Here is a 57,671-nt window from a genome sequence, read left to right on the forward strand (position 1 = left end):
TCGCCTTCCCGCTCGGCCAGGAAACGTTCGAACTCGAGGCCGATCTCGTCCGCCGACGGCAGCTCGACCGGCTCCGCGACGAGATTGCCACGCGTTTCGGAGCCCGCCACCGCGTCGTACTGGTGCTCCAGCCCCTCGACGAGCGAGACGAGCTCCTCGTCGCCCTGGCCGATCTGCCGGTCGATCTCCGTCTGGGTGCGGTGTGCCTCCGTACGCAGACTGTGCGCGATGCTCGGCAGGACGAGGCCGGTCGCGGCGGTGATCGCCTCGAGCGCGGTGAGCGCCGCGTCCGGGTACGAGGACCGGGCGACGTAGTGCGGCACATGGGCGGCGACGCCGAGGACGTCGTGGCCCGATTCCATCAGCCGGTACTCGACGAGGGCCTCGGCGGAGCCGGGGACCTGCGCCTCGTCGAACGGGCTGCGGTGACCGGGCATGAGGTCGGTGCGGTTGCCGTGCGGGGTGATTCCGACCGGGCGGGTGTGCGGGACGCCCATCGGGATGCCGTGGAAGTTGACCGCGAGGCGGACGCCGAGCCGCTCGACGATCTGCTCGACCGCGGCGGCGAACCGCTCCCACTCCACATCCGGCTCGGGGCCGGACAGCAGCAGGAACGGTGCGCCCGTCGCGTCCTGGACCACGCGCACGTCCAGCGTCGGAACCTCGAAGGCCGTCCAGCGGTCCCGCTTGAAGGTGAGCAGCGGGCGCCGTGCGCGGTAGTCCACGAGCCTGTCGTGGTCGAAGCGGGCCACGATCTGGTGCGGCAGGGTCTCGAGCAGGCCGTCGACGATCTGCTCGCCGGTCTCGCCCGCGTCGATGTATCCGTCGAAGTGGTAGAGCATGACCAGGCCGGCCGACTCCTGGGCGAGCGCCATGTCGACGACTGCCAGGCCCTTCGGCTCCCATTCGTACAAACTCTGCGGATCAGGCACGGTTACCGCTCCTCCTCGTGTTCCTCGACAAGAACACCCCGCACGGCACCGGCATTCCCGCGCGCGCCCCTTTCGCGGGTTGTTACGTCAGAACACGGCTGTGGAGCGCGGTGACCGCCTTGCGCGCGGATGTGAAGGCCCCGTGCTGCCAGGCGTCCGTGTGGCTGAGGTAGTCACCGGCGAAGTAGACGTGCCCGGCGGCCTCGTTGAGCGGTGCGAACGCCGGTGCGTCGGGGCCTCCGGACAGCGAGTGCCAGGCGGCCTCGAGGTAGGGGGTCTGGCGCCAGTGGTGGGAGAACGAGGAGGAGAGTTCCGTGCGGTACTTCTCGCCGTGGATCTTGACGCCCTGGGCGACGGCGCGCGCCTCACGCTCCCGCGGGGCGAGCGCGGCGTACGAGTCGGCCTGGGAACCGTAGTTGTAGTACCCGATGACGAGCCCCCGGTCCCCGTTGTGCCCGTAGGACGGGTACCAGATGTGGGACAGGTCCAGGTCCGTCTCCGTGATGCCGCCGTAGATCCGATGGTCGCTCTCCCACCAGCGGCTGCGGTACTCCAGCCCGATCTTTCCGGCCGAGGACGGCTTGCACGCCTCCAGTGCGGTCTGGACGGCGGGACCGAGGTTGTGAGCGGTCTTGGCGAGGATGTTGGGCGGCAGTGCGGCGATGCAGTAGTCGGCGTCGATGGTCCGGGTGCGTCCCGACTGGGTGTAGGTCACGGTGACGCCGTGCGCCGTGTCGGTGATGTCGGTGACCGCCGCGCCCGTCCTGATCCTGCGCTCCCCCACGGCCCGGGTGAGTGCGGCCGGTATCCGGTCCATGCCGCCGACCGGCTGGAACATCAGCATGGCCTGGTCGTACTCGAACTCGAAGGAGAAGTACCGGCCGACACCGCTCGCGAACACCTCGGACGCGGTGGGTACGGAGCCGAGCTCCTCGCCCGGGGTGCCGGCCGCCGCCGGGTCGACGCGGTAGCCGCGGCGCGGGCTGCCGGTGTAGTCGAGACTGTCGCCGATGTCCCCGAAGTCCTTGAGGAACTCCAGGAGCCGCTCCTGGTCCTCGACGGTGATCTGCCGGTCGAGGGCGCCCTTGTCCGTGGCCTTCGCGAGGAGTTCCGCGACATAGCCGTACATGTCGGCCTTCGCGGTGCGGTAGCGCACCGGGGCCTTCATGCCCGCCGTTTCGTTGTATATATAGGCATTGGCGTTCACGTTGGTGAACACCTCAATGGGTACACCCAGTTCACGACAGTAGTCGAGGGTGACCATCCACTGCGGGATCCGGCCGGGACCGGCGTTCATGTACTGCCCGTCGTGGAACTTCGCGGTCTGCTTGTTGCCGTAGGTGTCGATGGTCGAATCCCCGCCGCGAACGGTGAAGTTACGACCGCCCGTGCGGCCCCGGGCCTCCAGGACCGTACAGTCGTAGCCCGCCTTTCCCAGTTCGTACGCGGCGGCCAGGCCGGCGATGCCTCCGCCGACCACGACGACCTTCGCCGCCGCCCTCCCCTTGAGGTTGAAGTCCCCTTTGCTCGGCGCCCGGAAGGCGGGTTCACGGCCTGCGGCCTGGGCGGTGGGCGCGAGACCGAGCGCCCCCATGGTGGCGAACATGGCGCCCGCGCCGCCGGTGACGCCGACGTTGCGCAGGAAACTGCGACGGCTGGCACCGGCCGCCACGGGGGAAGTCCGCGCGTCGCGCGAGGTGTTCGACGTGTATGTCATGTCCTGGCTCACCTTCGTTCCTGAGGTTGCCGGGATCTTGGCAAGCGCTTGTTACAGGCCGTCAGTTACTCGTGTATCCCGCAGGTTTCTCTCCGTTCACCATCCGGGTGGACAATGGTCCAGACCTTGACATGGCCACATCCCATCCCTAGCGTCACTGGGCAGCAGATTCAGACACTCGCCCCATGTTCATGTACAAGAACGCCATTTGCGGGAACCTCTGAACCCTTCGACGGGAAGGCACCCCCATGCGCACCCGCACACTGCTCCCCGCCCTGCTGGCCGCCACGCTCGCCGCCGGAGGCCTGTCCCTCGCCTCCGCCGGCAGTGCGTCGGCGGAAGCGGTCATCGACGTGACCACAGCGGCCCAGCTCAAGGCGGCACTCACCGCCGCGGCCCCCGGCGATACGATCCGGCTCGCCGACGGCACGTACACCGGCAACTTCAAGGCGACCGTCGCCGCCACCTCCTCCGCCCGGATCACCCTCACCGGCTCCGACAAGGCGGTCCTCACCGCCGGCGGCGGCTACGGACTGCATCTCAACGGCGCGTCCTACTGGACCGTGCGGGGCATCACCGTCACCGGCGGCCAGAAGGGGATCATGGCCGACGCCGCCACCGGTGTCGTCATCGACGGCGTGACCGTGCACGACCTCGACATGGAAGGCGTCCACTTCCGTAAGTCCAGCAGGGACGGCGTCATCAAGAACTCCCGGATCTACGACACGGGGCACGACGGGCGCGGCATGGGCGAGGGCGTGTACGTCGGATCGGCGGGCGATCTCTCCGACCGCAGCGACGCGGTGCAGATCCTCGACAACGTCATCGGGCCCGGAGTCGGCGGCGAGAACATCGACATCAAGGAGGGCACGACCGGGGCGCGGATCATCGGCAACACCTTCGACGGCAACGGGCTGACCGGTGCCAACTACGACGACTCCTGGGTCGACGTGAAGGGGAACGACGTCCTGGTCCAGGGCAACAGGGGCTCCCGTACGACGAACAACGGGTACGAGACGCACACCCAGCAGAGCGGCTGGGGCTGCGGCACGGTGTTCCGTGACAACGCCTCGGACCTGACCGGTGCCACCGGTGACAAGCAGCTCGCCGTCAACGTCACCAACCAGAGCTCCACCTGCCGCACGACCGTCCACAGCGACAACACGGTCACCGGCGGCAAGGGACTGACGAACATCGCCGTCACCCCGTAGGGCCCATTTCGGGCCGGCCCCGGGCCCGTCGTGTTCGCGGATACGAGTAAGGCCCGCCCCCCGGAGGGAGCGGGCCTTACCGACAAGCTCTACAGCTCTACGGCCGATGAGCGACTGGGGTCAGAGCGTCAGCTCTGGCCACCGGCCAGCTTCTCGCGCAGGGCAGCCAGCGCCTCGTCCGACGCCAGGGCGCCGGAGTTGTCGTCGGACTCCGAGGAGTACGAGCCGCCGCCACCGCTGCCGCCGGAGGCAGCCGGGGCGCCGGCGGCCGGGGCAGCAGCGCCCTCGGCAGCAGCGGCCTCGTCGGCCTCGCGGGACTTGATGACCTGGGCCTGGTGCTGCTCGAAGCGCGTCTGCGCCTCGGCGTACTGGGTCTCCCAGACCTCGCGCTGAGCCTCGAAGCCCTCGAGCCAGTCGTTGGTCTCGGGGTCGAAGCCCTCGGGGTAGATGTAGTTGCCCTGGTCGTCGTACGACGCGGCCATGCCGTACAGCGTCGGGTCGAACTCGACCGAAGCCGGGTCGCCACCGAAGGCCTCGTTGGCCTGCTTCAGCGAGAGGCTGATGCGACGGCGCTCGAGGTCGATGTCGATGACCTTGACGAAGATCTCGTCGTTGACCTGGACGACCTGCTCCGGGATCTCCACGTGGCGCTCGGCCAGCTCGGAGATGTGGACCAGACCCTCGATGCCCTCGTCGACGCGCACGAACGCACCGAACGGAACGAGCTTGGTGACCTTACCGGGGACAACCTGCCCGATCTGGTGCGTACGGGCGAACTGCTGCCACGGGTCTTCCTGCGTCGCCTTGAGCGACAGGGAGACACGCTCGCGGTCCATGTCCACGTCGAGAACCTCGACGGTGACTTCCTGGCCGACCTCGACAACCTCGGAGGGGTGGTCGATGTGCTTCCAGGAGAGCTCGGAGACGTGCACGAGACCGTCGACGCCACCCAGGTCCACGAAGGCACCGAAGTTGACGATCGAGGAGACGACGCCGGAGCGGACCTGACCCTTCTGCAGGGTCGTGAGGAACGTCTGGCGCACCTCGGACTGGGTCTGCTCGAGCCAGGCGCGACGGGACAGGACCACGTTGTTGCGGTTCTTGTCCAGCTCGATGATCTTGGCCTCGAGCTCCTTGCCCACGTAGGGCTGGAGGTCGCGGACACGACGCATCTCGACGAGGGACGCCGGCAGGAAGCCACGGAGGCCGATGTCGAGGATGAGACCACCCTTGACGACCTCGATGACGGTACCGGTGACGATGCCGTCTTCTTCCTTGATCTTCTCGATGGTGCCCCAGGCACGCTCGTACTGAGCGCGCTTCTTCGAGAGGATCAGGCGGCCTTCCTTGTCCTCCTTCTGGAGAACCAGGGCCTCGATCTCGTCGCCGACCTTGACGACCTCGTTCGGGTCGACGTCGTGCTTGATCGAGAGCTCGCGGCTCGGGATGACGCCTTCGGTCTTGTAACCGATGTCGAGGAGAACCTCGTCCCGGTCAACCTTGACGATGACGCCGTCAACGATGTCGCCATCGTTGAAGTACTTGATCGTCTCGTCGATCGCCGCGAGGAACGCGTCCGCGTCGCCGATGTCGTTGACCGCAACCTGCGGAGTGGTGGCGGTGGTCTCGGTGCTGCTCGTCATGTGGGAAAGGGCTCCGGTACGGACAGAGAGTCGTAGGTACTGCTACGCCGTAAGCCCGTATCGCCTCTGAAGACTCCGGACAGCTTTGAAAGCACCCGACCGGATTCCGGAAGGCGCCTCGACAACCGAGGGGACATACAACAGACGCGAGCGCGGCCTGCTAGGTCTGAAGCGCGCAGGCTCGCGGCGCAACTTGTAGCATACGGGGGCAGCCGGAAGCGGTCAATGCGCGAAGGCGCACACGCGGGGCACAACACCCCATTCCCGGCACAACTCATGTTGTCCGAGGCCACATCGGCCACGGCACCGTTCCGCACGCACGCGGCCGTACTCACCCGTACAGCCCGATCGGGCACCGTGTGCGGCGGGTGAAGGCAAACTACAACGACGGGCACGATGAGCCAAGAGATCCGCGGGTCCGAACCTGAAGCGACCCGCCGGGAAGCCGGGGAATCGGAGAGCAGCCGGGCAAGTCGCGGCTGGTGGGACCGGAACGCCGACGAGTACCAGAGCGACCACGGGGCCTTCCTCGGGGACGACCGCTTCATCTGGGGTCCGGAGGGCCTCGACGAGGCCGAGGCGGGTCTGCTGGGCCCCGCCGCCGGGCTGAAGGGCCTGGACATCCTGGAGATCGGCGCCGGCGCGGCCCAGTGCTCGCGCTGGCTGGCCGCACAGGGCGCCCGCCCGGTGGCCCTGGACCTCTCGCACCGCCAGCTCCAGCACGCGCTGCGGATCGGCGACGACGTCCCCCTCGTGGAGGCCGACGCCGGCAGGCTCCCGTTCCGGGACGGCTCCTTCGACCTGGCCTGTTCCGCCTACGGGGCGGTGCCCTTCGTCGCGGACCCCGTCCAGGTGTTCCGTGAGGTGCACCGGGTGCTGAGGCCCGGGGGCCGCTGGGTCTTCTCGGTGACGCACCCGGTCCGCTGGGCGTTTCCCGACGAGCCGGGCCCCGAGGGGCTCTCGGTCGCCGCCTCCTACTTCGACCGGGTCCCGTACGTGGAGCAGGACGAGCGGGGCGACGCCGTGTACGTGGAGCACCACAGGACACTCGGCGACCGGGTGCGCGACGTGGTGGCGGGCGGCTTCCGGCTGACGGACCTGGTGGAGCCCGAGTGGCCGGCCTGGAACGACCAGGAGTGGGGCGGCTGGTCCCCCCTGCGCGGCAACCTCATCCCCGGGACCGCGATCTTCGTGTGCGAGCGGGACCGCCGGACCTGGTGAAGGGCCGGCGTACGAGACTGGGGGCGTGATCCGTACCGACGCCCTCGGCCAGTTGCCCGTACGCACCGCTGTGCCCGCTCTGGAGCGGGCACTCGACGACCGGGGGGTCGCGGTGCTCTGCGCACCGCCCGGGACCGGCAAGACGACCCTCGTACCCCTGGTGCTCGCCGGCCTCACCGGCGGCGGCCCGGCGCGCCGCGTGGTGGTCGCCGAGCCCCGGCGGATCGCGGCCAGGGCGGCGGCACGTCGGATGGCCTGGCTGATCGGCGAGCAGCCGGGCGGCCGGGTCGGCTTCACCGTGCGCGGGGAGCGGGTGGTGGGGCGCGACACGGTGGTCGAGGTCGTGACCACCGGGGTGCTGCTCCAGCGGCTGCAGCGCGACCAGGAGCTGGCCGGCGTCGATGTCGTGATCATCGACGAGTGCCACGAGCGCCATCTGGACGCCGACACGGTCGCCGCGTTCCTCCTCGACGTGCGGGCGGCCATCAGGCCGGACCTGCGGCTGGTCGCGGCGTCGGCGACGACGGACGCGGAGGGCTGGGCCCGTCTGCTGGACGACGCTCCCGTGATCGAGGCGCAGGGGGTGTCCCATCCGGTCGAGGTGGTGTGGGCGCCGCCGACAGGGTCCGTGCGTCCGCCGCACGGCATGAGGGTCGATCCGGCACTGCTGACACACGTGGCCGCCGTGGTGCGCCGTGCGCTCGCCGAGCGTGACGGCGACGTGCTGTGCTTCCTGCCCGGGGTCGGGGAGATCGGCCGGGTGGCCGGGCAGCTCGCGGGCGTGGGTGCCGAGGTCCTCCAGGTGCACGGCCGGGCACCCGCGGCCGTGCAGGACGCGGTGCTTGCCGGTTCGTCGCAGGGGCGCCGGGTGGTGCTCGCGACATCGGTGGCGGAGTCCTCGCTGACGGTGCCGGGGGTGCGGGTCGTCGTGGACTCCGGGCTGGCCAGGGAGCCGCGTACCGACCATGCGCGGGGTCTGAGCGCGCTCACGACCGTACGGGCGTCCCAGGCGGCCGGGCGCCAGCGCGCGGGCCGGGCGGGGCGTGAGGCGCCGGGTGCCGTGTACCGCTGCTGGGAGCAGGCCGAGGACGGGCGGCTCGCCCGGTTCCCGTCCCCGGAGATCAAGGTCGCCGATCTGGCCGCGTTCGCGCTGCAGGCGGCGTGCTGGGGCGATCCGGACGCCTCGGGGCTCGCCCTGCTGGATCCGCCGCCGGCCGGGGCGATGGGCGCGGCACGGGAGGTCCTGACCGCTGTGGGCGCGGTGGACGCGTCGGGGCGGGTGACGGACCGGGGGGTGCGGATGTCCCGCCTGGGGCTGCATCCGCGCCTCGCGCGGGCCCTGCTGGACGGTGCGGACGAGGTGGGCGGACGCCGTGCCGCGGAGGTCGTGGCGCTGTTGAGCGAGGAGCCGCCGCGGGAGTACGGGGACGATCTGGCTGCCGCGCTGCGTACCGCACGGCGGGGCGGGGACGGTTACGCGGCGCGCTGGCGGCAGGAGGTGCGGCGGCTGTCGTCCTCGCTCGGCACGGCCGCGGGCCGGGGTTCGGGATCGGACGACGCGGCCGCGGGACTGGTGGCGGCGCTGGCGTTCCCGGAGCGGGTGGCACGGGCCCGCGGCGAGGGCGCGTTCCTGATGGCGTCGGGGACCGGGGCGGAGCTCCGGGACGGCTCGCGGCTGCGCAGCGCACCGTGGCTGGCCGTCGCGGTCGCCGACCGGCCCGCGCACTCGGCGTCCGCCCGGGTGCGTCTGGCGGCGGTCGTCGACGAGGACACGGCGCGGCTGGCGGCCGGGCATCTGCGGTTCTCCGGAGAGGAGGTCCGCTGGGTGGACGGCGATGTGGTGGCCCGTTCCGTGGAGCGGCTGGGGGCCGTCGAGCTGTCGGTGCGCGCACTGAGGCAGCCGGCGCCCGGGCTGGTGCGCGGCGCGCTGCTGGACGGCCTGCGGCGCGAGGGCACGGGGCTGCTGCGGTGGACCCGGGACAGCGAGCAGTTGCGGCTGCGGCTCGCGTTCCTGTACCGGGAGCTGGGGGCTCCGTGGCCCGATGTCTCGGACGGCGCGCTGCTGTCGCGTACCGAGGAGTGGCTGGAGCCCGAGCTGTCGCGGGCCCGGCGCCGCTCGGACCTCGCTCGGATCGACGCCGGGCAGGCGCTGCGGCGGCTGCTGCCGTGGGCGACAGGCGATGCCGCCCGGCTCGACGAGCTGGCCCCGGAGCGGATCGCGGTGCCGAGCGGGTCGCGGATCAGGGTGGAGTACGGCGGCGAGCAGCCGGTCCTCGCGGTGAAGCTCCAGGAGCTGTTCGGGCTGCGGGAGACGCCCCGGGTGGCCGGGGTGCCCGTCCTGGTCCATCTGCTCTCCCCCGCCGGGCGGCCCGCGGCGGTGACGGCGGATCTGGCGTCGTTCTGGCGGGAGGGCTACAAGGCGGTGCGGGCCGAGCTGCGCGGCCGGTACCCGAAGCACCCCTGGCCCGAGGACCCGACGACGGTGGAGGCGACGCGCTTCACCTCGGCGCGGCTGCGGCGCGAGTAGGCCCTGGGTCCGGTACGCGCCAGCCCCCCTGCCGCGGGTGCGGCAGGGGGGCTGGTGTGCCGGGGGTACGCGTCAGGCAGCGGGCGCCTCGGCAGCGGGTGTCTCGACAGCGGGTGCCTCGACCTTGAGTTCGACGACGAGCGTGGCGCCGCTCGCGGTCGTGAGACGCAGCAGGAACGTGCCCGCCGTGTCGTCGGCGTAGATCTTCGGGAGCTTCAGAACTCCGTCCGCGCCGGTCTTCAGGTCCGTCAGGGTCCTGACCGCGTTGCCGTCCGCGTCCTTGAAGTGGGGGCCCTTGTCGTTCTCGGCGGGCGTCTCCCCACCGGTGATCATCGTGGCGGTGACGGCGGTGCCCGCCACCGCGATGCCCTTGTACGTCGCCTTGACCTCGACGGTGTCGGCGAACTCGGCGCCGGGGGCGGCCGTCAGGGCCTTCTCGTCGGTCCGGGCGATCGTGTCGGCCTGCCGGGCGGCGACGGCCGCGGTGTAGGTGAGGACGCGCGGTTTGTTGGTGCCCGCCACGGCCGTGACCTTGAACGCACCGGTCTTCTCACCCGCGTTGAGGACGGGCGCGGTGACGGTGCCGTCCGCCGCGGTGGGCAGCGTGACCGTGCTCCGCCCGCCGGAGAAGCGGGTGTCGGTGTCGCCGGTGATCGTGAAGGTGACCGAGGCCTTGGCGAGCGGCGAGCCGAGCGTGTTCCTGGCCCGCACCTTGATGCGCTCGCTGAACGCCTCGCCCGCCGTGGCGGCGAGGGGGCCGGTGCCCGCGTTCTCGAGGCTGCCCAGCGTCCGGGACGGCGTGGGGGTGGGCGACGGCTCGGGGGGCGGCGTCGGCGTGGGGCTGGGCGAACCGCTGCCGCCCGGCTTGGGCGGGGTCGGCGAGGGGCTCGGCGTCGCGCCGCTGCCGCCCGTCCCGGACGGGGAGGGACTGGGGTCCGACGACGAGCCGGAGCCGGAGCCGCTGGTGTTGCCCGAGGGGAGGACGCCCGTGCCGTCGGGGACCTCGTGGGTGCCGCGCTTGTAGAACTCGAACCAGGAGCGCACCGTCCGCAGGTACTCCCGCGAGTGGTTGTAGCTCAGCACCGCCCGGTCGAGGTCCGCCGCGACGGCCAGGTCCCGGGTGCCCGCGCAGAGGTAGCGCCCGGCGGCCAGTGCCGCGTCGTAGATGTTGTTGGGGTCCTTGCGTCCGTCGCCGTTCCCGTCCTGGCCCCAGGTGGCCCAGGTCTGCGGGATGAACTGCATCGGGCCGACCGCACGGTCGTGGGTGGAGTCCCCGTCGTACGCGCCGCCGTCGGTGTCCTTGATCAGTGCGAAGCCCTGGCCGTTGAGGGCCGGGCCGAGGATCGGGGAGAACGTGGTGCCGTTGGCGTCGACCTTGCCGCCGCGTGCCTGGCCGGACTCGACCTTGCCGATCGCCGCGAGGAGTTGCCAGGGCAGCCGGCAGGCCGCGTCGGTGCCTGCGAGATCCTGCTCGGCCTTCTTGTACGCCGCCAGGATCGAGGCCGGTATGCCCGCTTCCGCACTGCCCGTGACCGGTAGATTCACGGACGAACCGGGCTTGTTGGGCGTGTTGAGGGGCGGCAGGTCCGTGTAGTAGGGCGAGTTGCCGGTGGCCGCGCTGTCGCCGGGCGATGCGGAACCGGACGCCGCCGGGTCACCGCCGCCTTCGGCGAGCGGGGCCCCGGGAGCCTGCGAGGCAGAGAGGGCCGCCACAGCGGCTGCCGCCACCGCGGTGGTGGTGGCCCCCCTGCGAAGCCGTCGGCCGAATTGCGCTGCCATACGTTCTGGTCCCTCCCCGTCGACGGCTGTTCGCGCTCTCCCCAGCGCGAGGACTCAGGCGACCCTACGGCAACTTGTGCCGCCCGAACACTGGCACATGACCGGTTCTTACCGACTTCTCACGAAGCTGCCGGCACCTTGTGAGGGAGGTTCGGGCAGGTGACGGGGGCTCACGCATACTTGCCGTCATGCCGTTCACGCTCAGCCATGCCGCAGCCGTACTGCCGGGCATCCGCCGGTCCGGGGCGGGCCGTGGCCCGCTGGTCGCCTCCGCGCTCGTCGCGGGTTCGTTCGCACCCGATATGACCTACTTCGCGGACACGGCTGTTCCCGGGGCGATGGAATTCGGCGAGGTCACCCACGCGGTGTGGGGTGTGTTCACGGTGGACGTGGCCATCGCCTCGTCACTGGTGGCGCTCTGGCTGCTGCTGCGCGAACCGCTCGTCGCGCTCCTGCCCACCGCGTGGCAGGGGCGCGTGCACACCTTCGTTCGGGGCCGGCGACGGAAACCCGGCACGCCGCCGACCGTGCCCGAAGCTCTGTGGTTCGTCCTGTCCGCGGTCATCGGCGCGGGCACCCATGTCGTGTGGGACGCCTTCACCCACCACGACCGGTGGGGCACCGAACTCGTTCCCGTGCTCAACCGCACCGTCGGCGGCTTCCCGGTGTTCCAGTTCGTCCAGTACGGGAGTTCGGCCGTGGCCCTGACGGTCCTGGCCTGGTTCACGTACACGGGCCTGCGCCGGACCGGACCGGCTGCCGTCCCGGAGTCCGTACCGGTCCTCGGCCGGACGGAGCGCCGGTGGGCGGGCGTCCTGCTCGCCGTGTGCGTCCTGCTCGGAGTCGTCCACCGATGTGCCCGCTGGTACGCCTACTTCGGGCAGATCAGCACACCCCTCGACATCATCCCGACCGCGTGCTTCGGGGCCGGGGCGGGTCTGGCGGTAGGGCTCGTGCTGTACGGGGCGTGGATGCGGCTCGGGACACCGCGCCGCCCCCGGCCGCCGGACAGGCCCGGTCCACGGACCCGCCCGGCGAACGAGGACGCGCACTGAGGGGCCGCCTTCGAGGAGGGGTGGCCCTTCCTCGAAGGCGGCCCCTTCCAGGCGGCGGGGGCGTCAGTGCGCGGCCGTCTCCCAGTCCGTGCCGACACCCACGGAGACGTCCAGCGGCGCACGGAGCTCGACCGCCGTGGACATCTCCCGGCGCAGGATCTCCTCGACCTGCTCCCGCTCGCCCTTCGCGATCTCCAGAACGATTTCGTCGTGGACCTGGAGCAGCATCCGCGACGTCAGCTTCGCCTCCGTCAGCGCACGGTCCACGTGCAGCATCGCGACCTTCACGATGTCGGCGGCCGTCCCCTGGATCGGGGCGTTGAGCGCCATCCGCTCGGCCGTCTCGCGCCGCTGACGGTTGTCGCTGTTCAGGTCCGGGAGGTAGCGGCGCCGGCCGAAGACCGTCTCCGTGTACCCGGTGGACCTGGCTTCCTCCACGACCCGGTGCAGGTAGTCACGCACCCCGCCGAACCGCAGGAAGTAGGTGTCCATCAGACCGCGCGCCTCCCCGGCCTCGATGTTCAGCTGCTGGGAGAGTCCGAACGCGGAGAGCCCGTAGGCCAGCCCGTACGACATCGCCTTGATCTTGCGGCGCATCTCCGCGTCGACGGCCGACTTCTCGACACCGAACACCTGCGAGGCGACCGTCGTGTGCAGGTCCTCGCCGGAGGTGAACGCCTCGATCAGACCGGCGTCCTCGGACAGATGGGCCATCACCCGCAGTTCGATCTGGCTGTAGTCCGCCGTCATCAGCGTCTCGAAACCCTCGCCGACCACGAAGCCCCGGCGGATCGCCCGCCCCTCGTCCGTCCGGACGGGGATGTTCTGCAGGTTGGGGTCGGTGGAGGAGAGCCGGCCCGTCGCCGCGACCGTCTGGTTGAAGGTGGTGTGGATACGGCCGTCCGCACCGATCGTCTTGATCAGGCCTTCGACCGTGACCCGCAGCTTCGCCTGCTCCCGGTGGCGCAGCATGATGACCGGCAGCTCGTGCTCGGTCTGCGCGGCCAGCCACGCCAGCGCGTCCGCGTCGGTCGTGTAGCCCGTCTTCGTCTTCTTCGTCTTCGGCAGGGCCAGCTCACCGAAGAGCACTTCCTGGAGCTGCTTGGGCGAGCCGAGGTTGAACTCACGGCCCACGGCGGCATGCGCCTCCTTCACCGCCTGCTGCACCGCACCGGCGAACTGCTGTTCCATGCCCTCCAGATGGGCCCGGTCGGCGGCGATGCCGTGCCGCTCCAGGCGCGCCAGCATGATCGACGTGGGCAGCTCCATGTCGTACAGGAGCTCGGTGGCACCGGCCTCCTGCAGGCGCGTCGTGAACGCGTCCCCGAGGTCCAGCACCGCGCGGGCCTGCGCCATCAGGGCATCGGCCTCCGCGCGGTCGTCCGCGCCGAAGGCCAGTTGCCCGTCGGAGGCGGGGGCCGGGGCCAGCTCACGGCCGAGGTACTCCACGGCCAGCGCGTCCAGCGCGAAGGAGCGGCGGCCGGGCTTGACGAGATAGGCGGCGAGCGCGGTGTCCATGGCGATGCCGTCCAGCTGCCAGCCCTGCTCCGGGAAGACCCGCAGGGCGTTCTTGGCGTTGTGCAGGACCTTCGGCCGCTCCGGGTCCGCGAGCCATGCTGCCAGCGCCCGCTCGTCGGCCTCGTCGAGCTCGGCCGGGTCCAGCCAGGCGGCGGCCCCGTCAGCGGCTGCGAGCGCGACCTCCGTGACCGTGCCGGTGCCCAGCGACCAGGTGTCGACGGTCATCATGCCGAGCGGCTGCCCGCCATGGGCCTCCAGCCACGGGGCGACCTCGCCCGAGCCCAGGACCGCTCCGTCCAGCTCGATGCCGGCCGCGGGCTCCGGCGGACCGGCCTCCTCCGCACCCGGATCGACGGCGAGCAGCCGCTCGCGCAGGCTCGGGTTACGGATCTCCAGAACGTCCAGCACACCCGTGACGGCGGTGCGGTCGTACGGAGCACGCTCGAGCTCGGCCGGGACCTTCGGCAGCTCCACGTCACGGACCATCTCGGTCAGCACGCGGTTCATCTTCACCGAGTCCAGGTGGTCCCGGAAGTTCTGGCCGGCCTTGCCCTTGACCTCGTCGGCCCGCTCGACCAGGTCCGCGAACGACCCGAACTCGTTGATCCACTTGGCAGCCGTCTTCTCACCCACACCGGGGATCCCCGGAAGGTTGTCCGAGGGGTCACCGCGCAGCGCCGCGAAGTCCGGATACTGCCCCGGCGTGAGCCCGTACTTCTCCTGGACCTTCTCCGGGGTGAAGCGCGTCAGCTCGGAGACCCCCTTGGTGGGGTACAGCACCGTGACGTTGTCCGTGATCAGCTGGAAGGAGTCCCGGTCACCGGTGACGATCAGCACCTCGAAGCCCGCCGCCTCGGCCTGTGTGGCCAGCGTCGCGATGACGTCGTCCGCCTCGAAGCCGTCCACCGCGAACCGGTCCGCGTGCATCGCGTCCAGGAGCTCGCCGATCAGCTCGACCTGCCCCTTGAACTCGTCGGGGGTCTTGGAACGGTTCGCCTTGTACTCGGGGAACTTCTGCGCACGCCACGTCTTGCGGGACACGTCGAACGCGACCGCGAAATGCGTGGGCGCCTCGTCGCGCAGCGTGTTCGCCAGCATCGACATGAAGCCGTACACGGCGTTCGTCGGCTGCCCCGTCGCCGTCGTGAAATTCTCCGCGGGCAGGGCGAAGAACGCCCGGTACGCCAGGGAGTGCCCGTCCATCAGGAGCAGGCGCGGTCGGTTGTCTGCCGTCTTCTTCGATGCCGTCTCAGCCACGCCCCCGATCCTGCCACGGACCGCTGACAATCCGGACCGGCCGCCGCTCGTCTCCCGGTCGAGCACGGCTCGCGCGCCCCTGCACCGCGCGCCCCGACCGATACCGCAGCACCCCGGCCGCCCTCCGGGAGCCGCGGCGGCCGTGCGTGACAGGATCGAATGACAGTCGCATCGCCACCAGGGAAGACGTGACAGGACGCCACGACGCGTACGCGCGTATCGCGGGTTCGCAAGCGCTCGAAGGGGAGCACCATGGCCACCAAACCCCCGACCGGTGACCCGGTCCAGGACGCGCCGCAGGTCGAAGCGGTCCAGCACGCGGCCGCGGGACTGCCCGCCGTCGCCCACAGCCTGCGCGTCGCCCAGCAGCAGATGGGGGTGCGCCGCACCGCGCAGACCCTCCTCAAGGTCAACCAGAAGGACGGCTTCGACTGCCCCGGCTGCGCCTGGCCCGAGGGCGACAAGCGGCACACCGCCGAGTTCTGCGAGAACGGCGCCAAGGCCGTCGCCGAGGAGGCGACCCTGCGCCGCGTCACTCCCGACTTCTTCGCCGCTCACCCCGTAGCCGACCTGGCCACCCGCAGCGGCTACTGGCTCGGCCAGCAGGGCCGCATCACGCAGCCCCTGTACCTGCCCGCGGGCGCCGACCGGTACGAGGCCGTGACCTGGGAGCGCGCCTTCCAGATCCTCGCCGAGGAACTCACCGCGCTCGGCTCCCCCGACGAGGCGCTCTTCTACACCTCGGGCCGCACCAGCAACGAGGCGGCGTTCCTGCTCCAGCTCTTCGCCCGCGAGTTCGGCACCAACAACCTGCCGGACTGTTCCAACATGTGTCACGAGTCGTCCGGATCCGCGCTCACCGAGACCATCGGCATCGGCAAGGGCAGCGTCAGCCTGGAGGACCTCCACCACGCCGACCTGATCATCGTCGCCGGGCAGAACCCGGGAACCAACCACCCCCGGATGCTCTCCGCCCTCGAAGAGGCCAAAGCCGCCGGTGCGAAGATCATCTCGGTGAACCCGCTGCCCGAGGCCGGCATGGAGCGGTTCAAGAACCCGCAGACCGCCCGCGGCATGATCAGGGGCGCCGCCCTCAACGACCTCTTCCTGCAGATCCGCATCGGTGGCGACCAGGCCCTCTTCCGCCTGCTCAACAAGCTGATCCTCGACACCGAAGGGGCCGTCGACACCGACTTCGTCGCCCGGCACACCCACGGGTACGAGGAGTTCGCCGAAGCGGCCCGCGCCGCCGACTGGGCGCAGACACTCACCGCCACCGGCCTGGACCGCGCCGACATCGAGCAGGCGCTCGCCATGGTCCTCGCCTCCGAGCGCACCATCGTCTGCTGGGCCATGGGCCTCACCCAGCACAAGCACTCCGTGCCGACCATCCGCGAAGTCGTCAACTTCCTCCTGCTGCGCGGCAACATCGGCAGGCCCGGCGCCGGAGTCTGCCCCGTGCGCGGCCACTCCAACGTCCAGGGCGACCGCACCATGGGCATCTTCGAACGGCCCTCCGAAGCCTTCCTGGACGCCCTGGACAGGGAATTCGCGATCACCTCGCCGCGCCACCACGGCTACGACGTCGTACGGTCCATCCAGGCGCTGCGCGACGGCGAAGCCAAGGTCTTCTTCGCCATGGGCGGCAACTTCGTCGCCGCGTCACCCGACACCACCGTCACCGAAGCGGCGATGCGCCGCGCACGGCTCACCGTGCACGTGTCGACCAAGCTCAACCGCTCCCACGCCGTGACCGGCACCCGCGCCCTGATCCTGCCCACCCTGGGCCGCACCGACAAGGACGTCCAGGCCGGGCAGAAGCAGTTCGTCACCGTCGAGGACTCCATGGGCCTGGTCCACTCCTCCCGCGGCAACCTCGCACCCGCGAGCCCCCACCTGCTCTCCGAGCCGGCGATCGTCGCCCGCCTGGCCCGCGCCGTCCTCGGCCCCGCCTCCACGACGCCCTGGGAGGAGTTCGAGAAGGACTACGGGACGATCCGGGACCGCATCTCACGCGTCGTCCCCGGCTTCGAGGACTTCAACGCCCGCATCGCACGCCCGGGCGGCTTCGCACTGCCCCACGCCCCCCGCGACGAGCGCCGCTTCCCCACCGCCACGGGCAAGGCCAACTTCACCGCCGCACCCGTCGAGTACCCCGAGCTCCCCGAAGGCAGGCTGCTGCTGCAGACCCTGCGCTCCCACGACCAGTACAACACCACGATCTACGGCCTCGACGACCGCTACCGCGGCATCAAGGGCGGCAGGCGCATCGTGATGGTCAACCCCGAGGACGCCCGCGCCCTGGGGCTCGCCGACGGCTCGTACACCGACCTGGTCGGCGAGTGGAAGGACGGCACCGAGCGCCGGGCGCCGGGCTTCCGCGTCGTCCACTACCCGACCGCACGCGGGTGCGCCGCCGCGTACTACCCCGAGACCAACGTGCTCGTCCCGCTCGACGCCACCGCCGACACCAGCAACACCCCGGCCAGCAAGTCCGTCGTCATCCGTTTCGAGAAGGCCTGAGAAACCGGGACCGACCAGCGGCTAAGCGTTCGCTCAGCCGTCTGATAAGAACAGTGCACACAGCAACGAACGAACGGAGCCGGACCCCATGGGCGAGCACACCGCACCCACGTTCCCCCAGGAGATCATCGACGAGTACGCGGCACTCGGCGTCGACCTCCCCGCACTCTTCTCCGCCGGACACCTCGGCGAGCGCATGGGCGTGCAGATCGTCGAGGCCTCAGCCGAGCGCGTCGTGGGCACCATGCCCGTCGAAGGCAACACGCAGCCCTACGGACTGCTCCACGGCGGCGCCTCCGCCGTCCTCGCCGAGACCCTCGGCTCCATCGGCACCATGCTCCACGGCGGCGCCACCAAGATCGCCGTCGGCGTCGACCTGAACTGCACCCACCACCGCGGGGTGCGCAACGGCCTCGTCACGGGTGTCGCCACCCCCGTACACCGCGGCCGTTCCACCGCCACGTACGAGATCGTCATCACCGACGAGCAGGACAAGCGCGTCTGCACCGCCCGCCTCACCTGCCTGCTCCGCGACGTACCCCGGCCGGCCGCCGACTGAACCGGCCGCACAACACCCCTGCCCGGCCCGGAAATCGCACCGCATTCCGGACCGGGCAGACCCATATCCGGAGCGAGGAAGAGATGTTGACCACCACTCTCGGTCAACACCCTTGACCACGGCACGCGTTCCATGAGCCACTTCAACAGCCACAGCGGTCTCCGCAGCGAATCGAACACATCACCCAGATGTAACACTGCGTAACAGGTGTGCAATACACGAAAAATACCGCGCGCCGCGTCCCCGGTCCGGAGGGACAGCCTCACCGCGCCCCTTGCGCCCCGATTCGTGCGACAGCACCAAGATCGGGTCAAGCGCCTTAGCAGAGCTGCACGTTCTCAGCATGCGGTCACTTCGCAAGCCGTAAATGTCCACACTGCGCCCACCAACCCTTCCCCATGGCATAACAAGACAGTCACATCATTAGCGGACCTGTCCCGCACCCCCTCACCTGCCCTTAGAGTCACGGCCAGTCACCGCGCCGCCGGGCGCGTCTGCTGCACAGCCTTTTAAACCACCAGTACGGCCCGGCGATCGTCACGGCACCTCAGCAGAGGAGGCCGCGCCAGGGAAAGGACCTTTCGTGCGACACCGTTCTTTGCTTATCCTCACCGCAGTGCTCACCACAGGAGCACTCACCCTCACCGCCTGCGGGTCGCGCGACGACGACAAGAAGAGCAGCGGCGACGGCGACACCCAGACCGTCGTCATCGGCGTCGACGCCCCCCTGACCGGCGACCTCTCCGCCCTGGGCCTCGGCATCAAGAACTCCGCGGACCTCGCCGCCAAGACGGCGAACAAGAACAAGACCGTCCCCGGCATCAAGTTCGAGATCCAGCCGCTCGACGACCAGGCGCAGCCCTCCGTCGGCCAGCAGAACGCCGCCAAGTTCATCGGCAACAAGGACGTCCTCGGTGTCGTCGGCCCGCTGAACTCCGGCGTCTCCCAGTCGATGCAGAAGCCGCTCAACGACGCCAACCTGACCCAGATCTCCCCGGCCAACACCGGCACGGAGCTGACCCAGGGCAACAACTGGAAGACCGGCGACAAGCAGCGCCCCTTCAAGACCTACTTCCGTACCGCCACCACGGACGCGATCCAGGGCGCCTTCGCGGCGAACTACCTCTTCAACACCGCGAAGATCACGGACGTCTACCTCATCGACGACCAGAAGCCCTACGGCGCCGGCCTCGCCGCGTCCTTCAAGACGACGTTCACCGAGCTCGGCGGCAAGATCGTCGGCTCCGACCACGTCAACCCCGACGACCGTGACTTCAACTCCGTCGTCACCAAGGTCAAGGGCTCCAAGGCCAAGGCCGTCTACTACGGCGGCGAGTACCCCGCCGGCGCACCCCTGAGCCAGCAGCTCAAGGACAGCGTCCAGATCCCGCTCATGGGCGGCGACGGCATGTACAGCGCCGACTTCATCAAGCTGAACAAGAAGGCCCAGGGCGACATCGCCACCTCCGTCGGCAAGCCCGTCGAGGAGCTCGACTCCGCCAAGAAGTTCATCGCGGACTACAAGACGGCCGGCTACAAGGACGCCTACGAGGCGTACGGCGGCGGCACCTACGACGCCACCTGGGCGATCATCGAGGCCGTCAAGGCCGTCGTCGCCGCCAATGACGGCAAGCTGCCCGACGACTCCCGCGCCAAGGTCCTCGACGCGGTCGGCAAGGTCCAGTTCGAGGGCGTCACCGGCCCCGTCTCCTTCGACGAGTTCGGCGACACCACGAACACCATGATGACCGCCTACCAGGTCGACGGCGGCAAGTGGGTCTCCAAGTTCAGCGAGGCCGTGAAGTAGGTCCGTCAAGGACCCCCATCACACATAGCAACCAGACCGCGCGGGAGCGCTACGAGCGCTCCCGCGCGGTGCCATATCCGAACCACTCGACGGAGGCCCTGCGGTGAACGAACTGCCGCAACAGCTGGCCAATGGACTCATCCTCGGCGCGATGTACGGTCTCATCGCGATCGGTTACACGATGGTCTACGGAATCATCCAGCTCATCAACTTCGCACACGGCGAGATCTTCATGATCGGGGGCTTCGGAGCCCTCACGGTCTACCTCGGGCTTCCGTCCGGACTCTCCCTGCTGGCTGCGATACCCCTCATGATCGCCGGCGGAGTCCTGTGCTCCGTCGCCGTCAGCGTCGCCGCTGAACGCTTCGCCTACCGGCCACTGCGCAGCGCGCCACGTCTCGCCCCCCTCATCACCGCAATCGGCCTCTCCCTGGCACTCCAGCAGGCCGTATGGATGTGGTACCCCGACGCCACGAAGGACCGCTCCTTCCCCCAGTTCAAGGGTGAAGCGATCGAAATCTTCGGCGCCAACATCCAGCGCGGAGATCTCTTCGTCCTCATCGCAGCCCCCGTGTGCATGCTCGCCCTGGGCCTCTTCGTCTCCAAGACCCGCGCCGGACGCGGAATGCAGGCAACCTCCCAGGACCCCGACACCGCCAAGCTCATGGGCATCAACACCGACCGCATCATCGTCATGGCCTTCGCCATCGGTGCCGCGTTCGCAGCCGTCGCCGCCGTCGCCTACGGGCTCAAGAACGGCCAGATCGGCTTCCGCATGGGCTTCATCATGGGCCTGAAAGCCTTCACCGCAGCCGTACTCGGCGGCATCGGCAACATCTACGGAGCCATGCTCGGCGGAGTCGTCCTCGGCGTCGCCGAATCCCTCGCCACCGGCTACATGAGCGAGGTCCCCGGCATGGAACTCTTCGGCGGCGGAGCCTGGAAGGACGTCTGGGCATTCGTCCTCCTCATCCTCGTCCTCCTCATCCGACCCCAGGGCCTACTCGGCGAACGCGTCGCGGATCGGGCGTGATACCGATGACAACCAACACCACGCCCCAGACCGGCGCACTCCTCGCACTGCCCACCGCGGCAGCCCGCACCCTCACCGTCGCAGGCGCAGCCGTCGCACTCGTCGGCACCTTCCTCGCCTGGACCTGGACCGACGAGTTCCCCGGCGACCTCACCGTCACCGGATACCCCGGCGGCCTCCAGGTCCTCACCCTGATCAGCGCAGCACTCACCCTGCTCTTCGCGCTCTCCGGGTACGGCATCCGCGGCCTGCGCTGGCTCACCCCCGGCGGCACCAACAGCCCCACCCGACTCGCCGCACTCGGAACCCTCGGCGTCACCGGCTACGCCATCGGCGCGATCTCCGTCAAACTCGGCGGAGTCGTCAACCTGGAACCCGGCGCCTGGATCAGCGGCATCGGCGCGATCATCGCCGTCATCGCCGCACTCGGACTCCCCAGCGACCAGCCCATCGAGCACACCACCAGGCCCAACACCCTGGACCGGTTCCTCAACAGCCTCCGCGCCCCCTCACCGGACCGCGCCAAGGCACTCCCCTCCTGGGCCGAGATCCTCATCATCGCCGGAGCATTCGGCGTCGCGCTGTACGTCTTCACCTACGGCATCGACACCGAATACGCCGAACTCTTCATCGGCTACGTCATCGCCGTGGCCTTCGGCTTCACCGCACTCACCCGAGCCGGGCTCATCGCCCGCATCACCGCACTCACCGCAAAACACCGCAACGTCACCCTCGCCGCCGCACTCGTCGCAGCGTTCTGCTTCCCCTTCACCCAGCAGAACGAGGAATACGCCCTCATCGGCGCCAACATCCTCATCTTCGCGACCGTCGCACTCGGCCTGAACGTCGTCGTCGGCCTCGCCGGCCTCCTCGACCTCGGATACGTCGCCTTCCTCGGCGTCGGCGCCTACGCCGCCGCCCTGGTCTCCGGCTCCCCGATGTCACCCGTCGGCGTCGAATTCCCCTTCTGGGCAGCCGTCCTCACCGGCGCCGCAGCCTCACTCGTCTTCGGCGTCGTCATCGGCGCCCCGACACTCCGGCTGCGCGGCGACTACCTCGCCATCGTCACCCTCGGATTCGGTGAAATCTTCCGGCTCACCGTCAACGCCCTCAACGGCGTCAGCGGCCCCGACCTCACCAACGGCTCCCAGGGCATCCCGAGCATCCCCGACCTCACCCTCTTCGGGTTCGACTTCGGGCTCAGCCACGACATCGGCGGCTTCACCCTCGGCAGGTCCGCCAACTACTACCTGCTGATGCTCGTCTTCACCGCCGTCGTCGTCATGGTGTTCCGCCGCTCCGGCGAATCCCGCATCGGCCGCGCCTGGGTCGCCATCCGCGAGGACGAAACCGCAGCCACCGCCATGGGCATCAACGCCTTCCGGCTCAAGCTGCTCGCCTTCGCACTCGGCGCCACCCTCGCCGGACTCGCGGGAACCGTCCAGGCACACGTCTCCTACACGGTCACCCCCGAGCAGTACCAGTTCGCCGGGTCCGTACCGCCCAACTCCGCATTCCTCCTCGCCGCCGTCATCCTCGGCGGCATGGGAACCCTCAGCGGACCCCTCGTCGGCGCCGCACTGCTCTACCTCATCCCGGCCAAGCTGCAGTTCATGCAGGACTACCAGCTGTTCCTCTTCGGTCTCGCGCTCATCCTCCTGATGCGCTTCCGCCCCGAAGGACTGGTCGCCGACCGCAGGAAGCAGCTCGAATTCCACGAGACCGGCCAGCTCGACGTGCCGCCGGACACACCACTCACCGACACAGCCGCCGGCACCACGAAGGCGGGGGCGTGACCACCATGACGACAACAGCCACACCCACCACCGGCACCACGGTCCTCGACGCGAGCGGCGTCACCATGCGCTTCGGCGGCCTCACCGCCGTACGCAACGTCGACCTCACCGTCAACGCAGGCGAAATCGTCGGCCTCATCGGCCCCAACGGCGCCGGCAAGACCACCTTCTTCAACTGCCTCACCGGCCTCTACGTCCCCACCGAGGGCAAGGTCAGCTACAAGGGCACCGTCCTGCCGCCCAAGCCCCACCTCGTCACCCAGGCAGGCATCGCCCGCACCTTCCAGAACATCCGGCTCTTCGCCAACATGACCGTCCTGGAAAACGTCCTCGTCGGACGCCACACCAGGACCAAAGAAGGCCTCTGGTCCGCGCTGCTGCGCCTCCCCGGCTACAAGAAGGCCGAGAACGCCAGCCGCGAACGGTGCATGGAACTCCTCGAGTTCATCGGCCTCCAGGACAAGGCCGACCACCTCGCGCGCAACCTCCCCTACGGAGACCAGCGCAAGCTCGAGATCGCCCGCGCACTCGCCAGCGACCCCGGACTCCTCCTCCTGGACGAGCCCACCGCCGGCATGAACCCCCAGGAAACCCGCGTCACCGAAGAGCTCATCTTCGCGATCCGGGACCAGGGCATCGCCGTACTCGTCATCGAGCACGACATGCGGTTCATCTTCAACCTCTGCGACCGCGTCTCCGTCCTCGTCCAGGGCGAGAAGCTCGTCGAAGGCACCGCCGAAGTCGTCCAGGGCGACGAACGCGTCATCGCCGCCTACCTCGGCACCCCCTTCGAAGGCGCCCCCGGCGCCGAAGAAGTCGCCGAGGTCGAAGCCGCCGAAGCGGAAGCCTCGGCCGCGGCCGGCGCCACCGCGAAGACGGCCACGCCGGAGCCGGACACCACCCCGGAAGCCGAAAGCACCACGGCCGCCGACAGCACCACGGAAGCCGACAGCTCCGAGGACGCCGAAAGCACCCCGGCCGCCGACAGCGCACCGGAAGCCGAAAGCACCACGGACGCGGACAGCGCACCCGAGGCCGACACCACCCGCACCGAGGAGGAGGACACCCGATGACCGCACTGCTCGAGGTCGAGGACCTCCGCGTCGCCTACGGCAAGATCGAAGCCGTCAAGGGCATCTCCTTCAGCGTCGAGGCCGGCCAGGTCGTCACCCTCATCGGCACCAACGGTGCGGGCAAGACCACCACCCTGCGCACCCTGTCCGGACTCCTCAAGCCGACCAGCGGCCGCATCACCTTCGACGGCAAGCCGCTCGCCGACATCCCCGCACACAAGATCGTCTCCCTGGGCCTCGCCCACTCCCCCGAGGGACGCCACATCTTCCCCCGGCTGACGATCACCGAGAACCTCCTCCTCGGCGCCTACCTCCGCAACGACAAGGCAGGCATCGAGAAGGACATCCAGCGCGCCTACGACCTCTTCCCCATCCTCGGGGAACGCCGCAAGCAGGCCGCGGGAACCCTCTCCGGCGGCGAGCAGCAGATGCTCGCCATGGGACGCGCACTCATGTCCCAGCCCAAGCTGCTCATGCTCGACGAGCCCTCCATGGGACTCTCGCCGATCATGATGCAGAAGATCATGGAGACCATCGTCGAGCTCAAGGCGGCAGGCACCACGATCCTGCTCGTCGAGCAGAACGCCCAGGCGGCCCTCTCCCTCGCGGACCAGGGCCACGTCATGGAGGTCGGCAAGGTCGTCCTCTCGGGCACCGGCGCGGACCTCCTCCACGACGAGTCGGTCCGCAAGGCCTACCTCGGCGAGGACTGACACCCTCCGCTCACGCACACGAAGGAGGCCCGCACCCCGATCGATCCGGGGTGCGGGCCTCCTTCGTACGTCCGTACGGGGCTTACTCGGCCGCCTTCTTCTTCTCCTCGGCGTCCTCGATCAGCGCCTCGGCGAGCTGCTGCATGGAGAGCCGGCGGTCCATCGACGTCTTCTGGATCCACCGGAACGCGGCGGGCTCGGAGAGGCCGTAGTCCGTCTGCAGGATGCTCTTCGCCCGGTCCACCAGCTTCCGGGTCTCCAGCCGCTGCGAGAGGTCGGCGACCTCGTTCTCCAGCGCCTTCAGCTCCGAGAAACGGGACACGGCCATCTCGATGGCCGGCACGACGTCGCTCTTGCTGAACGGCTTCACCAGGTACGCCATCGCACCGGCGTCCCTGGCCCGCTCGACGAGGTCGCGCTGCGAGAACGCGGTGAGCATCAGCACGGGGGCGATGGACTCCTCCGTGATCTTCTCGGCCGCGGAGATCCCGTCGAGGACGGGCATCTTCACGTCGAGGATGACCAGGTCCGGCTTGTGCTCCCGGGCGAGCTCGATGGCCTGCTGGCCGTCGCCGGCCTCACCGACGACCGAGTAGCCCTCCTCCTCCAGCATCTCCTTGAGGTCGAGACGGATGAGCGCCTCGTCCTCGGCGATGACGACACGGGTCGTCAGCGGCGGGACGTGCGACTTGTCGTCGTCGGCGGCGTCTACGGGCTGGGGCGACTCGGGGGTGGTCACGGGGCTCCTCGGTATGGGGCAGATACTGCTCCCACGAGCCTACCTACCTGCTGCGCCCGTTGGTCACCAGGTACACTTCTGACCGGCTACCAAGCCGGGTTGGCGCAACTGGCTGACGCGGAGGTCTCAAACACCTCTGTCCGCAAGGACATGTGGGTTCGAATCCCATACCCGGCACAGCACACAAAGCGGATGTTCACCTTCTCGTGAACATCCGCTTTTCGTTACACAGGGCGACTCGCAGCGACTCATGGTTGCCATATGAACCTCCATGGATCTGAAGTCCGGCACACGGCAGTCACACTGCTCAGGAACGGTGTCAGGAATGCCGATGTAGCCCGCAGGCTCGACATTCCCGCAGGCACCATCAGCTACTGGAAACACATGGACCGCGCCAAACGCGGCGAGTGTCCCGGCTCGCACGACCCCAAATGCCCACGCTGCGATCGCCGCGCACTGGACGAGTCCGCGTACGCATACCTGCTGGGTCTCTACCTGGGCGACGGACACGTCAGCCGCTACTCCGGTCACCGGGTCCCAAATCTCATGATCACGTGCGGCGACGGCTGGCCTGGTCTCATGGACGCCGCCGAGCAGGCACTGCGTAGCGTCTTCCCCGACAACAGGGTGTGCCGTGTGCGCAAGATCGGGTGCCACAACGTCAAGGTCTATTCCAAGCATCTTGAATGCCTCTTCCCCCAACACGGCCCCGGCAGGAAACACGAACGCCGCATCATCCTCGAACCCTGGCAGCAGGAAATCGTCGACGCGCACCCCTGGGACTTCATCCGCGGCCTCATCCACTCCGACGGCTGCCGGAACATGAACTGGACGACCCGGATGGTCGGCGGCGTACGGAAGCGGTACGAGTATCCGCGGTACTGGTTCACCAACGTCTCGGACGACATCCGGACGCTCTACACGGACACCCTCGACAAGCTCGGCATCGAGTGGACGCACTGCACCCGCGCGGGCAAGGAGTACAACATCTCCGTCGCCCGACGGGCATCCGTCGCGCTCATGGATGCTCACGTCGGGCCGAAATACTGAGCCGAGCCCGCCCCTACTTCGGGCTGTCGTCCTCGCCGATGTGGTGCACCCGCACCAGGTTGGTCGAGCCCGCGACTCCGGGCGGGGAGCCGGCCGTGATCACGACGACGTCCCCCTTCTGGCACCGCCCGATCCTCAGCAGTTCCTCGTCCACCTGCGCCACCATCGCGTCCGTCGAGTCCACGTGCGGCCCGAGGAACGTCTCCACACCCCACGTGAGGTTCAGCTGGGCGCGGGTGGCCTCGTCCGGGGTGAAGGCCAGGAGCGGGATCGGGGAGCGGTAGCGCGAGAGCCGCTTGACCGTGTCGCCGCTCTGGGTGAAGGCGACCAGGAACTTGGCGCCGAGGAAGTCGCCCATCTCGGCTGCCGCGCGGGCGACCGCGCCGCCCTGGGTGCGGGGCTTGTTGCGGTCGGTGAGGGGCGGGAGGCCCTTGGCGAGGATGTCCTCCTCGGCCGCTTCGACGATGCGGGCCATCGTGCGGACGGTCTCGACCGGGTACTTGCCGACGCTGGTCTCGCCGGAGAGCATCACCGCGTCCGTGCCGTCGATGACGGCGTTGGCGACGTCGGAGGCTTCGGCGCGGGTGGGGCGTGAGTTGTCGATCATCGAGTCGAGCATCTGGGTGGCGACGATGACCGGCTTGGCGTTGCGCTTGGCGAGTTTGATGGCGCGCTTCTGGACGATCGGGACCTGCTCCAGGGGCATTTCGACGCCGAGGTCTCCGCGGGCGACCATGATGCCGTCGAAGGCGGCGACGATGTCGTCGATGTTGTCGACGGCCTGGGGCTTTTCGACCTTGGCGATGACGGGGAGGCGGCGGTCCTCCTCGTCCATGATGCGGTGGACGTCGTCGATGTCGCGGCCGCTGCGTACGAAGGAGAGGGCGATGATGTCCGCGCCGGTGCGCAGGGCCCAGCGGAGGTCGTCGATGTCCTTTTCGGAGAGTGCGGGGACGGAGACGGCGACGCCGGGGAGGTTGAGTCCTTTGTGGTCGGAGACCATGCCGCCTTCGATGACGGTGGTGTGGACGCGGGGTCCGTCGACCTGGGTGACTTCGAGGGTGACGCGGCCGTCGTCGACGAGGATGCGTTCGCCTGTGGTGACGTCGGCGGCGAGGCCGTCGTAGGTGGTTCCGCAGGTGTGGCGGTCGCCTTCGACGGTTTCGACGGTGATGGTGAAGTCGTCGCCGCGTTCAAGGAGTACGGGGCCTTCGGTGAAGCGTCCGAGGCGGATCTTCGGGCCTTGAAGGTCGGCGAGGATTCCGACGCTGCGTCCGGTCTCTTCGGATGCTTTGCGTACGTGGTGGTATCGCTGTTCGTGTTCGGTGTAGGTGCCGTGGCTGAGGTTGAGGCGGGCAATGTCCATTCCCGCTTCGACGAGTGCCTTGATCTGCTCGTATGTGTCGGTTGCGGGTCCCAGGGTACAAACGATTTTCGCTCGGCGCATGGTTCGAGCCTAGACCTTACCTACGGGTAGGTAATTGTCTCTGCATGACTCCCCAACAACCTTTGGGTGAAAGCTTATTGACAAGTGTTGAATTGTGCAGCGGGTCGCTCTGATGAGCGTGTGGCGGGTGCGGTGTCGGGGGTGCGGGCGGGTCCGTGCGGGTGGGTGCGCCCCGTGGTCATCAGATCGAAACCTGCGTGGGGTGTTGCGGGGCACGGTGGCTGGGCCAGAATCTACGCGCGTTGTTCAATTGAACGAGGAGTCAGGAATGCCGTTGAACCGTAGGAACTTTCTGGGCCGGTCGGCTGCCGCGGGTGCGGGTGTGGCGCTGGCGGGCGGGGCCGTCGCCGGTCCTGCCGGGGCCGCGGAGTCGAAGGGGCACGGGCACGGCCGCCCGGCCAAGCGGTACTCGTTCACCGTGATGGGGACGACGGACCTGCACGGCAACGTCTTCAACTGGGACTACTTCACGGACAAGGAGTTCGACGACAAGGCGCACAACGATGTGGGCCTGGCGAAGATCTCGACGTTGGTGGAGCAGATCCGCGAGGAGCGCGGGTGCGGTAACACGCTGCTGATCGATGCTGGTGACACGATCCAGGGCACGCAGCTGTCGTACTACTACGCGAAGATCGATCCGATCACCGCGAAGCGTGGTCCGGTGCATCCGATGGCGCAGGCGATGAACAAGATCGGGTACGACGCCGCGGCGCTCGGGAACCATGAGTTCAATTACGGCATTCCGGTGCTGCGGAAGTTCGAGGAGCAGTGTGATTTCCCGCTGCTGGGTGCGAACGCGCTGGATGCGAAGACGTTGCGGCCGGCGTTCGCCCCGTATGTGATCAAGCGTTTGCGTACGCCGCACGGGCCTGATGTGCGGGTGGCGGTGCTGGGGTTGACGAATCCTGGTATCGCGATCTGGGACAAGGCGAATGTGGGCGGGAAGATGGTGTTCCCGGGGCTCGAGGAGCAGGCGGCGAAGTGGGTGCCGAAGCTTCGTTCGATGGGTGCGGATGTGGTGATCGTTTCGGCGCATTCGGGTTCGTCGGGTACGTCGTCGTACGGGGATCAGCTGCCGTACGTGGAGAACGCGGCGGGTCTGGTGGCGGAGCAGGTTCCGGGTATTGACGCGATCCTGGTGGGTCATGCGCACTCGGAGATTCCTGAGTACTTCGTGACGAACAAGGAGACGGGGAAGCAGGTCGTTCTTTCGGAGCCGTTGAAGTGGGGGCAGCGGTTGACGTTGTTCGACTTCGATCTGGTGTGGGAGAAGGGCCGCTGGACGGTGGAGAAGGTCGGCGCCGAGGTGCTGAACTCGAACACGGTGGCGGAGGATCCTCGGATCACGTCGTTGCTCGGGGATGAGCACACGAAGGTGGTGGCCTATGTGAATCAGGTCATCGGTTCGTCGGTGGCGGCGATGTCGACGGTGGAGGCTCCGTGGAAGGACGAGCCGATCATCGATCTGATCAACCAGGTGCAGGCGGACACGGTGAAGGCGGCGTTGGCTTCCGGCGAGTATGCGGCGTTGCCGGTGCTGTCGCAGGCGTCGTGCTTCTCGCGTACGGCGGGGATACCGGCCGGTCAGGTGACGATCAAGGATGCGGCGGGGCTGTATCCGTTCGAGAACACGCTTGAGGCGCGTCTGGTGACGGGTGCGCAGCTGAAGGATTATCTGGAGTATTCGGCGCGGTATTACGTGCAGACGGCTGCGGGTGGTCCTGTGGACACGTCGAAGCTGACGAATGCGGACGGTACGCCGGATTACAACTATGACGCGGTGTCGGGGGTGTCGTACGACATCGACATCGCGAAGCCTGCGGGTTCGCGGATTGTGGGGCTGTCGTTCGAGGGGCAGGCGGTTGATCCGGCTGCGCAGTTCGTACTGGCGGTGAACAACTACCGGGCGAGCGGTGGGGGTAATTTCCCGCATGTGCCGGGTGCGAAGCAGCTGTGGGCGAATTCGGACGAGATCCGGAACACGATCATCGGGTGGGTGCAGGCGAAGGGTTCGGTGGACCCGGCGGAGTTCGCTTCGGTGGGCTGGCGTCTGACGCGGGACGGTGTGCCGGTGTTCTGACCGGGTTCCTGGCCCGTGGTTCTGCGGGTGGGTGTGGGACGGCCGTTCTCCTTCGGGAGGGCGGCCGCCTTCGTGTGTCCGGGGGCGGCCGGGTTCAGGCGGTTGCGGGGGTCAGTGGCCCTGTACGAGGGGGGTGAGGGCGGGGCCCTGTTGGGGGATCTTCGGTGCGGGGTGGGGGGTGAGGCCGAAGGTGGTGAAGGCGGTGCGGTGCGGGAGGGGGTAGGGGGTGGTGCCTGTGAGGTCGTTGAGGATCGTGGCGCTGCGCCAGGCGGCGAGTCCGAGGTCGGGGGCGCCGACTCCGTGGGTGTGGCGTTCGGCGTTCTGTACGTAGATGTGGCCGGTGATGGCGGGGTCGAGGCCGAGGCGGTAGGTGTCGTCGATGTGGGGGCGTTGGGAGGCGTCGCGGTGGATGTGGGGGGTGAGGCCGGTGAGGAGGGTGTCGAGGGGGCGTTCGCGGTAGCCGGTGGCGAGGACGACGGCGTCGGTGGTGAGTCTGGTGCGGGTGTGTTGCTGGGTGTGTTCGAGGTGGAGTTCGATGCGGGTGCCGGAGAGTCGGCCGGCGGTGCGTACGTGGACGCCGGGGGTGAGGGTGGCGTCGGGCCAGCCGCCGTGGAGGGTGCGCCGGTAGAGCTCGTCGTGGATGGCGGTGATGGTGTCGGTGTCGATGCCTTTGTGGAGTTGCCATTGGCTGGGGACGAGTGTGTCGCGTACGGCTTCGGGGAGTGCGTGGAAGTAGCGGGTGTAGTCGGGGGTGAAGTGTTCGAGGCCGAGTTTTGAGTACTCCATGGGGGCGAAGGCCTGGGTGCGGGCGAGCCAGTGGAGTTTTTCGGTTCCTCGGGGGCGGGCGCGGAGGAGGTCGAGGAAGATTTCGGCTCCGGACTGGCCGGATCCGATGACGGTGACGTGGTCGGCGGCGAGGAGTTTCTGTCGGTGGTGGAGGTAGTCGGCGGAGTGGATGACGGGGATGTTGGGGGCTTCGGCGAGTGGGCGCAGGGGTTCGGGGATGAAGGGTTCGGTGCCGACGCCGAGGGCGATGTGGCGGGTGTGGGCGCGGCCGAGTGCTTCTGCTTCGCCGTCGTTGTCGAGTTGGGTGTAGTCGACTTCGAAGAGGGCTTGGTCGGGGTTCCAGCGGATGGCGTCGACCTGGTGGCTGAAGTGGAGTGCGGGGAGTTGTTCGCTGACCCATCGGCAGTAGGCGTCGTATTCGGTGCGTTGGATGTGGAAGCGCTCGGCGAAGTAGAAGGGGTAGAGGCGGTTCTGGGTGCGGAGGTAGTTGAGGAAGGTCCAGGGGTTGGTGGGGTCGGCGAGGGTGACGAGGTCGGCGAGGAAGGGGACTTGGAGGGTGGCGCCGTCGATGAGGAGGCCGGGGTGCCAGTGGAAGCGGGGGCGTTGTTCGTAGAAGGCGGTGGTGGGGCTGGGGTGGTCGGGGGTGGTGGGGATGGTGTGGGCGAGGGCGGCGAGGGAGAGGTTGAAGGGGCCGATGCCGATGCCGATGAGGTCGTGCGGCTGGTCGGGGGTGGGCCGGTCTGTCATCGGGGGGTGCTGCCTTCCGTGAGGCCGGTGACGGCGTGGGTGACGAGGTCGGTGAGCTGGTGGAGGTCGTCGGGGGTGGTGTGGGGGTTGAGGAGGGTGGCTTTGAGCCAGAGGCGGTTGTCGGCGTGGGCGCGGCCGAGTACGGCGTGGCCGTGGGTGAGGAGGGTGCGGCGGATGGTGGCGACGGTGGTGTCGTCGGCGTCGGTGGGGCGGAAGAGGACGGTGCTGATGGTGGGGCGGGCGTAGAGGTCGAGGTGGGGGGTTGCGGTGACGATGTCGGCGAGGTGGTGGGCGGCGGCGAGAGTGCGGTCGATGAGGTCGGCGAGTCCGTCGCGGCCGAGTGCTTGGAGGGTGACGGCGATCTTGAGGGCGTCGGGGCGTCGGGTGGTGCGCAGGGAGCGGCCGAGGAGGTCGGGGAGGCCTGCGTCGGTGTCGTCGTCGGCGTTGAGGTAGGCGGCTCGGTGGTGGAGGGCGTCGAGGTCGTGGTGGTGGGGGACGGCGAGGATGCCGGCTGATGCGGGTTGCCAGCCGAGCTTGTGCAGGTCGAGGGTGACGCTGTGGGCGCGGTGGAGGCTGTGGACGAGGTGGCGGTGGGTGGGGCTGAGGAGGAGCGGTCCGCCGTAGGCGGCGTCGATGTGGAGTTCGGCGCCGTGGGCTGTCGTGAGGTCGGCGATGGCGTCGAGGGGGTCGATCTGGCCGGTGTCGGTGGTGCCGGCGGTGGCGGTGACGAGGAGTGGGCCCGGGTGGCGGGTGAGGGCGTCTTCGAGGGAGGGGAGGTCCATGACGCCGGTGGGGGCGGGGATGACGATGGGGGCGGGGAGGCCGAGGAGCCAGGCGGCGCGGGTGATGCTGTGGTGGGCGTTGGCGGCGCAGATGGTCTGTACGGGGCCGTGGCGTTCGCGGGCGAGGAGGAGTGCGAGTTGGTTGGCTTCGGTGCCGCCGGTGGTGATGAGGGCGTCGGGGTGGGGGGTGTGGGGGTAGATCTCGGCGGCGAGTGTGCTGGTGAGGGTGGCTTCGAGGGCTGAGGCGGCGGGGGCCTGGTCCCAGGAGTCCATGGAGGGGTTGAGTGCGGATGCGGCGAGGTCGGCTGCTGCTGCGACGGCGAGGGGCGGGGTGTGCAGGTGGGCGGCGCAGTGGGGGTGTGCGGGGTCTGCGGCGCCTTCGGTGAGTGCGGTGACGAGGGTGCGCAGGGCGTGGTGGGCGCCGGTGCCGTGGTCGGGGATGAGTGGGCCGGTGGTGTGGTGGGTGTGGTGGGTGACGGTGTCGGGGCCGCCGGCGGGGAGGGGGCCGTTGCGGTGGGCCGCGCCGTCGTGGAGTGCGGTGAGCACGGTGTCGAGGAGGGGGCGCAGGTGGGTGGGGCCTGCGGTGCCTCCGGCGAGGGGCGGGATGGGCATGGTCGGTGTGGTCCTTCGGGTGCGCGGGGGCGGACGTACCAGCTTGTCCGGGTTTCTGGAACCCCGGCCGAAGAGACCAACGATCTGACCCCGAAAGGGGTATTGCCCTGTGGTGTGGGTGGGGTGTGCGGGGTGGGGCTGCTATAGGAGTGCGTTGTTCGCATGACTGTGCCCGGCCCCTGTTGGTTCGGGGGCCGGGCACGGGTGGTGGTGGGTCAGTGGGCGCTGCGTACGGAGAGGGCGCGGCGCAGGTCGTCGAGCTGGTCGGTGAGTTTGCGGCGGAGGGCGGGGATGAGGGCCTTGTCGTCGAGGGCGTCGGTGCCGAGGCGGAGGCTGTCGGTGTCGACGTGGTGGACGGGGAAGGCGTGGCGGCCGGCTGCTTCGGCGATGGCGGGGCCGCGGCGTACGGCGAGTGCGGTGGCGTCGGGGTAGTAGCGGGCGACGTATTCCTGGAGGAGTTCGCCCTGTTCGGGTTGCCAGAAGCCTTGGGCGGTGGCGGTGAAGAGGTAGTTGGACAGGGTGTCGTCGGTGAACATGGCGTGCCAGGCGGCGGTTTTGGCTTCGGGGGTGGGGAGGGCGGCGCGGCAGCGGGCGGCGCCTTCCTGGCCGGTGGCGCTGGGGTCCTGGGCGAGTTCGGTGTCGATGGCGGTTTCGTCGGTGGCGCCGAGGACGGCGAGGCGGGTGAGGATGCGCCAGCGCAGTTCGGGGTCGAGTTCGGGTCCGCCGGGGACGGTGCCGTCGGCCAGCCAGTCCTGGATGGTGTCGGGCTGGGTGGCGGCGTCGATGAAGTGGCGTACGGCGGTGAGGCGGAGGCCGGGGTCGGCGCCGGCGGGCGGGGTGGCGTCGGGGTGGTGTTCCCAGTCCTTGGCGGTGAGGCCTTCGGTGCGGCGGAGCAGGTCGCGGCAGAGGGAGGTGAGGGTGGCGAGTGCGGCGGGGCGGTCGTGGGGGGTGAGGTAGCGGTCGGCGATCTGGGTGGCGGCGAAGCCGAGGACGCCGTTGACGAGGGCGAGGTCGGTTTCGTGGGGGAGGTGGGTGCGGGCGGTGGTGAGGTAGGTGGTGGGGTGGAGTTCGCCGTCGCGGACCATGTCGCGTGCGGTGTTCCAGATGAGGGCGCGGGTGAGGGCGTCGGGGATGCCGGAGAGGCTGCCGAGGACGGTGTCCCAGGATGCGGGGTCGAGGCGGATCTTGGCGTAGGTGAGGTCGTTGTCGTTGAGGACGACGAGGGCGGGGCGTTGGCCGGGCAGGGTGGTGGGTTCGCCGGTCTGGGGGATGTCGAGGTCGAAGCGGTCGCGCAGGACAAGTTCGGCGGCGCCGGACCGGGTGTCGAGGGTGTGGTCGTAGGCGCCGACGGCGATGCGGTGGGGGCGGTTGCCGTGGTGGTCGACGGTGAGGGTCCAGGCGCGTTCGGTGTCTTCGACGTGGGCGGTGAGGGTGTCGATGCCGGTGGTGCGGAGCCAGGTGTCGGCCCAGGCGTGGACGTCGCGGTCGGTGGCGGATGCGAGGTTGTCGATGAAGTCGGCGAGGGTGGCGTTGGCGAATTTGTGCCGGGCGAAGTGGGTGTTGATTCCGGCGAGGAAGTCCTTTTCGCCGAGCCAGGTGACGAGTTGGCGCAGGGCGGAGGCGCCCTTGGCGTAGGAGATGCCGTCGAAGTTGAGCAGGGCGGACGCGGTGTCGGGGACGGCGTCCGGGTCGGGTGCGACGGGGTGGGTGGAGGGGCGTTGGTCCGCGTCGTAGCCCCAGCCCTTGCGGGCGACGCCGAAGTCGACCCAGGTGTCGGTGAAGCGGGTGGCTTCGGTGAGGGTCTGGTAGCCCATGTATTCGGCGAAGGACTCGTTGAGCCAGATGTCGTCCCACCAGGTGAGGGTGACGAGGTCGCCGAACCACATGTGGGCCATTTCGTGGGCGATGACCATGGCGCGGGTCTGGCGTTCGGCGTCGGTGACCGCGGAGCGGTAGATGAATTCGTCGCGGAAGGTGACGAGTCCGGGGTTCTCCATGGCGCCGGCGTTGAATTCGGGGACGAAGGCCTGGTCGTAGGAGTCGAAGGGGTAGGGCTCGTCGAACTTCTCGTGGTAGCGGTCGTAGCAGTCGCGGGTGATGGAGAGGATCTCGTCGGCGTCCGCGTCGAGGTGGGGTGCGAGGGAGCGGCGGCAGTGGATGCCGAAGGGCAGGCCGGCGTGTTCGGTGGTCACGGTGTGCCAGGGGCCTGCGGCGACGGCGACGAGGTAGGTGGAGATCGGCGGGGTGGGGGCGATGCTCCAGCGGCCTCGGGTGGTCTGGTGGGCGGTGCCGTTTCCGAGGACGGTCCAGTTCTCGGGTGCGGCGACGGTGATGTCGAAGACGGATTTGAGGTCGGGTTGGTCGAAGGCGGCGAAGACGCGTTGGACGTCTTCCATGAAGAGCTGGGTGTAGACGTAGGTTTCGCCGTCGGCGGGGTCGGTGAAGCGGTGCATGCCTTCGCCGGTGCGGGAGTAGCGCATGGTGGCGTCGATGCGCAGTTCGTGGGTTCCCGCGGTGAGCCGGTCGAGGGGGTAGCGGTTCTCGGTGAGGCGTTCGGGGTCCAGGGGCTGTCCGTCGAGGCTGAGCGAGCGCAGTGTGTGGGGCTTGACCTCGACGAAGGTGTCTCCGGCCGCGTGGGCGGTGAACTGGATGACGGTACGGGAGTCGAAGGTGTCCTCGCCTGTGGTGAGGTCGAGGTCGACCGTGTACCGGTGTACGTCGAGGATCTGGGCTCGGGTCTGCGCTTCGTTGCGCGTCAGTACGGACATGCCGCCCATGCTGCCGTACGGCCCGTGCGGCTTGCAGTGGGGTTCTCGCAGGGCTGACGGCGGGGTGTCAGAGGCTGGGGGCCGGGGTTTCCCCGGCTGATTCCTCCGCGATGCGTTCGTGGTGCCGGATGACTTCGGCCACGATGAAGTTCAGGAGTTTCTCGGCGAACGCGGGGTCGAGTTTGGCGCTCTCGGCGAGTTGCCGCAGCCGGGCGATCTGGCGGCCTTCGCGGGCGGGGTCGGCGGGCGGCAGGTGGTGTTCGGCCTTGAGGTGGCCGACCTGCTGGGTGGCTTTGAACCGTTCGGCGAGCATGTGGACGACTGCGGCGTCGATGTTGTCGATGCTTTCGCGCAGCCGGTTCAGTTCGGCGCGTACGGACTCGTCGATGTCGCTCGTGGTCATGGGCAACGAGCTTAGACGCACCTACTGGGCGGTGATCGTGGGTGGGTGGTCCGGGTCGGGAATCCGGTCGCTCCAGCCGCCGGGGACGCTGCGGCCCTGTTGTTCGCGGAAGCGGACGGGGGCTGTGCCGACGCGGCGGGCGAAGAGGCGGGAGAAGTAGGCGGGGTCGTCGTATCCGACGCGGCGGGCGACGGCGGCGACGGGCAGGTCGGTGGCGGCGAGGAGTTCCTTGGCGCGGCCGAGCCGGATGGTCAGCAGGTAGTCCTTGGGGCTGCATCCCGCTCCGCGTCGTACCGCGGTGCGCAGTTCGGCGGGTGTCATGCCGTGCCGGGCGGCGTGTTCGGCGACGGAGAGTGGCTGGAAGGCGTCGCGTGCCAGGGCCTGGAGTACCGGGGAGCCGTCGGGGCCGATGTCTGCGCGGGCTCGGCGCAGGGCGACGAGGAGTTCGTGGACGGCGGCGCCCGTCTCGACTTCGAGCAGGGGGTTGCCGCGGCGTGCGGCGCGGACGATGCGGCCGATGGCGGCGCGTGGTCCCGCGGTGTCGGAGAGCGGGACGAGGGGGCGGTCCGCTTCGATGTAGCCGAGTTCGGTGTAGGTGGTGGTGGCGGGTCCGGTGAAGTCGACGAAGCTTTCGTCCCAGCCGGTGGGGTCGGCGCCGTAGTGGTGCGGGGTGCCTGGGGTGAGCCAGATGAGGCTGGGTGCTTTGACGGTGTGGCGTCGGCCGTCCGTTCCGCTGTACCAGCCGCTGCCCGAGGTGATGACGACGGCGACGTGGTGGTCGAGGGTGCGTGGGCCGACGGTGGGCAGGGCGCCGTGCTGCAGACCGACGCCGAGGCAGGCCAGTCCCAGGCGGTGGTGCAGTGCGCTGGGTGTGAAGAAGCGCATCCAGGTGTGGTACATCGGCTCTCCACCTCCCTGTCGGGTGTTGTGTCCAAACAGCAGTGATCTTTCTCCATGGACCGGCCGGGCGCCAGAGGCCGAAGCTGGTGGCCGGCGAGGATCCGCATACAGGAGCGTACGAGCACCATGATTGATTTCACCGTGGGGGACGACCATTTCCGGCTGGACGGGGAGCCGGTGCGGCTGTTGTCGGGGGCGTTGCACTATTTCCGGGTGCATGAGGCGCAGTGGGATCACCGGCTGTCGATGCTGCGGGCGATGGGCCTCAACTGTGTCGAGACGTATGTGCCGTGGAATCTCCATGAGCCGCGTCCCGGGGAGTTCCGTGATGTGGGGGCGCTGGGCCGGTTCCTGGACGCGGTGGACCGGGCGGGGCTGATGGCGATCGTGCGTCCGGGACCGTACATCTGTGCCGAGTGGGAGAACGGTGGGCTGCCGGTCTGGGTGACGGGGCGGTTCGGCCGGCGGGTGCGGACGCGGGATGCGCAGTACACGGCGGTGGTGGAGCGCTGGTTCGGGGAGCTGCTTCCGCAGGTGGTGCGGCGCCAGGTCAACCGCGGCGGTCCGGTGATCATGGTGCAGGCGGAGAACGAGTACGGGAGTTACGGTTCGGACCGGGTGCATCTGGAGGAGCTGGCGGGGCTGCTGCGCCGGTGCGGGGTGACGGTGCCGCTGTTCACTTCCGACGGGCCCGAGGACCACATGCTGACGGGCGGTTCGGTGCCGGGTCTGCTGGCTACGGGGAATTTCGGTTCGGGGGCGCGTGAAGCGTTCGAGGTGATGCGCCGGCACCGGCGGCGGGGGCCGCTGATGTGCATGGAGTTCTGGTGCGGCTGGTTCGATCACTGGGGTGCCGAGCCTGTCGTGCGGGATCCGGCGGAGACCGCGGAGGCGCTGCGCGAGATCCTGGAGTGCGGTGCTTCGGTCAATATCTATATGGCGCACGGCGGTACGAATTTCGCGGGCTGGGCGGGTGCCAATCGTGGTGGTCCGTTGCAGGACCAGGAGTTCTTGCCGACGGTGACGTCGTACGACTACGACGCACCGGTCGATGAGTACGGGCGGCCCACGGAGAAGTTCCGGCTGTTGCGGGAGGTGCTGGCCGAGTATGCGGACGGTCCTCTTCCGGAGTTGCCGCCGGAGCCGGTGGGGCTGCCCGGTCCGGTGCGGGTCGAGCTGACGCAGGGGGTCGCGCTGGCCGGGGTGCTGGAGGGGCTGGGCGATCCGGAGACGGCCGAGTCGGGTGTTCCGCCGACGTTCGAGGATCTCGGTGTGGACCGGGGCCTGGTGCGTTACCGGGTGGGCGTTCCGGGGCCGCGGCAGCCGTATCCGCTGGGTGCGGTGGGTCTGCGGGACCGGGCGGTGGTGTACGTGGACGGGGTGCGGGCGGGGGTGCTCACGGAGGAGCGCCCCGTGCTGGACGAGCCGGTCGCGGGGCCCGCGGAGGTCGAGCTGTGGGTCGAGTCGCTGGGCCGGGTGAACTACGGTCCGCGGCTGGGTGAGCGGAAGGGCATCACGGTCGGCGTGGTCCACGAGCGGCAGTATCTGCACGGGGTACGGGCCCGGGCGCTGCGGCTGGACGCGTTCGACGATGCGGGTGCGGTGGCCGCGCTGCGGTTCGGAAGTGTCGGGGAGACCGGACGGACGGGTCTGTTCCGGGGGCTCTTCGAGGTGACGGGCGCGGCGGGGACCGGTCATGCGGGGCTCGAACTGCCGGGCTGGACACGGGGGTTCGTGTGGGTGAACGGCTTCTGCCTGGGGCGCTACTGGTCGGCGGGGCCGCAGCGGACGCTGTACGTTCCGGGGCCGGTGCTCCGCGAGGGCGCCAACGAGGTGTGGGTGCTGGAGCTGGAGGACGCCGGGGAGCCGTTCGTGGAGCTGGGCCCGGGGGTACCCGTCAGGACGGGTACCCCCGGGGACGGTCGGCGGTGACTGCGGGTCAGAGGCCGGCCGCCGCCGATGCTATGGCGGTGGCGAAGGTCGAGACCTGGGTGTACACACCGGGGTAGCCGGCGCGTGCGCAGCCTTCGCCCCAGCTGACGATGCCTGTCTGGATCCAGGCTCCGGCGTTGTCCTTGCGGAACATGGGGCCGCCGGAGTCGCCCTGGCAGGTGTCGACGCCGCCGGTGTCGACGAGTCCGGCGCAGATCTCCTCGCTGGGGACGAGGTCGCTGCCGTAAGCCTGCTGGCAGACGGAGTCGGAGACGAACGGCACGGTGGCCTTGAGCAGGTAGCGCTGCTGGCCGCCGCCTTCCCTGGCGGCTCCCCAGCCGGCGATGGTGAAGTTGCCCGTGTCGTACGCGGTGGTGGTGGCGATCTTCAGGGTGGGCAGGTTGATCGGCTTGGCGAGCTTGATGAGCGCCCAGTCCTTGCCCACGCCGTTGTAGCCGGGTGCCTGGAGGACCTTGGTGGACTTGACCTTGACGGCGCTCGAGGACTGGAGGTCGACGACGCCGGCGGTGGCGGTGATCGAGGTGTTGTTGCCGGAGCCGCTCACACAGTGCGCGGCGGTGAGCACGATGGTCTGGGTGTAGAGCGCGCCGCCGCAGCCCATGGAGAGCCGGACCATGAAGGGGAACTCACCCTGTGCGGCGCGGGTTCCTCCGACGACGGGGGCGGGGGCCGCGGTGGCACCGGAGGGCTGGAGGCTGATGGCGGCGAGGACCACCGCGGCGATGACGGAGCATCTTTTCAGGGTGCGCAGAAGCTGCTTCAACGGAGTGCCTGCTTTCGGTGGGGGGTTCGGTGGGGGTGCGCTGTGCAGGCGTGCGGGCGTGCAGGTCCAGGTCAGGGGCACGGCCGACACAGCTCTCGGCATGCTCCCGACAAGAACGCTCCGATTATCGGGAAGTGATCACCGCTGCCACAAGGCAGACTTTCCAGCCAAGATCATCAGGCTGCCCGCAGACCCCTCCCCCGCGGCTCGGCCTACAGTGAAGGTCCGTTGAGCGTCATCGATGGGGGTTCGGACGTGAGAGACGGCAGTAACGGCAGCAGTGGCAGTCCGGTCGTCCACGGGTTTCCGCATCTGGACACCGTCCGGTCCGCGATCACCGCGCTCTACCGGCGGATCTCCTACGACGGCGTACACAGCTACGCCACCAGCCTCGTCCCCGCCGACGCCGCGTTCGCCGACGCGGACGATCTGCACCTCGGCTCCCAGCGCGTGGCACACGCCCTCGTCGAGCATCTGCATCTGCCCCAGGCACGGATGATCGTCGGCTTCCGGGAGATGGAACATGCCGCGAGCGTGGAACTCGCCGCGGGCCCGGAGTACTTCATCGAGCTCAACGACCGGTTCCGGACGCACCGCAGGGACATCGGGGCAGCGCTCGCACACGAGATCACCCATGTCCTGCTGCACCGCCTGGGCCTCGAGTTCCCCGGCACCCGCGACAACGAGATCCTCACCGACACGGTGACGGCCTACCTCGGCGCGGGCTGGCTCCTGCTGGACGCCTTCCGGGAGGACGCCACATCGAGCCAGAAGCTCGGCTACCTCACACCGGAGGAGTTCGGGTACGTGCTCGCAAAGCGTGCGCTCGTCTTCGGCGAGGACCCCTCCGTGTGGTTCACCAGTCCGCAGGCGTACGCCGCCTACACCAAGGGCCGGGCCCAGGCCCTGCGGGACCTCGACCGGCCACCGCTGACGGCCGCGGGATGGGCGGGCCGCCGCCGCTACGCCAAGGACCGCCGTGTCGCCCGGGACAACCCCGGCACCGGGCCCGGCCCGGACGTCCCCTACACCTTCGAGCACGGTGACGCGGGGTTGCGGGTCGCCTTCGCCTGCCCGACCTGCAGCCAGCGCATCCGGGTCCCGGTCCGCGGCCGGGTACGGGCCCGGTGCGCACTGTGCCGCACCGTCCTGGAGTGCGACACCTGAGGTTCGTCCCGCATGCGCCGTAGGGTCGAAGTATGACGAAAGATCCGGCCGGGGACCCAGGCAACCTCTTCGAGGCGCTGTACGACGGTGAGGACGCCGTCGTACGGGCGCTCCGCGCGGGTGCGTCCGCCGAGTCGAGCGACACGGACGGGACCACGGCGCTGTACCTGGCGTCGGTGGAGGACCTGCCGGGCTCGGTGCGGCTGCTGCTCGCCGCGGGGGCCGATCCCAACCGGGCGAGCGGCCCGGAAGCGGGCGACCTGCCGCTGTGCGGCGCGGCGTGCGGCGGCCACGGCGAGGTCGTCGAGGCGCTGCTCGCGGCCGGCGCGGAACCTGACCTGCGCGAGGAGTTCGGCTTCACCGCACTGCGGTGGGCGGTCGGCCTGGGACACGCGCGGATCGCGGAGACCCTGCTCTCGCACGGTGCGGATCCCGGCCTGCCCGGCCCGGAGGGCGATTCCCCGCTGGTACTCGCGGCCCGGCGGGGATCGGTGCACACGGTCCGGACCCTGCTCCGGCACGGCGCGGCCGACCTGGCCCGGGCGCTGGAGGAGGCCAGGCGCTGCCTGCGGCTGGACATCGAGCGGGAACTCCGCGACGCCCTGTCCGCGCTGTACGGCGACGGCGCCGGCAGCGGCGGGATCGACGGCGGCTTCACGACGGTGGTGCGCCGCACCCCGGTGGACGGCGGAGTGACCGTCACGGTCGAACTCCAGCGGGACGGCGAGCCCTTCGCGTCCCAGGACCGGCAGACGGGACACGGCGCGATCGCGACGCTCCTGGAGAACGAGCTGGGTCTGCGGGCCCCGTTCGAGGAGCTGGCGGCCCGTGCGCTGCGGGGTGCGGACCCGGAGCTGGACGACTGGCACGAGTCGGTCGAAGCGCTGTGGCTGCGCGGTGACGAGGAGACGTTCCAGGCGGCGGCCGCGTGGACGGCGAGCGGAGACCCGCTGCGCCAGGCCTTCGGCGCGGATGTGCTGGCGCAGCTCGGATTCCGTACCGGGGCGAAGCCGTTCGCCGCGCGGTCGGTGCCGCTGCTGCGGGAACTGGCACGGGAGGCCGTGGACGCGGAGCTGATCCAGTCCGCGGTCCTGGGCCTCGGCCACCATGAGGATCCGGCCGCCCTGCCGGAGATCCTGCGCCACGCGGAGCATCCGGACCGGTTGGTGCGGCGCGCGGTGACGCTGGCGCTGTTCGGCCCGGTGGCGACGGACCGGCCGGAAGCCGTCGCGGCACTGATCACCCTGAGCGGGGACACCGACGAGGGGGTCCGCGACTGGGCGACGACGGCTTTGGCCACCGCGGACGACGACACCGCGGAGATCCGGGAAGCCCTGGCGGAGCGCCTGGACGACGCGGACCCCGACACGGTGGCGGAGGCGGCGCGAGGCCTGGCACGACGCGGTGACCCACGGGCGGCCGAGGCCCTGGCACGCCTCCTGGCGGAGGAACCGGCGGACAGCTACGCGGGCACGACGGCCGCGGCCGCCGTGGAGGACGTCACAGGCACGTAGGGCCTGTCGTTCGGATCATGCCGCGCGGCACCCACCCGGCCCGTGCGGCGATTGCGGACAAAAAAGCCGCGGTGACCAGGAACCCCGGTCACCGCGACTGTCTGTCCTACGACCGCTACGCGGCCCGACGTCCCCGCGAAGGCGCACCGCTGCGCCCGCCGGCACTCCCGGCTCGCCCGGCCCCGGCACCACGGCCCGAACCACCCGAAGCCGCGCCACGGCCCGAGCCACCCGAAGCCGCACCACGGCCCGAACCACCCGAAGCCGCGCCACGGGCCGAACCGCCCGAAGCCGCGCCGGCACCCGCACCGGCGCCGGCACCGGCGCCCGCACCGCCGCGACGGCCCCGGCCCCGGCTGCCCGAGCGGAAGGACCCGCCGGCCGCCGCACCCGCACCCGAACCCGTGCCGCGCGTACGCGGCTTGGGCGGCGTCGGCTCCGGCACGGCGATGACGATCGCGATGCCGGACGGCTCACGCGCACCGGTGATCCGGCTGAGCTCCTCGTCGCTGGACTTGATCCGGGTGGTACGCGGTGCGATACCCGCGTCCGCCATCAGCCGGGTCATGTCCCGCTTCTCCTCGGGCAGCACCAGCGTGACGACGCTGCCGGACTCCCCGGCGCGCGCCGTGCGCCCGCCGCGGTGGAGGTAGTCCTTGTGGTCGGTCGGCGGGTCCACGTTGACGACGAGGTCCAGGTCGTCGACGTGGATGCCTCGGGCCGCGACGTTCGTCGCGACGAGCGCGGTGACCTCGCCGGTCTTGAACTGGTCCAGCGTCCTGTTGCGCTGCGGCTGGGACCGGCCGCCGTGCAGTGCGGCAGCCCGTACGCCACTGGCGAGCAGCCGCTTGGCGAAACGGTCCGCGGCACGCTTGGTGTCCACGAACATGATCACCCGGCCCTCGCGGGCGGCGATCTTCGTGGCGACGGCCTTCTTGTCGGTCTCGTCCGCCACGTGCAGCACGTGGTGCTCCATGGTGGTGACGGCGCCCGCGGACGGGTCGACCGAGTGCACGACCGGGTCGGTGAGGAACATCTTGACCAGCCGGTCGATGTTCTTGTCCAGGGTCGCGGAGAACAGCATGCGCTGCCCGTCCGGCTCGACCTGCTTGAGCAGCGCGACGACCTGCGGCATGAAGCCCATGTCGGCCATCTGGTCGGCCTCGTCGAGGACGGTGATGGCGACCTGGTCGAGCCGGCAGTCGCCGCGCTCGATGAGGTCCTTGAGCCGTCCCGGTGTGGCGACGAGTACCTCGGCGCCACGGCGCAGCGTGCCGGTCTGCTTGCTGATCGACATGCCGCCGACCACGGTCGCCATCCGCAGGTTCACGGACGTCGCGTACGGCGTGAGGGCGTCGGTCACCTGCTGCGCGAGTTCACGGGTGGGGACGAGGACGAGCGCCAGCGGGGCGTGCGGCTCGGAGCGGCGTCCGGCGGTGCGCGCGAGCATGGCCAGGCCGAAGGCCAGGGTCTTGCCGGAGCCGGTGCGGCCACGGCCGAGGATGTCCCGGCCGGCCAGCGAGTTCGGCAGGGTGGCGCCCTGGATGGGGAAGGGTTCGGTCACACCCTGCGCGGTGAGGGTCTTCTGCAGCGCGGCGGGCATGTCGAGCTCGGCGAACGCCTCGACGGCGGGCAGCGCGGGGGTCAAGGTTTCCGGCAGGGCGAATTCGCCACCCTGCGACGGCGCGGGACGGCGGCGGGCCGGCGCCTTGGCGGAGCCTCTGGCGTTCACCTGTGCCCGGTCCGTGCCGCGCCCCCTTATCGGGCGGCTGCGGGTCGGTCGGTCCTGGCGTTCGGAGCGGGTCATACGGAATTGCCCTCCTGGGGGATTCCTGGGGTTACTGCCGACTGCTGTGGACTGCTTGATGTGCGCCCCAGGATGCAAGCACAGAGCAGGTGTCCCCGGAGACAGAGCAAACCGGAAACAGCACAAACCGGGGCCCGCACCTTCACGGTGCGGGCCCCGGCTGCGAGGTACGCGTCCGGCAATTAGGCCGGGACGATGTTCTCCGCCTGCGGGCCCTTCTGGCCCTGCGTGACGTCGAAGGAGACCTTCTGGCCCTCCTGGAGCTCACGGAAGCCCTGGGTGGCGATGTTCGAGTAGTGGGCGAAGACGTCGGCGCCGCCGCCGTCCTGCTCGATGAAGCCGAAGCCCTTTTCCGAGTTGAACCACTTCACGGTTCCAGTAGCCATGTCATTCTCCTAAAAGAGGTGCAGTGCCGGAAATCCGCACTTTACGAATTCCAAGTCGCCGCATTGAGCCCCATCCGGAGAAAGCCGGAAAACAATAAAGCGCCTGAGGAGGGTTCCCGTCAGGCGCACATAAAGTTCATGGGTACCAAAACTGCAACTGGGCAACCGTAGCACGTTCTGTCGTCCTGCGGCAGCTCCCGCCACGCCGCCGGAGGGAAAGGTTGGCTGACCAGCGGGGTCGCGGCAGCCGTTCGGCCCGGGTTCCGGAATCGTTCCCGGATGCTTCCCGGGCCGTTCTCCCAAGGGTTACGGGCCCTTGGGCGGCGGCGAGCGGAACCCCGTGGTCCGCCGGAGCCGCTCGAGCGGAAGTCATTCACCCGAATGACGCAGGAGTCGCGTCCGGCCCCGTGTCGGCCCGTGCGGGAATGCCGTCAGGAACCCGGTGCGGGTTGCGCCGGGCGGGTGACCCGACGGAACCGCGCGGCCGCCCGGCCGGGACGTCACATCTCGCGGGGCGGACTGTCGTCGTTGCCCCGGCGGATCGTGCGCAGCGCGTGGCCGGGACGCCAGACCTGTACGACCAGGTCGTCGCCGTCGAGCCCGGTGCGGACCACTTCCGCCGGCTCGGCGCGGAAGAGGAGGAACGGCTCCGGCGGGGTCACCGCCTCGACGAAGCGCGCCAGGACGGCGGGGTCGGTCACCTCCACGGCCCGGCCGGAGATCCGGACGTCGCCGTCGGCCATCTCGGCGTCGGGTCCCGGGTTGGCCTGGATGGCGAATCGCGGGTCGCGCCGCAGGTCGAGCGCCTTGCGGGAGCCCGGCATCATGCCGAGCCACAGCTCGTCCAGCCGGAACTCCGCCTCCAGGCCGGTGACGCGGGGGGAGCCGTCCTTGCGGAGGGTCGCAAGGACATGGTGCTTGTACTGCTGGAACCGCTTCTGCACGGTGTCGGCGAAGGCCGGCTCCGCAGCCCGGAAGTCTTGCCACGAACTCGATGTCATGGAGCCATCGAACCCCTCAATCCGGACACCTTCTGTCGGGATTCACCGGACGTCACCGGATCGGATGCCGCCTTGTTGCAATCGTGGTGTGCTGGAGGGGGTGATGCCGTCGCCCGGACGGCGGGGAGGACCCCGCCCGAGGTGATTTCAGATGGCAGTCTTCATGAAGGCCGTCCTGCCCGGCACCACGGTCGAGCAGTACGACGCCCTCAACGCCGAGCTGCAGGCACTTCCAGGTGACACCTTCGCGGGATGCCTGTCGCATGTGTGCGTGCCGACCGATGCGGGCCTGGAGATCTATGACCTCTGGGAGTCCCAGGAGGCCATGGACAAGTTCGGCGCGCTGATCATGCCCATCGCACAGAAGCACGGCATGCCCTCCGCTTCCGGGCCCCCTGCGGTCTCCCCCGTGCACCGCTACTGGGTGCCCGGCGCGTAGCCGTTCACCGACCGCTGTCACCCGTGCCGGGTGCGTGCTCCTTCACCGGCCCGGCAGGGTGACCACCACCGCGTAACCCCGCGTGCGCAGGACGCCCGGTGAGTCCCCGGTGGCCAGTACCGCGTCGTAGCAGGCGAGTTCGACGTCCTCGGTGGCGTTCTCGGCCACCGCACCGTCCTCGAGCGCGACAGCGACGACCGCGCCGCCGTCCGGCGGGGTCAGTCGTACGGTGCCGCGTACGACGGCGGTCGATGCCGCCTCACGGCCGCGGCGGTACATCACGTTGAGGTTGACGACCGGTCCCCCGAGGAGTCGGCCCTCGGTTTCCAGGTCGCCGGGGAAGTCGTGGGGCCACAACGGTTCGTCGACGATGTGGTGTTCGCCGCCGACCATCAGGTCCATCCCCTCGCCCTCGACGACGGTCAGGGTGCGGTCGATGCCGGGGAAGAACGAGAACGGGCCGTCCGCCGACACCTCGGCGAGGCTGATCCGCCAGTCGAAGGTGTCCGTCGTCGCGCCCTCGGGACCCGCGGCGATCTCCCGGGTGACTCCCCCGCCGTTGTGCCAGGGCGCAGCCGCACGGCCGGCCGCCCTCAGTACGCGCAAGGCCATGTCGCTCTCCGATCGGGGTTCCGGCTGCGGGACTTCCGAGACTACGGGCTGTCCCGTACCCGGATGTGCCCGTCTCCCCCGGCGTTCGCTATCTTGAGCGCCGCCGCCCCGGCGGCCCTCCTCCCCGCCCACGAATCTCCGCCCACGAATGAAGGAGCCGGCCATGGAGGCCGCAGCCACCTCGTGTTACCGCCACCCGTCGTACGAGACGTATGTGCGTTGCACGCGCTGCGACCGGTACATCTGCCCCGACTGCATGCGTGAGGCGTCGGTGGGCCATCACTGCGTGGAGTGCGTGAAGGAGGGGCAGCGCTCGGTCCGTCAGGCGCGCTCACTCTTCGGCGGTGCGGTGTCGGCGACCGCGGCTCCCGTGGTGACGTATGTGCTGATGGCGCTGAACATCGTCGCGTACGTCGTCGAGGTGGTGCGTTCCGGGACGGTGGACCGGTTCGGGATGCTCGGGGCGGTTCTCGTCGATCCGGCGGGCGGGCAGTACTACTACCGGGGTGAACAGGCCCCGGGGTTCGATCTGGTCGGGGTGGCCGACGGTGAGTGGTACCGGTTGCTGACCGGCGCCTTCCTGCATCTGCCGCCCGACACGTCGTTCGGTGTGATGCACCTCGTCTTCAACATGTTCGCGCTCTGGAACCTGGGCCGGGTCGTCGAGGGGCACCTGGGCCGGGCCCGGTATCTGGCGCTGTACCTGCTGTCCGCGGTGGGGGGTTCGGTGCTGGTGTACCTGGTCTCGCCGGAGACCACGGCGGTCGGTGCCTCGGGGGCGGTCTTCGGTCTGGCCGCGTCGTTCTACGTCATCAACCGGCGGCTGCGCAGCGACATGCACGCGGTCAACCGCTTCATGGCCGGTTTTCTGCTGTGGATGGTGATCTCGGCCGCGTTCACGTCGTGGGAGGGGCACCTCGGCGGGCTGCTGACCGGTGGCCTGGTGACGTACGGGCTCGCGTACGCCCCGGCGAAGTTGCGGACTTCGGCGATGCAGCTGGCCGGCGGTGTGGTGCTGGTCGCTCTGCTGGCCGTGGTGGTGGCCCTGAGGACGGCGTCGTTGACGGGCGCGGCCTGACGGCCCGTACGGCTGCGCCCCCGTCGACGTGCTCTGCGGAGTGCGTCCGGCGGGGCGAGGGGCCCGGGACGCGCCACGGCGCCCGCCATGGTCCGGTCGGGGACGAGGCGGGCGCCGTGTTCAGTTCCGTACGCCGTTGTACGGGACGTGTGTGTGCCGTGATCAGACCATCATGGAGCGGTCCGTCGGGCGGATCGGGGCCGGCAGTGCGCTGGCCCCGGTGAGGAAGCGGTCCACGCCGCGGGCCGCGGAGCGGCCCTCGGCGATGGCCCAGACGATCAGGGACTGGCCGCGGCCCGCGTCACCGGCGACGTAGACGCCGTCGACGTTGGTGGCGTAGTCCTTGTCGCGCGCGATGTTGCCGCGCTCGTCGAGGTCGAGGCCGAACTGCTGGACGAGGCCGTTGGCCTGGTCGGTGCCGGTGAATCCCATGGCCAGCGTGACGAGCTGGGCGGGGATGACACGCTCGGTGCCGGCCTTCTGCTCCAGCTTGCCGTCCTTGAACTCCACCTCGATGAGGTGCAGGGACTGGACGTTGCCGTCCTCGTCGCCCTCGAAGTGGGTGGTGGAGACGGAGTAGACCCGCTCGCCGCCCTCCTCGTGCGCGGAGGTGACCTTGTAGAGCATCGGGAAGGTCGGCCAGGGCTGGTTGGCGTTGCGGTCCTCGCCCGGCCTCGGCATGATCTCCAGCTGGGTGACGGAGGCCGCGCCCTGCCGGTGGGCGGTGCCGACGCAGTCGGCGCCGGTGTCGCCGCCGCCGATGACGACGACGTGCTTGCCCTCGGCGGTGATCGGGGTGACCGTCAGGTCGCCCTCCTGCACCTTGTTGGCGAGCGGGAGGTACTCCATCGCGAAGTGCACGCCGTTCAGCTCACGGCCCGGGACGGGCAGATCGCGGGAGACGGTGGCTCCGGCGGCGATGACGACCGAGTCGTAGCGACGGCGCAGCTTCGCGGCGTCGATGTCGCGGCCGATCTCGATCTCGGTGCGGAACTTGGTGCCTTCCGCGCGCATCTGCTCGATGCGGCGGTTGATGTGCGACTTCTCCATCTTGAACTCGGGGATGCCGTAGCGCAGCAGGCCGCCGATGCGGTCGGCGCGCTCGTACACGACGACCGTGTGGCCGGCCCGGGTGAGCTGCTGGGCGGCGGCCAGGCCGGCCGGGCCGGAGCCGATGACGGCGACGGTCTTGCCGGAGAGGCGCTCGGGCGGCTGCGGGGTGACGTCGCCGCTGTCCCAGGCCTTGTCGATGATGGAGACTTCGACGTTCTTGATGGTGACGGCCGGCTGGTTGATGCCGAGCACGCACGCCGCCTCGCAGGGTGCGGGGCACAGCCGCCCGGTGAACTCCGGGAAGTTGTTCGTGGCGTGCAGGCGCTCGGAGGCGGCCGTCCAGTCCTCGCGGTAGGCGAAGTCGTTCCACTCGGGAATGAGGTTTCCGAGCGGGCAGCCCTGGTGGCAGAACGGGATGCCGCAGTCCATGCAGCGGCTCGCCTGCTTGCTGATGATCGGGAGCAGCGAGCCCGGAACGTAGACCTCGTTCCAGTCCTTGACGCGCTCGCCGACGGGGCGGGTCTTGGCGACCTCGCGGCCGGTGGTCAGGAAGCCCTTGGGGTCAGCCATTGGTCGCCGCCTCCATCATCTTCTCGGTGGTCTCCTGCTCGGAGAGACCGGCGAGCTCAGCGGCGTCCTTGGCGGCGAGCACTGCCTTGTAGGTGGACGGGATGATCTTGCTGAACCGGGCCACCGCGGTGTCCCAGTCGGCAAGCAGCTTCTCGGCGACCGTGGAGCCGGTCTCCTCCTGGTGGCGGCGCACGACATCGTGCAGCCACTGCTTGTCGGTGTCGTCGAGCGGGCCGACGGCGCCGAGGTTGCCGGTGTTGACGTTGTCGGGGTCCAGGTCGATGACGTACGCGACCCCGCCCGACATGCCTGCGGCGAAGTTGCGTCCGGTCTCGCCGAGGACGACGGCGTGGCCGCCGGTCATGTACTCGCAGCCGTGGTCGCCCACGCCTTCCGAGACGACGGTCGCACCGGAGTTGCGGACGCAGAATCGTTCGCCCGTCCGGCCGCGCAGGAACAGTTCGCCGCCGGTCGCACCGTAGGCGATGGTGTTGCCCGCGATGGTGGAGTACTCGGCGAGGTGGTCGGCGCCGCGGTCCGGGCGGACGATGACCCGGCCGCCGGAGAGGCCCTTGCCGACGTAGTCGTTGGCGTCGCCCTCCAGGCGCAGGGTCACACCGCGCGGTACGAACGCTCCGAAGGACTGGCCGGCGGAACCGGTGAAGGTCACGTCGATGGTGTCCTCGGGCAGGCCCGCGCCGCCGAACTTCTTGGTGACCTCGTGGCCGAGCATGGTGCCGACGGTCCGGTTGATGTTCCGGATCGCGATCTGGGCCCGGACGGGCTGGGCGGCCTCCGCGCTGTCGGCGCCCAGGGCGTCGGCGGCGAGCTTGATCAGCTCGTTGTCGAGTGCCTTGGCGAGTCCGTGGTCCTGCTCGTTGATGCGGTGGCGCACCGCACCCTCGGGCAGCTCGGGCACGTAGAAGAGGGGCTCCAGGTCGAGGCCCTGTGCCTTCCAGTGCGTGATCGCACGGTCGGTGTCGAGGAGTTCGGCGTGGCCGACGGCCTCCTCGATCGTGCGGAAGCCCAGCTCGGCGAGGATCTCGCGGACCTCTTCGGCGATGAACTCGAAGAAGTTGACGATGTACTCGGCCTTGCCCGAGAAGCGGTCGCGCAGGACCGGGTTCTGGGTGGCGATGCCGACCGGGCAGGTGTCGAGGTGGCAGACGCGCATCATGACGCAGCCGGAGACGACGAGCGGCGCGGTCGCGAAACCGAACTCCTCGGCGCCGAGCAGCGCGGCGATGACGACGTCGCGGCCGGTCTTGAGCTGGCCGTCGGTCTGGACGACGATGCGGTCGCGCAGCCCGTTGAGCAGCAGGGTCTGCTGGGTCTCGGCGAGGCCGAGCTCCCAGGGGCCGCCCGCGTGCTTGAGCGAGGTCAGCGGGGAGGCGCCCGTTCCGCCGTCGTGGCCGGAGATGAGCACGACGTCCGCGTGGGCCTTGGACACACCGGCCGCGACCGTGCCGACACCCACCTCGGAGACCAGCTTCACGTGGATGCGGGCCGCCGGGTTGGCGTTCTTGAGGTCGTGGATCAGCTGAGCCAGGTCCTCGATGGAGTAGATGTCGTGGTGCGGCGGGGGCGAGATCAGGCCGACGCCCGGGGTGGAGTGCCGGGTCTTGGCGACCCACGGGTAGACCTTGTGGCCGGGCAGCTGGCCGCCCTCGCCGGGCTTGGCGCCCTGCGCCATCTTGATCTGGATGTCGTCCGCGTTGACCAGGTATTCGCTGGTCACACCGAAGCGGCCGGAGGCGACCTGCTTGATGGACGAGCGGCGTGCCGGGTCGTACAGCCGGTCGGCGTCCTCGCCGCCCTCGCCGGTGTTGGACTTGCCGCCCAGCTGGTTCATGGCGATGGCGAGGGTTTCGTGCGCCTCCTGCGAGATGGAGCCGTACGACATGGCGCCGGTGGAGAAGCGCTTGACGATGTCGGAGACGGACTCGACCTCGTCGATGGAGATCGGCTCGCGGCCGGACTTGAAGCCGAAGAGGCCGCGGAGCGTCATGAGGCGCTCGGACTGCTCGTTCACCCGGCCGGTGTACTTCTTGAAGATGTCGTACCGGCGGTTGCGGGTGGCGTGCTGGAGGCGGAAGACCGTCTCCGGGTCGAACAGGTGCGGCTCGCCCTCGCGGCGCCACTGGTACTCGCCGCCGATCTCCAGGGCGCGGTGCGACGCGGAGATGCCGGAGGCGGGGTAGGCCTTGGCGTGCCGGGCGGCGACCTCCTTGGCGACGATGACGAGGCCGGCGCCGCCGATCTTGGTGGCGGTGCCGTTGAAGTACTGCTGGACGAAGGCCTCGTCCAGGCCGACTGCCTCGAAGACCTGGGCGCCGCGGTAGGAGGCGACGGTCGAGATGCCCATCTTGGACATGACCTTCAGGACGCCCTTGCCGAGGGCGTAGATCAGGTTGCGGATGGCCTGCTCGGGCTCGATGCCCTCGATGAACGTACCGGCGCGGACGAGGTCCTCGACGGACTCCATCGCGAGGTACGGGTTGACCGCGGCGGCGCCGTAGCCGATCAGCAGCGCGACGTGGTGGACCTCGCGTACGTCACCGGCCTCGACCAGCAGGCCCACCTGGGTGCGCTGCTTGGTACGGATGAGGTGGTGGTGGACGGCCGAGGTGAGCAGCAGCGAGGGGATCGGTGCGTGCTCGGCGTCGGAGTGCCGGTCGGACAGGACGACCAGGCGGGCGCCGTCCTCTATGGCGGCGTCGACCTCGGTGCAGATCTCCTCGATCCGGGCGGCGAGGGCGTCGCCGCCGCCGCTGACCCGGTAGAGGCCGGCGAGGGTGGCGGCCTTCATGCCCGGCATGTCGCCGTCGGCGTTGATGTGTATGAGCTTGGCCAGCTCGTCGTTGTCGATCACCGGGAAGGGCAGCGTGACGCTGCGACATGCCGCGGCGGTCGGCTCCAGGAGGTTGCCCGCGGGGCCGAGCGTGGAGCGCAGCGAGGTGACGAGCTCCTCGCGGATGGCGTCCAGCGGCGGGTTGGTGACCTGGGCGAACAGCTGGGTGAAGTAGTCGAACAGCAGCCGGGGGCGCTCGGAGAGCGCGGCGATCGGCGAGTCCGTGCCCATGGAGCCCAGCGGTTCGCCGGCGGTGCGGGCCATCGGGGCGAGGAGGACGCGGAGCTCTTCCTCGGTGTAGCCGAAGGTCTGCTGGCGGCGGGTGACCGAGGCGTGGGTGTGGACGATGTGCTCGCGCTCGGGGAGGTCCTCGAGCTCGATCTCACCGGTTTCCAGCCATTCGGCGTAGGGCTGTTCGGCGGCGAGGGACGCCTTGATCTCGTCGTCCTCGATGATGCGGTGCTCGGCGGTGTCGACGAGGAACATCTTGCCGGGCTGGAGGCGGCCCTTGCGGACGACCTTGGCGGGGTCGATGTCCAGGACACCGACCTCGGAGGAGAGGACGACGAGGCCGTCGTCGGTGACCCAGTAGCGGCCGGGGCGCAGACCGTTGCGGTCGAGGACCGCGCCGACCTGGGTGCCGTCGGTGAAGGTGACGCAGGCCGGGCCGTCCCAGGGCTCCATCATCGTGGAGTGGTACTGGTAGAACGCACGCCGGGCGGGGTCCATGGACGCGTGGTTCTCCCACGCCTCGGGGACCATCATCAGCACCGAGTGGGGCAGGGAGCGGCCGCCGAGGTGGAGGAGCTCCAGGACCTCGTCGAAGGACGCCGAGTCGGAGGCGTCCGGGGTGCAGACGGGGAAGATCCGGTCGAGCTGCGCGGGACCGAAGAGGCTGGAGGCGAGCTGGGACTCGCGGGCCTTCATCCAGTTGCGGTTGCCCTTGACCGTGTTGATCTCGCCGTTGTGCGCGACGAAGCGGTACGGGTGGGCGAGCGGCCAGCTCGGGAAGGTGTTGGTGGAGAAGCGGGAGTGGACCAGCGCGACCGTGGTGGCGAAACGGCGGTCGGAGAGGTCCGGGAAGAACGGCTCCAGCTGCCCGGTGGTGAGCATGCCCTTGTAGACGATCGTGCGTGCGGAGAGCGAGGGGAAGTACACCCCGGCCTCACGCTCGGCGCGCTTGCGCAGGACGAAGGCCTTGCGGTCGAGGGCGATGCCGCTGCTCGTACCGTCCGCGACGACGATCTGGCGGAAGTCGGGCATCGTGGCCCGGGCACCGTTGCCCAGGAGGTCCGGGGTGACCGGTACCTCGCGCCAGCCGAGGACGTCGAGGCCCTCTTCGCCGGCGATCTTCTCGATCTGCTGGACGGACTCGGCGGAGTCGTCAGCGGACAGGAACGCGATGCCGACGGCGTAGGAACCCGCCTCGGGGAGGTCGAAGGCGACCTCTTCGCGGAGGAAGGCATCCGGTACCTGGAGCAGAATGCCGGCGCCGTCACCCGAGTCGGGCTCGGATCCGGTGGCGCCGCGGTGTTCGAGGTTGCGCAGTACGGTCAGCGCCTGCTCGACCAGCTCATGGCTGGCCACACCGGTCAGAGTGGCCACGAACCCGACGCCACAGGCGTCGTGCTCGTTACGGGGGTCGTACATCCCCTGCTGAACGGGGCGACCGTCCATGGGCGACCAGGCGTCGGAACGCATCGGCTCTCCCGTCGTCGTCGTGGCATGTGCTGTGCCGAGGGACGACGTTGGCCCTCTGCGAAATTTCGTGCAGGTTACATGATGGAACGCTTCTCAAAAAGCGAATAGTCCGTTCCAACATGCGGACACCACGGAGTCGTGGTGGAGGTGGGTCGCGATCGGACGGATCCTTGTGGATCACCGTCCGGGGAGACCGCAGAGAGCAGGCGTCGTTGCCCGCGGTGTGTACGGCTCTTGCCCGGCGGTCATGGAATCGAAACCGCAGAGTAACGGCTACTTATGTGTAGCGCTGCATAGTGTCTCATTTTACGGCTCGGGGAGCCCATCCGCCCAGTGACGTGCGTCAAGACGTATGTCACACCGGATCCACGCCCTTGCGGCGGGTGTTCACCGAAGGTCGCCGGGCGGACACGTTCAGCAGCAGTCCGCAACCCGTCACGGGGGTGGCCGCGCCCCTGCGGACGGAGCGCTCCATGGAGCCGCTAATACGTTGGTGAGGGCGCCGTTAACGCTGTTAGGTTCGGGGCGTTTGTCGACGCACAAGTGGGGGGAACACATGCGCAGAACAAAGATCATCGCCATCGCTCTGATGCCCACGCTCACGCTGGGCCTTGTCGGAGCGGGCGTCACCACGGCGCTCGTGGTGGGGACGCAGGCGGCCTCGGCGGCCGAGCGGGGGTGGGAGGCACCCGGCGCGCTCACCGACGAGGCCGGTGCCAACTCCGCCGCGGGTGTGAAGGTCACCTCGGACGGCACCGCCGTCACGGTATGGACGCGGGGCACCGGGGAGGGCCCGCAGGAGCTGTGGGGCGCGACCCGCCCTGCCGACGCCACCGCGTGGAACGCCCCGGTGCGCATAGCCGCCGATCAGAAGTACCTGAAGGACGTACACCTGGTCACCGGCAAGGACGGATCGGCCACGGTCTCCTGGGGCCGCTTCACGACGGAGCGCTTCGACTCGCACAGCACCTCGACGCTCCTGGCCGGCGCCGGGGCGTGGACGGCGCCCGCACCGATCACGTCTGCGCCTTTCGCCAACGACCTCAAGCTGGTCAGCGGGCCCGGCAGCCGGCTCACCGCCGTCTGGAACGGCAACCCGACCCCCGGTGAGGACGAGACGGACGTGGGGGTGTACGCCTCCGATCTGGCGGCACCGGGAGCCGCCTGGTCCGAGGCGGTCCACGTCGGCGGCGGCAGCGTCTACGAGCTGGCGGCGTCAGCGGCGGGCGACGGCGCCGTGACCGTGGCCTGGCAGGCCGACTTCGGGACGCAAGCCCTGCGGGTGTCGACCCGAGCGGCGGGCTCGGCCGATTGGAGTGCCCCCGAGACCATCAGGACCAGCGACTCGTCCGTGTCGGATCTCGACGTACAGACGACTCCCGACGGTGCGGCAATGGTCACGTGGTCAGAGATCAGCCTCACCCGCCCCTTCGCCTACCGCCCGGCCGGCAGCACGACGTGGGGCAGGACCGAATACCTCCCCGCCGACCCGAACAGGGGCACCACCTCACCGCCGCAGCTGGAACCCGACGGCCGGGTGACGGCGTTGTGGCGCAGCGACATCGCCCTCATCCAGACGGCGACCCGCGAGGTGAACGGCACGTGGTCACAGCCCCGCACGGTGGCCGAGAAGTCCATGTTCAAGTTCTGGGACCCCAGCATCGGCCACGACGGCTCGCTCGCCGCCGTGTGGACAACGCTCGAGGGCGAGCTGTGGGCCGTGGTGCGCTCCGAGGGCACCTGGGGCGCACCAGTACACGTGGGCCAGGTCGACCTCCACGCGCAGGGCTCCGTGGCCACGGGTGCGGACGGCCGTGCCGTCGCCGTGTGGAACAAGGAGCTCGGGCTGACGGACGACTACTACTCCATCGACCAGGTCTGGACGACGGCCACGGGTGCCGCGAAGCCGGGAGTCCCGGCCGCGCGCCGGGACTACGTCGGCGACGACGGTTTCCCGGACCTGTACGCACGCCGGACCGACGGTTCGCTGCTCGTGTACCAGGGCAACTCGGCCGGGAAGGTGTCGGCGACGGCCGACGGCGGGACCTGGCCCACGACGTCCACGCTGGTCCCCTTCGGAGACCTCAACGGTGACGGGGCGAACGACACGCTGGTCACCGACGAGGCGGGCAACCTGTCCCGCTACAGCCCGCAGCGGGGCACCGCAGTGACGCCCCGGTCCCCGTTCGTGAAGTTCGGGGGCGGCTGGACGGCATTCGACGGCCTGACCTACTCGGGCGACCTCACCGACGACGGCATCCCGGACCTGGTGGCCCGGCAGACGGCGACCGGTGACCTGTACCTGTTCGCCGGCACCGAGGCGGGCGGCCTGACCCGCACCGGCCGGATCGGCACCAGCTGGAAGAGCCTGACCATCGTCGGCGCGGGCGACCTCAACGGCGACAAGCACGCCGACATCGTCGCCCGCACCACCAACGGCGATCTGTACCGGTACTACGGCACCGGCAAGGGCACCATCTCCTCCGGCACGAAGATCGGCTCCGGCTGGGGCGGCATGGCCGACTTCGTCGGCATCGGCGACCTCACCGGCGACGGCAAGGACGACATCCTCGGCCGCACGACCACCGGCGACCTCTACCGGTACGCCGGCAACGGCACCGGCGGCGTCGGATCCGGCGTCAAGATCGGCACCGGCTGGAAGAGCTTCGCCGGCATCCAGTAGCGGTTCGCGCGCGTACGGCGAAGGCACGGCCCCGTGACGGGGCCGTGCCTTCGCCGTATGCCGGTGGAACCCGGCCGGAGGACGGCCCGTCAGCCGACGGCCACGCCGAACAGGGTGCCGAGACCGTACGTGATCGCTGCGGCGGCCCCACCGAGCACGAGCTGGCGCAGTCCGCTGAACCACCAGGTGCGCGCCGTCACCCGGGCCACCACCGCGCCGCAGCCGAACAGGCCGATCAGGGCGAGGAGCACGGCGGGCCACAGCGCGGTGGCGCCGAGCAGGAAGGGCAGCACGGGCAGCAGGGCACCCAGTGCGAAGGCGCCGAAGGACGAGACGGCCGCGACGAGCGGCGAGGGCAGGTCGCCGGGGTCGATGCCGAGCTCCTCGCGGGCGTGGATCTCCAGCGCCTGCTCGGGGTCCCTGGACAGCTGCCGGGCGACCTCGCGGGCGAGCGCGGGCTCGACGCCCCGGGACTCGTACAGCCCGGCGAGCTCCCGCATCTCGTCCTTGGGGTGCTTACGCAGTTCCCGCCGCTCGACGTCGAGCTCCGCCTCGACGAGCTCGCGCTGCGAGGCGACGGAGGTGTACTCGCCGGCCGCCATCGAGAACGCGCCCGCGGCCAGTCCGGCCAGGCCCGTGATGACGAGGGTCTGCTGGGAGACCGCCCCTCCGGCGACGCCGGTCATGAGGGCGAGGTTGGAGACGAGGCCGTCCATGGCTCCGAAGACCGCGGGCCGCAGCCACCCACCGTTCACATCGCGGTGGGTGTGGTTGTCCCGGTGCGCCTCGTGCAGTACGGCGTCGGTCTCGATGATGGACACAGCTCTCCCCTTGTCCGGAGCGGACCCCATGCGTCCCGCCCCCCGTTCAACAAGCTCGAAAGTACGCACGAAAAAGGGCTCCCGCCAGCAAGGAAGGCCGTACTTACCTGCCTCAGAGCCCTCCTTCGCGGCGTCATCCGTGTGGCCCTTTTGTGGTCGTGATCCGCCTCGTGCGGGTCTCGGCGTGGGACAGATCGCACAGGTGGTTCGCACAGGCGGTGAACTGCCCTGTGCGAACGAAGGGTCGACGCGATGGAGCTGATGGCAGGCAGTCCGGCGGAGCCGCCGGCGGGCAGGGGTGCCGGGGAACCCGGTTCGCCCGGCGGTACGGGTGACCGGGCCCGTGGGGCGCTGCTGGGGCTCGCGGTGGGCGACGCCCTCGGTGCCCCGGCGGAGAACATGCGGCCCTCCGAGATCCGTCGCCGTTGGGGCCGGATCGAGGGTTTCGTCAGCGACGACCCGGCGGGGACGGACGACACCGAGTACGCGATCTTCTCGGGGCTGCTGCTGGCCAGGCACGGTTCGGCGCTGACGGTTCCGCACGTCGAGCGCGCCTGGCACCACTGGATCGCCGACCTCGACGAGGGCCCTTTC

Annotated in this window: 40 protein-coding genes and 1 tRNA gene (2 of these 41 running past the window's edge); 21 read left to right on the forward strand and 20 right to left on the reverse strand. The window is 69.7% G+C overall.

Features of this window, described 5'->3' with window-relative positions:
• A protein-coding gene (locus ACFQ6X_RS17020) for a PAC2 family protein (RefSeq protein ID WP_383182184.1) crosses the window boundary here: on the reverse strand, window positions 1-932 show its 5' portion. The gene continues 7 nt to the left of window position 1, outside the view; only the first 932 of its 939 coding nucleotides appear in the window; it begins with the start codon at window positions 930-932; its stop codon lies off the left edge, out of view.
• Between the two features lie 82 nt (window positions 933-1,014).
• Complete coding sequence (locus ACFQ6X_RS17025; protein WP_383182329.1) at window positions 1,015-2,538, reverse strand: flavin monoamine oxidase family protein; 1,524 nt, start codon at window positions 2,536-2,538, stop codon at window positions 1,015-1,017.
• A 359-nt stretch (window positions 2,539-2,897) separates the two neighbouring features.
• Between ACFQ6X_RS17025 and ACFQ6X_RS17030 the strand changes: the two genes are divergently transcribed.
• Window positions 2,898-3,860, forward strand: a complete 963-nt coding sequence (locus ACFQ6X_RS17030; RefSeq protein WP_383182186.1) for a right-handed parallel beta-helix repeat-containing protein — start codon at window positions 2,898-2,900, stop codon at window positions 3,858-3,860.
• A 128-nt stretch (window positions 3,861-3,988) separates the two neighbouring features.
• Here ACFQ6X_RS17030 and rpsA read toward each other — a convergent pair whose 3' ends face one another.
• Complete coding sequence (rpsA, locus tag ACFQ6X_RS17035; RefSeq protein WP_351177779.1) at window positions 3,989-5,503, reverse strand: 30S ribosomal protein S1; 1,515 nt, start codon at window positions 5,501-5,503, stop codon at window positions 3,989-3,991.
• Window positions 5,504-5,899: 396 nt separating this feature from the next.
• On the opposite strand from rpsA, the gene ACFQ6X_RS17040 reads away from it, so the two are divergent.
• Together ACFQ6X_RS17040 and hrpB are read left to right on the forward strand one after the other, a co-directional pair.
• Window positions 5,900-6,724 (forward strand): class I SAM-dependent methyltransferase, encoded by an 825-nt coding sequence (locus ACFQ6X_RS17040; RefSeq protein ID WP_383182188.1) that lies wholly within the window; start codon window positions 5,900-5,902, stop codon window positions 6,722-6,724.
• A 25-nt stretch (window positions 6,725-6,749) separates the two neighbouring features.
• On the forward strand, window positions 6,750-9,251 hold the full coding sequence (gene hrpB, locus ACFQ6X_RS17045; protein ID WP_383182190.1) for an ATP-dependent helicase HrpB: 2,502 nt from the start codon (window positions 6,750-6,752) through the stop codon (window positions 9,249-9,251).
• Window positions 9,252-9,323: 72 nt separating this feature from the next.
• On the opposite strand, the gene ACFQ6X_RS17050 is transcribed toward hrpB, so the two are convergent.
• The gene (locus tag ACFQ6X_RS17050; RefSeq protein ID WP_383182193.1) at window positions 9,324-11,030 is read right to left on the reverse strand and encodes a lytic transglycosylase domain-containing protein; all 1,707 of its coding nucleotides are present in this window, start codon (window positions 11,028-11,030) and stop codon (window positions 9,324-9,326) included.
• Window positions 11,031-11,218: 188 nt separating this feature from the next.
• On the opposite strand from ACFQ6X_RS17050, the gene ACFQ6X_RS17055 reads away from it, so the two are divergent.
• A complete protein-coding gene (locus ACFQ6X_RS17055) occupies window positions 11,219-12,085 on the forward strand; it encodes a DUF4184 family protein (protein ID WP_383182195.1) in 867 nt (288 codons plus the stop codon).
• A gap of 63 nt (window positions 12,086-12,148) precedes the next feature.
• On the opposite strand, the gene polA is transcribed toward ACFQ6X_RS17055, so the two are convergent.
• The gene (gene polA, locus ACFQ6X_RS17060; protein WP_383182197.1) at window positions 12,149-14,860 is read right to left on the reverse strand and encodes a DNA polymerase I; all 2,712 of its coding nucleotides are present in this window, start codon (window positions 14,858-14,860) and stop codon (window positions 12,149-12,151) included.
• Between the two features lie 252 nt (window positions 14,861-15,112).
• On the opposite strand from polA, the gene ACFQ6X_RS17065 reads away from it, so the two are divergent.
• From ACFQ6X_RS17065 to ACFQ6X_RS17095, 7 genes are all read left to right on the forward strand, one after another.
• Window positions 15,113-17,383, forward strand: a complete 2,271-nt coding sequence (locus ACFQ6X_RS17065) for an FdhF/YdeP family oxidoreductase (RefSeq protein WP_383182199.1) — start codon at window positions 15,113-15,115, stop codon at window positions 17,381-17,383.
• An 88-nt stretch (window positions 17,384-17,471) separates the two neighbouring features.
• Window positions 17,472-17,942, forward strand: a complete 471-nt coding sequence (locus ACFQ6X_RS17070; protein WP_383182201.1) for a PaaI family thioesterase — start codon at window positions 17,472-17,474, stop codon at window positions 17,940-17,942.
• A gap of 598 nt (window positions 17,943-18,540) precedes the next feature.
• Window positions 18,541-19,749 (forward strand): branched-chain amino acid ABC transporter substrate-binding protein, encoded by a 1,209-nt coding sequence (locus ACFQ6X_RS17075; protein WP_383182331.1) that lies wholly within the window; start codon window positions 18,541-18,543, stop codon window positions 19,747-19,749.
• A gap of 103 nt (window positions 19,750-19,852) precedes the next feature.
• Entirely contained in the window at window positions 19,853-20,782 is a 930-nt protein-coding gene (locus tag ACFQ6X_RS17080; protein ID WP_351177079.1) for a branched-chain amino acid ABC transporter permease, read from the forward strand.
• A gap of 5 nt (window positions 20,783-20,787) precedes the next feature.
• The gene (locus tag ACFQ6X_RS17085) at window positions 20,788-22,578 is read left to right on the forward strand and encodes a branched-chain amino acid ABC transporter permease (RefSeq protein WP_383182204.1); all 1,791 of its coding nucleotides are present in this window, start codon (window positions 20,788-20,790) and stop codon (window positions 22,576-22,578) included.
• Between the two features lie 5 nt (window positions 22,579-22,583).
• On the forward strand, window positions 22,584-23,651 hold the full coding sequence (locus ACFQ6X_RS17090; protein WP_383182333.1) for an ATP-binding cassette domain-containing protein: 1,068 nt from the start codon (window positions 22,584-22,586) through the stop codon (window positions 23,649-23,651).
• Window positions 23,648-24,364 (forward strand): ABC transporter ATP-binding protein, encoded by a 717-nt coding sequence (locus ACFQ6X_RS17095; RefSeq protein ID WP_329212158.1) that lies wholly within the window; start codon window positions 23,648-23,650, stop codon window positions 24,362-24,364. The genes ACFQ6X_RS17090 and ACFQ6X_RS17095 overlap by 4 nt, the downstream gene beginning before the upstream one ends.
• 82 nt (window positions 24,365-24,446) lie before the next feature.
• On the opposite strand, the gene ACFQ6X_RS17100 is transcribed toward ACFQ6X_RS17095, so the two are convergent.
• Complete coding sequence (locus tag ACFQ6X_RS17100) at window positions 24,447-25,103, reverse strand: response regulator (protein WP_329212156.1); 657 nt, start codon at window positions 25,101-25,103, stop codon at window positions 24,447-24,449.
• Window positions 25,104-25,196: 93 nt separating this feature from the next.
• On the opposite strand from ACFQ6X_RS17100, the gene ACFQ6X_RS17105 reads away from it, so the two are divergent.
• Window positions 25,197-25,280, forward strand: a tRNA-Leu gene (locus ACFQ6X_RS17105).
• An 84-nt stretch (window positions 25,281-25,364) separates the two neighbouring features.
• The gene (locus ACFQ6X_RS17110; RefSeq protein ID WP_351177092.1) at window positions 25,365-26,153 is read left to right on the forward strand and encodes a helix-turn-helix domain-containing protein; all 789 of its coding nucleotides are present in this window, start codon (window positions 25,365-25,367) and stop codon (window positions 26,151-26,153) included.
• 13 nt (window positions 26,154-26,166) lie between these two features.
• Here ACFQ6X_RS17110 and pyk read toward each other — a convergent pair whose 3' ends face one another.
• Complete coding sequence (pyk, locus tag ACFQ6X_RS17115; RefSeq protein WP_351177095.1) at window positions 26,167-27,600, reverse strand: pyruvate kinase; 1,434 nt, start codon at window positions 27,598-27,600, stop codon at window positions 26,167-26,169.
• A 268-nt stretch (window positions 27,601-27,868) separates the two neighbouring features.
• Between pyk and ACFQ6X_RS17120 the strand changes: the two genes are divergently transcribed.
• Window positions 27,869-29,680 carry a bifunctional metallophosphatase/5'-nucleotidase gene (locus tag ACFQ6X_RS17120; RefSeq protein ID WP_383182208.1) on the forward strand — a complete coding sequence of 604 codons (1,812 nt, stop codon included), beginning with the start codon at window positions 27,869-27,871 and terminating at the stop codon, window positions 29,678-29,680.
• A gap of 111 nt (window positions 29,681-29,791) precedes the next feature.
• Here the strand turns inward: ACFQ6X_RS17120 and ACFQ6X_RS17125 are convergent, their stop codons facing one another.
• From ACFQ6X_RS17125 to ACFQ6X_RS17145, 5 genes are all read right to left on the reverse strand, one after another.
• On the reverse strand, window positions 29,792-31,213 hold the full coding sequence (locus ACFQ6X_RS17125) for a lysine N(6)-hydroxylase/L-ornithine N(5)-oxygenase family protein (RefSeq protein ID WP_383182210.1): 1,422 nt from the start codon (window positions 31,211-31,213) through the stop codon (window positions 29,792-29,794).
• Window positions 31,210-32,607, reverse strand: coding sequence for a pyridoxal phosphate-dependent decarboxylase family protein (locus ACFQ6X_RS17130; RefSeq protein WP_383182212.1), 1,398 nt, complete (start codon window positions 32,605-32,607; stop codon window positions 31,210-31,212). Before ACFQ6X_RS17130 ends, ACFQ6X_RS17125 begins: the two co-directional genes overlap by 4 nt.
• A 215-nt stretch (window positions 32,608-32,822) precedes the next feature.
• Complete coding sequence (gene pepN, locus ACFQ6X_RS17135; protein ID WP_383182214.1) at window positions 32,823-35,375, reverse strand: aminopeptidase N; 2,553 nt, start codon at window positions 35,373-35,375, stop codon at window positions 32,823-32,825.
• 67 nt (window positions 35,376-35,442) lie between these two features.
• Window positions 35,443-35,778: a chorismate mutase gene (locus tag ACFQ6X_RS17140; protein WP_351177110.1), complete on the reverse strand. Its 336-nt coding sequence runs from the start codon at window positions 35,776-35,778 to the stop codon at window positions 35,443-35,445.
• 21 nt (window positions 35,779-35,799) lie between these two features.
• Window positions 35,800-36,678: a helix-turn-helix domain-containing protein gene (locus tag ACFQ6X_RS17145; RefSeq protein WP_383182216.1), complete on the reverse strand. Its 879-nt coding sequence runs from the start codon at window positions 36,676-36,678 to the stop codon at window positions 35,800-35,802.
• Window positions 36,679-36,804: 126 nt separating this feature from the next.
• Between ACFQ6X_RS17145 and ACFQ6X_RS17150 the strand changes: the two genes are divergently transcribed.
• Window positions 36,805-38,610 (forward strand): beta-galactosidase family protein, encoded by a 1,806-nt coding sequence (locus tag ACFQ6X_RS17150; RefSeq protein WP_383182218.1) that lies wholly within the window; start codon window positions 36,805-36,807, stop codon window positions 38,608-38,610.
• 7 nt (window positions 38,611-38,617) lie between these two features.
• On the opposite strand, the gene ACFQ6X_RS17155 is transcribed toward ACFQ6X_RS17150, so the two are convergent.
• The gene (locus tag ACFQ6X_RS17155; RefSeq protein ID WP_383182220.1) at window positions 38,618-39,394 is read right to left on the reverse strand and encodes a S1 family peptidase; all 777 of its coding nucleotides are present in this window, start codon (window positions 39,392-39,394) and stop codon (window positions 38,618-38,620) included.
• A 255-nt stretch (window positions 39,395-39,649) separates the two neighbouring features.
• Here ACFQ6X_RS17155 and ACFQ6X_RS17160 point away from each other — a divergent pair, with 255 nt between their 5' ends.
• Together ACFQ6X_RS17160 and ACFQ6X_RS17165 are read left to right on the forward strand one after the other, a co-directional pair.
• Window positions 39,650-40,561 carry a hypothetical protein gene (locus ACFQ6X_RS17160; protein WP_383182222.1) on the forward strand — a complete coding sequence of 304 codons (912 nt, stop codon included), beginning with the start codon at window positions 39,650-39,652 and terminating at the stop codon, window positions 40,559-40,561.
• Between the two features lie 32 nt (window positions 40,562-40,593).
• Complete coding sequence (locus tag ACFQ6X_RS17165; protein WP_383182224.1) at window positions 40,594-42,075, forward strand: ankyrin repeat domain-containing protein; 1,482 nt, start codon at window positions 40,594-40,596, stop codon at window positions 42,073-42,075.
• Between the two features lie 115 nt (window positions 42,076-42,190).
• Here ACFQ6X_RS17165 and ACFQ6X_RS17170 read toward each other — a convergent pair whose 3' ends face one another.
• The 3 genes from ACFQ6X_RS17170 to ACFQ6X_RS17180 form a co-directional block, all read right to left on the reverse strand.
• A complete protein-coding gene (locus ACFQ6X_RS17170; protein ID WP_383182225.1) occupies window positions 42,191-43,882 on the reverse strand; it encodes a DEAD/DEAH box helicase in 1,692 nt (563 codons plus the stop codon).
• A gap of 182 nt (window positions 43,883-44,064) precedes the next feature.
• Window positions 44,065-44,268, reverse strand: coding sequence for a cold-shock protein (locus tag ACFQ6X_RS17175; protein WP_015607926.1), 204 nt, complete (start codon window positions 44,266-44,268; stop codon window positions 44,065-44,067).
• Between the two features lie 500 nt (window positions 44,269-44,768).
• Complete coding sequence (locus tag ACFQ6X_RS17180; RefSeq protein ID WP_383182227.1) at window positions 44,769-45,269, reverse strand: pyridoxamine 5'-phosphate oxidase family protein; 501 nt, start codon at window positions 45,267-45,269, stop codon at window positions 44,769-44,771.
• A gap of 151 nt (window positions 45,270-45,420) precedes the next feature.
• Between ACFQ6X_RS17180 and ACFQ6X_RS17185 the strand changes: the two genes are divergently transcribed.
• Window positions 45,421-45,708: a hypothetical protein gene (locus ACFQ6X_RS17185; protein WP_383182229.1), complete on the forward strand. Its 288-nt coding sequence runs from the start codon at window positions 45,421-45,423 to the stop codon at window positions 45,706-45,708.
• A 42-nt stretch (window positions 45,709-45,750) separates the two neighbouring features.
• On the opposite strand, the gene ACFQ6X_RS17190 is transcribed toward ACFQ6X_RS17185, so the two are convergent.
• Entirely contained in the window at window positions 45,751-46,320 is a 570-nt protein-coding gene (locus ACFQ6X_RS17190) for a HutD family protein (RefSeq protein ID WP_383182231.1), read from the reverse strand.
• A gap of 163 nt (window positions 46,321-46,483) precedes the next feature.
• Here ACFQ6X_RS17190 and ACFQ6X_RS17195 point away from each other — a divergent pair, with 163 nt between their 5' ends.
• Window positions 46,484-47,398 (forward strand): rhomboid family intramembrane serine protease, encoded by a 915-nt coding sequence (locus tag ACFQ6X_RS17195; RefSeq protein ID WP_383182233.1) that lies wholly within the window; start codon window positions 46,484-46,486, stop codon window positions 47,396-47,398.
• 162 nt (window positions 47,399-47,560) lie between these two features.
• On the opposite strand, the gene ACFQ6X_RS17200 is transcribed toward ACFQ6X_RS17195, so the two are convergent.
• Together ACFQ6X_RS17200 and gltB are read right to left on the reverse strand one after the other, a co-directional pair.
• Window positions 47,561-49,021, reverse strand: coding sequence for a glutamate synthase subunit beta (locus ACFQ6X_RS17200; RefSeq protein ID WP_356420055.1), 1,461 nt, complete (start codon window positions 49,019-49,021; stop codon window positions 47,561-47,563).
• Window positions 49,014-53,573, reverse strand: a complete 4,560-nt coding sequence (gene gltB / locus ACFQ6X_RS17205; protein WP_383182235.1) for a glutamate synthase large subunit — start codon at window positions 53,571-53,573, stop codon at window positions 49,014-49,016. The genes ACFQ6X_RS17200 and gltB overlap by 8 nt, the downstream gene beginning before the upstream one ends.
• 556 nt (window positions 53,574-54,129) lie before the next feature.
• Here gltB and ACFQ6X_RS17210 point away from each other — a divergent pair.
• On the forward strand, window positions 54,130-56,256 hold the full coding sequence (locus ACFQ6X_RS17210) for an FG-GAP repeat domain-containing protein (RefSeq protein WP_383182237.1): 2,127 nt from the start codon (window positions 54,130-54,132) through the stop codon (window positions 56,254-56,256).
• 89 nt (window positions 56,257-56,345) lie between these two features.
• Here ACFQ6X_RS17210 and ACFQ6X_RS17215 read toward each other — a convergent pair whose 3' ends face one another.
• Entirely contained in the window at window positions 56,346-57,077 is a 732-nt protein-coding gene (locus ACFQ6X_RS17215) for a VIT1/CCC1 transporter family protein (RefSeq protein ID WP_383182239.1), read from the reverse strand.
• Window positions 57,078-57,329: 252 nt separating this feature from the next.
• On the opposite strand from ACFQ6X_RS17215, the gene ACFQ6X_RS17220 reads away from it, so the two are divergent.
• Window positions 57,330-57,671, forward strand: the start of a protein-coding gene (locus ACFQ6X_RS17220; RefSeq protein ID WP_383182241.1) for an ADP-ribosylglycohydrolase family protein. The gene runs 870 nt beyond the window's last position; 342 of the gene's 1,212 nt are visible here — the first part of the coding sequence; the start codon lies at window positions 57,330-57,332; its stop codon lies beyond the right edge, outside the window.

The organism is Streptomyces sp. NPDC056452, assembly GCF_042796085.1.
Taxonomy (GTDB): Bacteria; Actinomycetota; Actinomycetes; order Streptomycetales; family Streptomycetaceae; genus Streptomyces.

Coding starts and splice junctions, on each gene's coding strand:
- ACFQ6X_RS17025 (WP_383182329.1), bottom strand. CDS start 2,538: ATGTTCGCCACCATGGGGGCGCTCGGTCTCGCGCCCACCGCCCAGGCC.
- ACFQ6X_RS17030 (WP_383182186.1), top strand. CDS start 2,898: ATGCGCACCCGCACACTGCTCCCCGCCCTGCTGGCCGCCACGCTCGCC.
- rpsA (WP_351177779.1), bottom strand. CDS start 5,503: ATGACGAGCAGCACCGAGACCACCGCCACCACTCCGCAGGTTGCGGTC.
- ACFQ6X_RS17040 (WP_383182188.1), top strand. CDS start 5,900: ATGAGCCAAGAGATCCGCGGGTCCGAACCTGAAGCGACCCGCCGGGAA.
- ACFQ6X_RS17050 (WP_383182193.1), bottom strand. CDS start 11,030: ATGGCAGCGCAATTCGGCCGACGGCTTCGCAGGGGGGCCACCACCACC.
- ACFQ6X_RS17055 (WP_383182195.1), top strand. CDS start 11,219: ATGCCGTTCACGCTCAGCCATGCCGCAGCCGTACTGCCGGGCATCCGC.
- ACFQ6X_RS17065 (WP_383182199.1), top strand. CDS start 15,113: ATGGCCACCAAACCCCCGACCGGTGACCCGGTCCAGGACGCGCCGCAG.
- ACFQ6X_RS17070 (WP_383182201.1), top strand. CDS start 17,472: ATGGGCGAGCACACCGCACCCACGTTCCCCCAGGAGATCATCGACGAG.
- ACFQ6X_RS17085 (WP_383182204.1), top strand. CDS start 20,788: ATGACAACCAACACCACGCCCCAGACCGGCGCACTCCTCGCACTGCCC.
- ACFQ6X_RS17090 (WP_383182333.1), top strand. CDS start 22,584: ATGACGACAACAGCCACACCCACCACCGGCACCACGGTCCTCGACGCG.
- ACFQ6X_RS17095 (WP_329212158.1), top strand. CDS start 23,648: ATGACCGCACTGCTCGAGGTCGAGGACCTCCGCGTCGCCTACGGCAAG.
- ACFQ6X_RS17110 (WP_351177092.1), top strand. CDS start 25,365: ATGAACCTCCATGGATCTGAAGTCCGGCACACGGCAGTCACACTGCTC.
- pyk (WP_351177095.1), bottom strand. CDS start 27,600: ATGCGCCGAGCGAAAATCGTTTGTACCCTGGGACCCGCAACCGACACA.
- ACFQ6X_RS17120 (WP_383182208.1), top strand. CDS start 27,869: ATGCCGTTGAACCGTAGGAACTTTCTGGGCCGGTCGGCTGCCGCGGGT.
- ACFQ6X_RS17125 (WP_383182210.1), bottom strand. CDS start 31,213: ATGACAGACCGGCCCACCCCCGACCAGCCGCACGACCTCATCGGCATC.
- ACFQ6X_RS17130 (WP_383182212.1), bottom strand. CDS start 32,607: ATGCCCATCCCGCCCCTCGCCGGAGGCACCGCAGGCCCCACCCACCTG.
- pepN (WP_383182214.1), bottom strand. CDS start 35,375: ATGTCCGTACTGACGCGCAACGAAGCGCAGACCCGAGCCCAGATCCTC.
- ACFQ6X_RS17140 (WP_351177110.1), bottom strand. CDS start 35,778: ATGACCACGAGCGACATCGACGAGTCCGTACGCGCCGAACTGAACCGG.
- ACFQ6X_RS17145 (WP_383182216.1), bottom strand. CDS start 36,678: ATGTACCACACCTGGATGCGCTTCTTCACACCCAGCGCACTGCACCAC.
- ACFQ6X_RS17150 (WP_383182218.1), top strand. CDS start 36,805: ATGATTGATTTCACCGTGGGGGACGACCATTTCCGGCTGGACGGGGAG.
- ACFQ6X_RS17165 (WP_383182224.1), top strand. CDS start 40,594: ATGACGAAAGATCCGGCCGGGGACCCAGGCAACCTCTTCGAGGCGCTG.
- ACFQ6X_RS17170 (WP_383182225.1), bottom strand. CDS start 43,882: ATGACCCGCTCCGAACGCCAGGACCGACCGACCCGCAGCCGCCCGATA.
- ACFQ6X_RS17175 (WP_015607926.1), bottom strand. CDS start 44,268: ATGGCTACTGGAACCGTGAAGTGGTTCAACTCGGAAAAGGGCTTCGGC.
- ACFQ6X_RS17180 (WP_383182227.1), bottom strand. CDS start 45,269: ATGACATCGAGTTCGTGGCAAGACTTCCGGGCTGCGGAGCCGGCCTTC.
- ACFQ6X_RS17185 (WP_383182229.1), top strand. CDS start 45,421: ATGGCAGTCTTCATGAAGGCCGTCCTGCCCGGCACCACGGTCGAGCAG.
- ACFQ6X_RS17190 (WP_383182231.1), bottom strand. CDS start 46,320: ATGGCCTTGCGCGTACTGAGGGCGGCCGGCCGTGCGGCTGCGCCCTGG.
- ACFQ6X_RS17195 (WP_383182233.1), top strand. CDS start 46,484: ATGGAGGCCGCAGCCACCTCGTGTTACCGCCACCCGTCGTACGAGACG.
- ACFQ6X_RS17200 (WP_356420055.1), bottom strand. CDS start 49,021: ATGGCTGACCCCAAGGGCTTCCTGACCACCGGCCGCGAGGTCGCCAAG.
- gltB (WP_383182235.1), bottom strand. CDS start 53,573: ATGCGTTCCGACGCCTGGTCGCCCATGGACGGTCGCCCCGTTCAGCAG.
- ACFQ6X_RS17210 (WP_383182237.1), top strand. CDS start 54,130: ATGCGCAGAACAAAGATCATCGCCATCGCTCTGATGCCCACGCTCACG.